Origin of the sequence: Paenibacillus sp. Aloe-11 (assembly GCF_000245715.1) — a bacterium.
In the GTDB taxonomy this organism is placed as follows: Bacteria; Bacillota; Bacilli; order Paenibacillales; family Paenibacillaceae; genus Paenibacillus; species Paenibacillus kribbensis.
Genome location: NZ_JH601073.1, coordinates 31,582 through 77,814, shown reverse-complemented (window position 1 = coordinate 77,814; position 46,233 = coordinate 31,582). Strand labels below are relative to the sequence as shown.

Genomic DNA, 46,233 nt, shown 5'->3' with positions numbered 1-46,233 from the left:
ATCCTCGGTATGCCGGTAGAGCAAGTGCTGGCGACCAAGGAAGAAATGGAGCAGCTCTGGGGTAAAATTTACGGCGAAGAAATGATGCAGGAGAGCACGACCGGACTGCTGGAAAAAGAGCCGCACAATTCGGCGCGCACGACCTTTACGAAGGGGCAACTGTTGGTGTTTGCGGCGATGGGCGTAATTACACTGCTCGGCCTCTTCTGGAACAGCTGGAAAACGGTGCTGATTATCAATATGATGATTCAGCTGTTTTATTTTGCTATGACCCTTTTCAAGTTCGGCATTATCTATCTCGGTTCCCGGCGTGAGGCGCAGCTTCGCTTCACGAAGGAAGAGGTTGACGCCATGGATGAAAAAAAGCTGCCGATCTATACGGTTCTTGTACCGATGTACAAGGAGGCTGGCGTACTTCCGATGCTTTTGCGGAATTTGGAGCAGCTGGATTATCCCAAGTCCAAGCTGGATGTACGGTTGCTAATTGAAGAGGATGACGTGGAGACGATTGAGCTGCTTCGCGAAATGAAGCTGCCTGCCTATTATACGACACTGATCGTTCCTGACGGCTTGCCGAAAACCAAGCCAAAGGCATGTAATTACGGGCTAATTCGGGCACGTGGCGAATTTGTCGTCATTTACGATGCCGAGGATCGTCCTGACGCTGACCAGCTTAAAAAGGTCATTGCGGCGTTCGATTCACTTCCTGAGAATTATGCATGTATTCAAGCGAAGCTCAATTATTTTAACAGCACGCAAAATTTGCTCACTCGCTGGTTTACTCAAGAATACAGCATGTGGTTCGAATTGCTGCTGCCGGGCATTATGCAGCTGGATACCCCAATCCCGCTGGGCGGGACGTCCAATCATTTTCGGGTATCCGTATTAAAAGATATCAACGCATGGGACCCCTACAATGTAACCGAGGATGCCGATCTGGGCATACGTCTGTATAAAGGCGGCTATAAAACCGCCATTGTCGACTCCCGTACATGGGAGGAGGCCAACAGCCGCGTCGGCAACTGGATTCGTCAGCGATCACGCTGGATCAAGGGTTATATGCAGACATGGCTGGTTCATATGCGCAATCCGGTTAAATTGGTGCGTGAAGTGGGCTGGAAAGGCTTTTTCGGTTTTCAGGTCATGATTCTGGCAACTCCAATGCTGCCTTTGCTGAACCCGATTTTTTGGGGCTTGCTTATTTTATGGTTTGGCTGGGAATTGTCCTTTATTCCCAAGCTGTTTCCGGGTTATGTGTATTACCTGGCCAGCGCGGAATTTTATATCGGCAACTTTCTGTTCGTATTCAGTAATGTGGCCGGCATGTATTGGGTCATCGGGGAGCTGGAAGAGCGTGGTGAACGAACATTTTCATACGCGATGGTCAAATACGGGCTACTTTCGCCAATATATTGGGTACTTATGAGTATAGCTGCGGTAAAAGCAGCCTGGCAGCTCATTACCAAGCCGTTCTACTGGGAGAAGACGACACATGGTCTGACAGATATGCACGACTTGGATGATGCCCCGGCACAGTCCTCCTGAATATGAAGAAAGAAGGGGCAAGAATGGAGACAAAAACACCTTTTTTATCCGTCGTCATTCCCATGTATAATGAAAGCTCGCATTTGGAGCGTTCACTCACGGTAATTGATGGAGTATTGTCTGTTGTCACCTCACGTTATGAGCTGATTATCGTAGATGATGGTTCCAAAGACGATACGTGGCTCAAACTGTCCGAATTGTCCCGTCGCATGCCCTCTTTGCTCGCGCTGCGGCTGAGCCGGAACTTTGGCAAGGAGCTGGCACTGTGCGCAGGTTTGGAAAACGCCTCCGGCGACGCGATCGTCGTCATGGACGGTGATTTGCAGCATCCTCCTGAGATGATCGGGGAAATGGTGCGTTTATGGCAGGATGAGGGTTATGATCTGGTCGAATGTGTAAAAGAATTCAGGGGAGAAGAGTCGGTGGGCAAAAAGCTCGGTGCTTCATTGTTCTACGCGACCTTGAACCGTCTGACGGGCTTTAACCTGAAGGATGCTTCTGATTATAAGCTTTTGGATCGTCGGGTCGTGGATGCCTGGATGGCGATGCCGGAGCGGATGCCGTTTTTTCGCGGAATGACGGCTTGGCTTGGCTTCCGCAAAACCCAGATTTCGTTCCGGGTGGCTCCGCGGGAGGAAGGTCCAAGCCGCTGGAGTCCGTTTGGGCTGTTTCGGCTGGCAGCAGAAGCGATCGTATCGTTTTCAACCGTACCGCTGCGGGTAGTAAGTCTGATGGGAATCATTTTTATGCTGATTTCAGTCGTCTTGGGGATTCAAACCTTGATGCGCAAGTTAATGGGTGACGCTGTTACCGGTTTTACCACTGTCATATTGCTGCTCTTGATCATTGGCAGTGTCCTCATGCTGTCCATTGGAGTAGTAGGAGAATATATTGCCGCCATATATCACGAAGTCAAAGCCCGACCCCGTTATCTAATCGCAGACAAACGGGCGAATGCTGACCGATTGTGGGTGGATAGGGAGTTTAATCAACATGATCAGACGTTCATATCTAAAGTATCCAATCATTAAATACGGTATTGTGGGGTTGCTGGGTACAGGTATCCATGTCGGTGTGCTTGTGCTGCTGGTGGAGCTGTTCAAGGTCCCTGCGGTAACAGCTACTACGATAGGATTTGTGGTGACGTTGTGTGTTTCGTATGTGCTGAATCGGAACTGGACATTCGAACCCACCGGCGAGGGGAGCCGCACACAATTTTTTAAATATTTGTTGGTCTGCTCTTGTGGCCTGCTCTTGAATGCAGCTCTTATGTACGTAACTATTCACTGGATCGGTTGGCCGTATCTGATTGGTGAAGTACTGACTACCATCATCGTGCCCATTCATAATTACCTCTGGAACCGCTATTGGATTTTCTCCGTTCCACAAAAGCGTCAGAAAGAGGCTTCATAATTTTAAAAAAACACGGAAAAACGTTCGAATCATGCAGCTATAGGCTGGAAGATAAGGCTATAGCTGCAATACCGCAACAAGTTTGAGGAGGAACGAGAGGGATGTCCTTTCGCAAATGGTCTGCAAGCAGATGGATGGCTATAGGTCTGTTTGTATTTATACTTGCGTTAGAGCTGTCCGCAGGCATTTATTTCAGCTATGTTTTGGGATATATGCATACGGATGCGCTCAGTCGTGTAGCTAACGCTTTTTATGTGTTGTATAGCCGTGATCCACATCTGGGTGCAATTGGGTTTATCTGGAATCCGCTGCCCAGTCTGCTGGAAATGGCGATTCTCGTGTTGTATCCGGTTTTTCCGGCATTAGCATCCTATGGATTGGCCGCGGTCATCCTTAGTGCTACCTTCGCCGCTTTGACTGCTATGCTGCTGTATCGGGCTGGTGTCAGAACCGGGCTTAGCTCGGGAATGAGCTTGCTGCTGGCTTTGCTGTATGCGCTAAATCCATTTATTTTACTGTTTGGCGCCAACGGGCTGAGTGATTCACTATACATATATTTTATTATGATGACGGTGATTGAATTTGCGCTGTGGCTCAAGGATCGTACGACGGCGAGTCTGATTGTATCCGGATTAGCGTTAGCTATGGCGTTCTGGACTCGCTATGAGGCAGTGCCCCTGGGCGTAGCGATGGCGTGTGGCGTGGTCGTAGCAGTGCTATTCTTACATCGGCATATGGACAGACGTGAACTGCCTTTGCGGGAAAAGCTCCACAAGGTCGAGGCGACCTGGCTTCTGCTCCTGCTCCCTGTGGTCTTTTCCGGGCTGCTGTGGATTTTCTTTAATTATCTCATTATGGGAAATGCTTTTTATTTCCTCAATTCAGAGTATTCGAACACGGCGCAATCGGCAGAACTGCTGAATGATGATAAATTCGTGGAGATGTTTTCCAATCCGCTGGTAGCCTTGAAGTTTATTGCTTCCAAAACGATTTGGTATTCTGTGCCGCTGTTTGCTATTCTGCTCATTCGCTTATTGAGCGGGCGCTTGTTCCGGTGGGGTACCCTGATTATTTTGTTGCTGTTTCTGTCCGTGCCAGGCTTGCAATTTTTACTCATGATGAAGCAATCCTCGTATGGGTGGTTCCGTTATTTTATGTATGTGTTCCCCATTACCGTAGCCTGGTTGCCGTATGAGCTTAGCCAGCTTCAGGGACGATGGCGGAGAGCGGCCTTTAGTCTGGTAGCCGTCAGTCTGCTGCTTACCGCCGGATTGCTCTCTTATGCGTTGACTCGTCCGGAGATTGCACCGGATGAGAACAGCTTTCTCACCCGAACGGGTAATGTGAACTATGTAAGACAGGTATCAGATCGAAAGATCGCCGTCTGGCTGGATGAGCAACTGCCGAAGTCTACGATTATGACCGATTCGGCCTCAGCCTACACGATGATCGTGTATAGTCAGTATCCCAAACGCTTCCTGATCACAAGTGATTACTCGTTCAATAAAGCATTAAGCTATCCGCAGGATAGCCATGTGGATTATATCCTTGTACCTAAAATCATGCCAGGCATGCCGCTGAGTAAAATCAACATGGTATATCCGAATTTGTATGAAAAGGGTGCGCCGTGGGTTCAGCTTGAGCGTGAGTTTAACGGCGAGTGGCGCTTGTACAAAGTGCTACCCAAGTCACAGACGCAGGTATCTTTATCGACGGAGACGACAACAGCTCCTTGATTGTGCAACAAATCCCCGCAGCTTCTTCTTCACTGTAGTATGGTGAGAAAGGCTGTGGGGATTTTTTTAACCTCAGTATACCGTAGCCTTCCACATATACATATCCTAGCAATTAGCTGGGTATTAAGTCCTAAGTCTTGTTTATCCTACATTAGTTGGGATGTGGTTAAATGGGACGATTTTTGTAATTTGGTGGTTATTTGGGTTTGATTTCTGGTAAAGTGTTTAAAAAAGAGTGATGAAGCCAATCAAAGGAGGAATTTATAATATGGGGAAAAAGTTTAGAAACACAGTTACAGGTGTATTGAGTACGGGCCTTATTCTAAGCGCATTCAGCGTAGCGGCAGCAGCTCCTCAAACAACAAGCGGCCATTGGGCAGGAGATCAGGTACAACGCTGGTCGGCTACAGGGCATTTGGATAGTGCAACGAAACCGGATGCAGCGATCACGCGTGCAGAATTTATTGTTCTTCTGAACCGCAGCTTGGGTACGTTTACAGTGGACACTCCGGCTGTGACGGACGTAACATATGCAGACAGCGTGAAGGTAAACGGCAATGGAAGCAGAACGTTCACAGATGTACCAGCGTCGCACTGGGCATACAATGAACTGACAAGTGCCGTGAATGCAGGTTACATAAGCGGCTATGCAGATAACAAGCTCAAACCGAATGGAAAAGTGACACGTCAGGAAGCCGCGGCTATCGTGAGCAAAGCGATTGGGCTGACTGCGGGTAACGCAGCAGATGTCACTAAATTCATCGACTCCGGCAAGATTGGATCTTGGGCGAAGAAAAGTGTAGCAGCAGCTGCGGAGCAAAAAATCATCAACGGCTATCCTGATGGCAAATTCCAGCCACTGAAGCCGCTGACTCGTGCCGAAGCGATTGCCATTCTGGATGCGGCATCCGGCTACAACCTGAGCTCCGTTGATAACCTGACAACGACTCCTGGCGGAACCGTAACAGATTCCACATACGGCACTGTTACGGATTCCACTTATGGCAACACGTCTACTACTTCCGGCAGCGAAGCTGAAGATAGCAGCACAAGTACAAGTACAAGCACGGAAAGCACAACCACAGATACAGATGCTACGACGAACAGCAGCACGACTGTGGACAACTCTACAACAACCGATACTAGTGCAGATACAGACGCAACTACAGACACAACCACTGACGCAGCTGCAAGCACAGATACACTGAAAGTCAATGATGTGTATGACGGGGAAGGTACAATCACAGGGACAGCCAAAGCAGGTTCCACAGTGACTGTCTATTCCAACGATCTGCCCATCGGTAGTGCGGTAGCCAAGGATGATGGTACGTTTAGTATCAGCGTGATTACTCAAAAAGCAACGGTTACGCTGGTAATCAAAGCTAAAGATGCAGACGGCAACGAAAGTGCGCCTGTAGAAGTTTCTGTTTTGGGTAAACGCAGCAAGTAATCAATCTATAATTAAAATCCCCCTTTAACTCTGTCTGAACCGATTCAGGCAGCCGTTGGAGGGGGATTTTTCGTTTATTACCTTATGCCGTCCTCGATGATACGCTTTTGCGGTTCACGTGTTTGTGGCTCAGACGATGTACTTTCGTCAGGAACAGCAACGATACGCTGTTGCGCATGGTATGTATCGCGGCTGATCCGGGTGCGTTCCACAGTCTTGCCGTCCACCTTTTTGATTCGGTATGTTTCCACTACATATCCTTCCCTGCCCTGCCGAAGTACTTGATAGAAGCCGGGGGAAAATGAGCCATTACGGATTTTCTTTTCCGGTATAGGGAGGACACGAACCGTGCGGGATTCCAGCTCATAGGACACATTTGATGGGAAGGTGCCAAAAAATTTTACGGTAAGCATGCGGTTTTGAACGGCGGCACGCAGGAGCAAATGCTTGCCCGTATTGTTCTTAAAGCGAAAATTAATAGATCCTGTAGCAAAAGTGGCATCCTGCCCCTTGGGCAGGTAGCTGACTGGCAAGGAGTGGTTGCGACGCTCAATAATGTCCAAACCGACTCGCAGCGCCGCATTATAGACGGTGCTGGATACCTGACAAATCCCGCCGCCAATGCCGGATTCCAGCTGTCCGTTCACGATCACCGGGGCTTCACGAAAGCCTTGAGTGCGCTCAGCCTTGGCTATAATTTGACCATAGTCAAATATATCGCCTGGCTTGAGGATCAATCCGTCAACAGTGCTGGCGGCTGAGTTGACGTTATACACACGTCCTTCCGAGCTGCTGCCCAGGCTGGTGGAAAACTGGACGATTTTACGCTCGATACCTTCGCCCCGCAGGCTATCCACCGTAATATCCGGTTCCAGCTGCCGGAACGGTAGCTCCACTCGAACCGGCTCCCCGGAGGCGGTTAAATCCTTGGGCAGCGCCTTATCCAGTGCTACGTTTAATTTGGGCCAATCCAGGCGGCGGACGGATCGCCCCGGAATATATTGAACCTGATCGTATGGGGTGATCTGACGTACGGCATTCACCGGCATGCCGTAGCGCTGTTCCTCCCAATCGGTCCCCAATTGGGCTTTTAAGGCGTTCTCTTGTCGGGAAGGCGTGACAGACCATTCCTTTTCAAAGGTAAAGCGTGTCTGCACACGAGTCCACAGATGCTCCGAGCCGAGCGCCTTCACGGCATTGCGGAAAGCCGCTGCATTATAAGTAATCCCTGCGTCTCCAAGAATAAGTTTTATATCCTGCGCACTGCTGTCATTATCCGTCAAGATCAGAGGGCGCTGCTTCAAGGCATCCAGTTTCTCGTCCAGCAGGCGAAGAGCGGCTGTTTTATCCATAGCTCCCATGCTGATTCCTCCGACCCTTACTCCCTTCGGCAGCGTTTGTCTATCAGCGTACAGGTGAAGCCCTCCCCATAGCATCGCCAGCGCCAAAATTCCACACCATATCCAAATGACAGATAAATGAATTTTTTTCATAATGCAGCTGTCTCCTGTCTCGTAAGCTTAGTAACGCATTCGTGTGCCATCATATTCATATATATGTGCCAAATGCGGAAAACTTTCGGTACTATTTAGGTAACAAATTTGTTACAATGATAGACGGTATGATGAAATACAGAAGTTTATAAAGGAAATGCATGGAATATGTCGAATAGTTATTAGGTTATACGTAACATGATTAAGCAGCGGGAAGTGATCGAGTGATTGAAATGCAGGATGTGTGGAAGACCTATACTAACGGGACCCACGCACTTCAGGGAGTGTCGGTCAGAATTGACCGTAATGAATTCGTATACGTAGTCGGCCCGTCCGGGGCGGGTAAATCGACTTTTATGAAGCTTATTTATAGAGAAGAAGTACCGACCAAGGGGCAAATTTCAGTTAATGGATTTAATATCGGGAAGCTCAAGCAGCGTAAAATCCCTTATGTCCGTCGCAACATCGGAGTCATTTTTCAGGATTTCCGCCTTTTGCCGCGTTTGACGGCCTATGAGAATGTAGCATTTGCTATGGAAGTGATAGAGGCTCCCAAAAAGCTGATTCGCAAACGAGTACCGGAAGTGCTCGAATTGGTAGGTTTGAAAGAGAAAATGAATCGTGAGCCTGCCCAGCTTTCCGGTGGGGAGCAACAGCGTGTAGCGATTGCCCGTGCCATCGTGAACAATCCATCGGTGATCATTGCCGATGAGCCGACGGGTAATCTGGACCCCGAAACATCGTGGGAGATCATGCAGCTGTTGGACGAAATTAATTTCCGGGGGACGACAATTGTGATGGCAACACACAATAAGGACATCGTGAACTCCATGCGTAAACGCGTTATTGCCATCGAAAATGGCAACATCGTAAGAGATCAGGTCAGAGGGGAGTACGGATATGACTTTTAATACCTTCTTGCGTCATATGCGGGAAGGTTTCAAAAACATATTCCGCAATGGCTGGATGTCCATCGCATCCATCACCTCAATTATTGTGTCACTGCTTATTTTGGGCGTGTTTATCATGCTGGTGCTCAACGTCAACTCCTTGGCTGATCAAGCAGATAGCCAGGTGGAGATCAACGTATTTTTGGAGCTGAATGTGGATCAGAGCATGCGTGAAACGCTGCAAAAGGAAATCGCGGCCATGCCGGAAATCAGCAAAACCAGCTTTGTGACTAAAGCTCAAGGATTGGAAGAGCTGCGCAAAGATCTGGGCGACAGCGGCAAAGAGCTGCTGGAGGGTTTTGACAAGGACAGCAATCCGTTGCCGGACAAAATTGTGGTAGAGGTTATTGAACCGACGACGGTTCCATTTGTGGCCGAGAAGATTGAGAAGCTGAATACGTTGCATCCAGAGAAGCCGATTTTAAAGGTTCGTTATGGAAAAGGCACCGTAGAGACGCTCTTTACGATAACCAAGCTGATCCGCAATGTTGGCTTTATATTCGTAGCCGGGTTGGCGATTATGTCCATGTTCCTGATCTCGAATACGATTCGTGTGACGATATTGGCACGACGCAGAGAGATTAGCATTATGAAGCTGGTCGGTGCGACCAACTTTTTTATACGATGGCCGTTTTTTATTGAAGGCGCGCTTATTGGTCTCATTGGTTCCCTGATTACCGTAGGTATTTTATTTACAGGCTATCAGCGTCTGCTCACGGCCGTTCAGGGAGATATCGCATTGAATATGCTGAAGCTTATGCCGCTTGAGGGCATTTGGATTCAATTGAGTGCTTTGCTGGTTATTTTGGGGATGCTGGTCGGCATTATTGGCAGTACCCTGTCCATGCGCAAGTTCTTGAAAGTATAAAGAATCATTTGGTGGACGTCGTATCAATATCAATTAGAACGGGGAAGCCCGCTGTTATGTTGCGCTAAAGATTTTGCGATAAAGGATGGGGATTGCAAGTTGAAGAAAACAGGATCTGTGTTGGCCGCTACCCTGGTAGCCGCATTGCTGATTCAGCCTTCTGACGGATATGCCAAAAGCATGAGTGAAATCAATTCGCAGCTGAACCAATTGGAAAAGCAGGCCAAGTCTGCCAAGCAACAGCAGGAAAAGGCTGCTCAAGATAAACAGTATGCCCAGCATTATAAAAATAAAACCGTGCAAAACCTGAAAGTTGTACTTGATCAGATTAATAGTGTCAGCGACCAGTTGACTCGTGTAGCGGTTCAGATTGATCAAACGGAAGATAATCTGCGTGCGACTAAAAAAGATTTAGCCGAAGCGATTGATCGTATCCAGTCACGGGAAAAAATGCTGGAAACTCGCGTGCGTCTGATGTATACGGATGGAACCGTCTCGTATATGGACGTGCTTATGTCTTCGACCAGCTTTAGCGACTTTCTCAGCCGGGTAGATTCCTTGAAAACGATCGTGGAGCAGGATCAAATCCTGTTGGACGAGCATAAAAAGGACAAGGCCCTGGTCGTAAGCAAGAAGAAGCAGCTCGACACGGAATATAAAAATGCCAAGAAGCTGTATGCGATCAAGCAGGACGCCAAAGCAGAGCTGAATTCCAAGGAGCAGGAAAAGCAAAGATTGATCGCCGGCTATGATCATGATATTGCTGAGTCAGATGAAATCAGTGAAGAGCAAAATGATATGCTGGTAGCCCTCGCTAACAAACGTGTGGGTCTGTTGCAGGAGAAAAACAAGCTCAGAGCGGAGCAGGCTGCTAAAGCAGCACGCGCCAGAGCGGCTGCACGTGCTGCTGAAGCCAAGCGATATGCTTCATCCTCAGGTGCCGGCTCGAATTCCAGCCATGCGGCAGCAAGTACGTATACAGGCGGATCGGGCACGTTGGCTTTGCCTGTATCCCATTACCGACTCTCATCTACTTTTGGCATGCGGGTACATCCGATAACCGGCAAGCTGAAAGGCCACACAGGTATTGATATGGCGGCCCCGCAGGGAACCGATATTCATGCAGCAGAAGACGGTGTTGTCATTGTAGCCGAATGGTGGAGCGGTTATGGAAACACGGTTGTGATTGACCATGGAGACGGGCTATGGACCCTATACGGACATATTCGCAATGGCGGTACGGTGGTTCATACGGGACAGACAGTGAAACGCGGTCAAAAAATTGCGGAAGTTGGTTCGACGGGGAATTCTACAGGACCTCACTGTCATTTTGAGGTGCGCGAGAATAACAAACCTGTAAATCCGATGAACTATTTATAGCTGAAAAAGGCAAGCCCTATTTGTAGCCAATACGGTTGTAGATAGGGCTTTGCTTTCATAGCTTGATACCCGATGAAGAACATGTGCATTGAGACACAGAGTAGGATACAATTATCATATTCCGTACAAGCTAGACGTATACTGCGTGAATGGATATGCGTTTGAGGAATAGGCTACAAGATAAAGAGAAGGCGGTGGACGATTAGATGTTGAAAAAAAGTACAGCAGTACTCTTGATGGTGATTGGCCTGCTTGGCGGCAGTCTGCTCACTTTTGCTTATACTGGAACGGCCACAGTGGGGAATAGCGCTCTGGGCGAGGGACTGCTGGCAAGTGTGACAGGGAGCAGTTCCGCCTCCAGAAGCGATATCCGCAAAATTGAGACAGCGATGGACCTGATTCAGGGACAATATTATCAGGATGTGGATCGTACCAAGCTGGTGGATGGCGCTATCAATGGTATGATGGAGTCGCTAGGCGACCCGTATTCCTCTTATATGGGCAAAGAAACTGCACAACAGTTTGAGCAGTCTATTGAAGGCTCTTTTACCGGGATCGGAGCCGAGGTAGCGGCGGAAAACGGAAAGGTAGTCGTAGTAACACCAATTAAAGGTTCTCCGGCGGAAAAGGCGGGGCTTCGCTCTAAAGATATTATTTTGTCTGTTAACGGTGAAACACTGGATGGATTGGATCTCAATAAGGCCGTTTCCAAAATTCGGGGACCCAAGGGCAGTCAGGCCAAGATCAAAATTCAGCGCAATGGCTCTCCTGATCCGCTCGAATACACGATTACCCGTGACAACATTGATATGGAAACCGTCACAGCTCATATGGAAAGCGGCGGTGTAGGTGTTATTACCATCACCCAGTTCTCGTTGAATACAGCAGAACGTTTCAAAGAGGAGCTGGCGAAGCTGGAGAAAAAAGGGCTTAAAGGACTCGTCATCGACGTGCGTAATAACCCTGGCGGTGTGCTTTCGGTCGTCATTGATATTGCCCAGCAATTTGTTCCTTCGGGCAAAACGATTGTACAGGTGGAAGACAAGAACCAGAAGCGTGAAGAAGAGAAATCCAAAGGTTCAAGCAAAAACTATCCGGTGACGTTGCTGATGAATAAAGGCAGCGCCAGCGCGTCCGAAATTCTGGCAGGTGCTCTCCAGCAATCGGCTGGTGCAGTGTTGATCGGGGAAAACTCCTTTGGTAAAGGAACGGTACAAACCAGCTATGACAAGCAAATGGGCGACGGCAGCCTGCTCAAAATCACGATTGCCAAATGGCTGACGCCAAATGGCACGTGGATTCATAAAAAAGGGATTAAGCCGGATATCGCAGTGGAGCAGCCTGAATACTTCACAGCGGCACCATTGAACAAAGAAAAGCCCTTGAAATACAATATGAATAACAGCGATGTAAAAAATGCGCAAATCATTCTGCAAGGCCTGGGTTACAAACCGGGGCGTGAAGACGGCTATTTTGATAAAGCGACCGAAAGCTCTGTGATTGCTTTTCAAAAGCAGGCGAAGCTGACAGCTAGCGGTATCATTGATGCGAAGACAGCAGCGGCGATGGAAGCCAAGCTGATTCAAAAGATTCGTGATCCGAAAAACGACAATCAACTCAAGCAGGGGATTGAAGAGATTCGGAAGGAAATGAAGGCTGGCGCAGCGAAATAATTAGGAAGGCTACAACAAGGGGGCTGGAAACAGCCTCCTTTGTTATTGGGATTTATTTGTAGTCTGTCGGTTTGTCTTCCCTACGTTGGCAATTTCATATAGAATAAATGGATATGAAACGTACGTGATCCGCTATACCAGCGGGCCAGGGGCATAAGGAGTGTGAATGAACTTGGAATGGGCATTACAATGGGGATGGAGCGTTCTGAATGCTTGCTTGTACCTGCTTTTGCAGCCGTTTTACTATATCTCAATACTCATTGTCGCGCTTGGCTATCGTCGACAAATGCTGCTGGAGCGCAAGCTCTTTCATACCAGAGTGCACAGCTGGGCAGGACAAGCCTGGCGCGTCGTATGGAGTGGCTTGATCGCTGGAATGGTGCTATCCGCTCTGGGAATGTTCATCAGCGTACATCTGAACACAGCTTCCATCGTGTGTCTGTGGGTGACCACATTGCTGCTCATGCTGGTGCGTGTCCGTTACCTGTGCCTGGCCTATTCGGTAGGTCTGCTGGGTGTGGCTCAATTTGTATTGAACGTCGCAGATGGCTGGCAGCCTGAGGGGGCGCTCGGAGCATCGTTAGCAGCTATCCGCGGATTGGATATACCTGCATTGCTGGTGCTGGTCGCCGCGCTGCATGTGGCTGAGGCGCTGCTGGTTCGCTGGCAAGGAGGAAAGGCGGCCACTCCACTATTTGTGGAGGGCAAACGGGGAAGACTGGTTGGAGGCTATCGTATGGAAGATCTCTGGCCGATTCCGCTGCTGCTGTTGGTTCCCGTTCAGGGAGGCTTAACGCTTCCATGGACACCTTTATTCGGCAGCAGCGACGCCGGAGCCGGATATATGCTGGCTGCCTTGCCAGTCCTGATGGGCTTCAGCAGCGTGACGCTGGGCTACCTGCCACGTCAAAAGGCGTTGCTCACGTCGAACCGCCTGCTCCTGTACAGCGTGGTTTTGCTTCTGCTAAGCCTGCTGGCGGCATGGTGGAGCCCGCTGATGCTGCTGGCAGCGTTATTCTCCTTCCTCGCCCATGAAGCGCTAATCTGGTATGGCAACCTGGAGGAAGGCCGTCTCAGTCCGATGTTTGTTCATCCGGAGCAAGGAATGCGCGTTCTTGCTGTGCTGCCGGACAGTCCGGCGACGGCCATGGGCATTCTGCCAGGGGAGGCCATTTACCGTGTGAATGGTGTCGTTGTAAATAGCCGTGCCGAGCTGCACCAGGCCTTGCGAATCAATTCTGCTTTTTGCAAACTGGAGGTGCGCAACCTTCAAGGTGAGATCAAGTTTGTACAGCGCGGCATGTACGATGGCGATCATCACCAGCTAGGGGTCGTGCTTGCACCGGATGAGGACGCGAGCTGGGCCGTGTCCATACAGCCGGCCTCCATCTACCGGATTCTTGCCATGCATATAGGTGCACGGCGACGTAAAGCTGGACAGGCATCGAAGGCAGAGGGTGTAAGCTTGGACACCATGGAAAAATAGATGTACCATAAGAGGGCAGTCTTTATTTGATTAGAGTCGAATAAGGATTTGCACTCTTTTTTATATTCAGGTAGTGGCCTGCTTGAAATCACTATTCTGATCAATATACAATGGATATGGAATATGATACGTTGATGAACCGTATGCCTATCAAGTGTGTGAAGCAGGGAGAGGAAAAGATGAATGCAATTCACTTTATTCGAGAGTATATTAGGCATCCACGCAGCGTAGGCGCTGTCATCCCAAGTTCAAGACAGCTGGCCAAGCAAATCACCACACCGATTTCCTTTGACGAAGCATCGTGTATTATTGAATACGGCGCGGGTACCGGTGTGTTTACGCAGGAGTTGATTTCCAACAAGCGTCCAGAAACGCTACTTCTGGTGATCGAAGCCAATGAATCGTTTTACAAAACACTACAAAGCAAGTACGGACACTTGGAACGGGTACACATTATTCACGGATCGGCTGAGCATGTAGCACAGTATATGCACCAGTATGAGGTCTCCAAGGTGGACTATATTGTGTCAGGGCTTCCTTTTACCAGCCTGCCAGCCGCGTTATCCAGCCTTATTTTGGGACAAACAGCAGAGGTTTTGGGTCAAGAGGGCAAATTTATTACGTTCCAGTATAGCAAGGTCAAACACAATTTCTTTCGCACCTTTTTTGCGGACATTCAAATTAAAAAAGTACACTACAACGTCCCGCCTGCCTATGTATTCACTTGCAGCCTGTAATCTATCACCTATGTAGAGGATAAGAATAAATACGAATAGAGATTTTTTGGGAAGACCCGGTTAGCGTCATTAAGATGTTGAACAGGTCTTTTTTGTTTTGCATGCCCAAGGGGGAGAGAGGTGAAATAAGGGGATATGTTTAAAAGCAAAGTTCGTTTAAGGAATCATATTTTAAAATGGGACTTAACCTATATATTACATATGCTGGAACCTGTTAGATTTTGTGTAATTCATAATAATTCTGAGCTTTTGTTAAAGGGGATTTATGTATGGTAAAACCGATGATGTTCATGCGTTGGTGTGAGTATTACGGGTTAAGTGACCGTGAGACAGATTTTATATCTTTTTTTATGATGAATTTCTCGGCTGCCCGATCAGGCAATCATCCGAAACTTAGAGAACAATTTGTTGAGATTCAGAGAAAAACCTTTCCTGAGTACCCGTTCGACATTACCCCGGAGGAATTGGATTACTCCAAATTTGAAGGACTGATGAAGCAGGTGTTGAAAATTCATTTTGACACGGCCGAGCTGCTATATTCCTTTTACCTCCAAAAGCTGTGTGCCCCGTTGGCAGAATACATTTTATCCACTGGAGAATCAGAGCCTTCACGCATCTATTACGAGCTTATTCAAAAGGACAAGGTGCGATAGGGATTGGAGTGAATCAACAAGGGCTACTTAATAGATTAAGATTCCCGTTCCCTAAACGGGGTCGTGATCGCCGCCGGTGGCGACTGGACGGCGTATTCATTTTCCATGAGGAATGGTTTAGCAGGCTCCGTGTTTGCTCAACCATTCTTTTTTATTTTCAGATGATCAAAGCTACAAAAAGCAATTTGACTTTAACATTCTTTTATACCCATATCGCAATTCATGGATGAACACCCAAACTTTATGGTTATTTAGGGAATTAATCCCATTTAATTAAAACTAGAATTAAAAATTTCAATACACCTTTGTGTTAAGGTTATATCATAACCTCACAATTCGACATATATCGTTCTTAATCTCTATATCTAGGGAGGTGGAAAGTAATAAAATGTAAAAATATGAAGTTGGACGGACAGAAAACAATATCTTCCTGCGTATAAATAGATAACCTGTCGAAGTTTGTCCAGTTTCATAAAGAAAGGCGGTGACATAGCTAGAATAAATTTGCAGAAAGCTATGCAGGCAAACTGTTATACCTGCCATATTTTGGCGCAATTCAAGCGCGTATCAACAAAAACGAATGGACGAACTACAATATGGCAGATGACTACTCCTACGATCCTACAAAAAATGAATTTGCGGATTGGAGTAAGGTGACGCTGTACCAGAACGATAAGCTCGTTTGGGGTCAGGGGCCTTAAAGCCTGACGGAGCGGCACCCGTATGGGTGCCGCTCTTTTCAAATTTAAAGGAGGAAAGCGGCATGAAGGCAAGAAATAGTAGTGGTATTTTGTTCAAACGTTCCAAATGGCTGCCTATCTTCATGGCATGCACGATTATAGCAGGGGGGGCACTGCCGGCTCCAGCTGTAGTTCATGGTCAAACAGCAAAGACTGTTACCATTAAAGTCGATACATCCAAGGATCGTAAGCCTATTAGTCCTTATATATACGGTTCGAATCAGGACTTGGCAGGCGATGAAAATTTGGCTGCCAGACGACTTGGTGGCAATCGAATGACCGGCTACAACTGGGAAAACAATATGTCCAATGCAGGAAGCGATTGGCAGCAATCCAGCGATAACTATTTATGCACTAATGGTGGACTGACAAAAGCCGAATGCGAAAAGCCGGGAGCGGTGACGACTTCGTTTCATGATCAATCGCAGAAGCTTGGCGCTTATTCTTTAGTCACGCTGCCGATGGCCGGTTATGTGGCCAAGGATGGAAACGGAAGTGTGCAGGAAAGCGAAAAAGCCCCTTCCGCTCGTTGGAATCAGGTCGTAAACGCCAAAAATGCGCCGTTTGGGCTGCAGCCTGATCTTAATGACAATAAGGTTTATGCGGACGAATTCGTCAACTTTTTGGTGAACAAGTACGGCGTTGCTTCAACAAAGACGGGTGTGAAAGGATACTCGCTCGACAATGAACCAGCTCTCTGGTCGCATACGCATCCGCGCATTCATGGTGAAAAGGTCGGAGCGAAAGAGCTGGTAGACCGGTCGGTAAGTTTATCCAAAGCTGTCAAAGCAGTTGACGCAGGTGCGGAAATTTTTGGCCCGGTTCTTTACGGTTTTGGCGCCTATACAGATCTTCAATCCGCACCTGATTGGAACTCTGTAAAAGGCAACTACAGTTGGTTCGTGGACTATTACCTGGATCAAATGCGCCTCAGCTCGCAAGCTGAAGGCAAGAGATTGCTGGATGTATTCGATGTGCACTGGTATCCCGAAGCGATGGGCGGGGGCATACGAATTACGAATGAGGTAGGCAACGACGAAACGAAGAAAGCCAGAATGCAGGCGCCTCGTACTTTGTGGGACCCGACCTACAAGGAAGATAGCTGGATCGCTCAATGGAACAGCGCATTCTTGCCTTTACTGCCTCGATTGAAGCAGTCGATAGACAAGTATTATCCGGGAACCAAGCTGGCTCTGACCGAGTATAGCTACGGTGGTGAAAATGATATTTCCGGCGGTATCGCTATGGCCGATGTGCTAGGCATATTTGGCAAAAACGATGTTTATATGGCAGACTACTGGAAGTTAAAGGATGGTGCCAACAACTACGTTAGCGCCGCTTACAAGCTTTACCGCAATTATGACGGAAAAAATTCTACTTTCGGCGATACTAGCGTTAATGCGCAAACGTCGGATATTGTCAATAGCTCGGTGCATGCTTCCGTTACGGATGCATCCTACAAAGAACTGCACCTCGTTGTCATGAATAAAAGCATGGACAGCGCATTCGACGCCCAATTCGATCTTTCCGGCGATACGACTTACGGTTCCGGTAAAGTATGGGGCTTCGACAAAAATAGCTCGCAAATTAAGCAAGCAGCGCCAATCACGCAAATTTCCGGCAACCGCTTTACCTATACAGTACCGCCTTTGACGGCTTATCATATCGTGTTGACTGCCGGTAATGGTACACCTGAGCCGCCTGTACCTCCTGTAGATGATCCTGAAAGCTTTACGCTGAAAGCTGAGGCTGGCGACGGGAAAGTCGATTTGTCCTGGAACGCTTCCAGCGCAGCTGTGGGTTACAGTGTACAGCGGGCAACGGATGCCAACGGTCCTTTTACTGCTATAGCATCCAACTTGATCGAAACGTCTTATACAGATACCAACGTAAAGAACGGCTCTTCTTACTATTATAAAGTAACTGCAAGATCAAATGCGGGAACGAGCGATTCCAATGTCGTGAATGCAGTTCCACAGGTACCGAAAGACGGCCCTGTTCGCTTTGAAGCCGAAGACGGCATACTGAAGGGAACAACTGTGGAATCCAGTGGGGCCGGCTTCTCCGGTACCGGTTACGTAACTAATTTCCACAATGCAGGGGATTCCCTGACGATGACGATTCAGGCAGAGACGGCAGGTTTGTACAATCTTACAATCGGCTACCGTTCTCCATATGACGACAAACGCACGAATTTCTCTTTAAACGGCAAATCGTCTGGCGAACTGGTGCTTTGGAAATCAGCTGATTTTAAAGAAACATCCGGAGGTAAGCTTCTGTTGAATGCAGGGGCGAATACGATCGGTTTTGAAACAGGCTGGGGCTGGTACGATATCGACTACGTCAAGCTGGAGCCTGCTGCTGATCGTCCACCGCATGCGGTAACCAAAACGCTCACCAATCCGAATGCGACGGTAGAAGCAAAAGCATTGATGAACTACCTGGTTGATCAATACGGCAAGAATATGCTCTCCGGTCAGGAGAATATAGACGAAATTGATTGGCTTCAAGCAAATGTAGGTAAAAAGCCAGCTATTGCGACGCTTGACCTGATCGACTATTCGCCAAGCAGAGCGGAACACGGTCTTAGTTCCACAGAGACGGAAAAGGCGATTGAGTGGGATAAGCAAGGGGGCATTGTTTCCTTTGCATGGCACTGGAACGCGCCGAAAGATCTTATTGATACACAAGGTAAAGAATGGTGGAGAGGCTTCTATGCCGATTCGACTACATTCGATGTAGAATATGCGATGAATAATCCAGAGTCCGAAGATTATAAATTGCTTATTCGCGACATCGATGTGATTGCAGGTCAATTGAAGAAGTTGCAGGATGCGAAAGTTCCTGTCCTGTTCCGTCCTTTGCACGAAGCGGAAGGCAAATGGTTCTGGTGGGGCGCCAAAGGTCCTGAGCCTGTTAAAAAATTGTATATTTTGATGCACGACCGTTTGACTAATGTGCACAAATTGAACAATCTGATTTGGGTATGGAATTCCGTTGCTCCGGATTGGTATCCGGGAGACGAGTATGTGGATATTTTGAGCTTTGACTCTTATCCGCAAGCAGGCGACTATAGCCCGCAAATTGCAAAATACGAAGACCTTGTTACATTGGGCAAGGACAAAAAGTTAGTTGCCATGAGCGAAAACGGACCTATCCCGGACCCTGATCTGATGAAGGCATATCAAGCCCATTGGAGCTGGTTCGCTACATGGTATGGGGATTTCCTGAGAGACGGCAAACAAAACAGTCTTGAGCATCTGAAAAAAGTGTATAATCATCCGAACGTCATTACGCTTGACAAGCTCCCAACCAACTTAAAAACGTATGGCATTACCGAGCAGCCGTCAGTACCGGGCAGCTTCACGCTGAGCGCAGCGGGCGAAAAGGCGAAAGTATCGCTGAACTGGACAGCATCGGCGAAGGCGGCAAGCTATGAAGTGAAGCGTTCGACGGCTGAAAACGGCGTGTTCGCCACAGTAGAGAGCGATGTATACGGAAGCAGCTACACCGACACAGACGTAACGGCAGACACGACGTACTACTACCAAGTCGTAGCGAAGAACGATGCAGGCCAAACGGTTTCGAACACGGCTAGTGCAACGCCGAAAGCGGATGTTCAGCAGCCGACAACAGGGCTGGTGCTCCAGTATCGCGCAGCGGATACAAATGTGAACGACAATCACTTTAAGCCGCATTTCCAAATTTTAAACAAAGGCACAACTTCCGTACCGATCAACGAGTTGAAAATTCGCTACTACTACACGATCGACGGCGACCGCGCCCAGACATTCAACTGCGACTATGCGACGCTGGGCTGCTCGAAGCTGAACGGCAAGCTGGTTAAAATGGATAAAGCTGCAACCGGTGCTGATTATTATTTGGAAGTCAGCTTCTACCCGGATGCAGGCGTGTTAGCACCTGGAGGAAGCACGGGCGAAATTCAAACCCGTATTAATAAAACAGACTGGTCGAACTATAACGAAAGTGACGATTACTCGTATAAAGGCACGCAAACTTCATTTGCCGATCATACGAAAGTTACGCTGTATCAAAATGGCGAACTTGTTTGGGGAACCGAACCGACAGCGAATTAAGGCAAACGTCTGATATACGGCAACATGTGAATTAACCGATTATTCGCCAAGAGAGGGGGGACATTACGTTCTTCTCAACCCGAAGCTTCATACCATCATTATGATGGCCGTAAATCACCACAATACAAAAAATGAAGTGATTACAAATTGGAAAGTGGTTGCCAGATGAACAACTTATCTGAAGAATACTTGCCGCAAATTCGCAACGGCGATGAGCAGGCACGGTCGGCTCTGATTGTTCAATACCGTCCCTTTATATTGAAGGTTGTCAAACACGTCTGCAAGCGCCGAATTGGATGGAGTGATGATGAAGCAAGCATAGGTTTGATCGCTTTCAATGAAGCTGTCGATCGATACCGTACGGAGTATGGAAAAACATTTAATAATTTCGCTTTCCTTATGATCCGCAGACGATTGATTGATGATTTTCGGAAAAAAATAAAAATTTCCCAAAACGAAGCTGACTGGAAAGACGAAGAGGAAATGCTGTACATTGCAGATAAGGTAAGCTCGCTGGATGCTTTTGAGAGGCAGGAACGAGCTGCGGCGCTGTCGGAGGATTTGGTCAGCTACAATGAAAGACTCCAGGAATTCGGTGTTTGTCTTCGGGAACTGGAAGATATCATGCCAAGCCATCGGGATACCCGGCAAATGCTGGTGCGGATTGCCCGCAATTTCTGCAACAACCGGGAGTGGCTAAACGATCTTTTTCAAAAAAAGAAGCTTCCCTTGAAGGCAATGACCAAAGAGATCAACGTCAGTAAAAAGACACTGGAACGCAATCGAAAGTATCTGATATCGCTGATTCTGATTTTCGGCTGCGAGGATTTTACGGGAATCCGCGAGAGCATCTCTTTTACAAGTGTGGGGGAGGAAACGCGGTGCGTAGAGCAGTTATAGCGAGTTTCCGCCATTTTAAAATGATATAAATACCATCTCTGAAATGAGCAGGGGGATTTAGTATCCCGCCTGCTCATTTTTTTGTACAAGTAAACCCCCGCGGATCACATATATACGAATAACTGACCATGAAAGAACTGCCAGACCCGTTTACGAGAGAGTCGGTAAACCGAAAACCCACGCGGTTGGCGGACTTTCAATGCGCCTTCTGAGGCGCTTGCTTGTACCATACCCTTATAGGGCTGATGGAAGCCATCGGCTAAGCCGGTGGTTGTGACTTTAGCAGGGAGATTTGAAGGTAGAGATATGTTTGATTACTATATTCAGGTTTAAGAAATCAGGAGCTAAAATTACCTCATAATGTTATAAAAGACGAAAAATATAATTTTTTCGAGTTAAAGAGGAGGATTGGCATGGAGCACACACCTACGATCCGCTCGAAGATAGAGACTGAACTAAAGCACAGGGGTTATACCTTTAGCAGTTTTAGCAAAATTTCTGGTATTAACCGAGGTACATTCAGTGCTATGCTGAACAGCAACCCGCCCAAGCCGATCTCTGTTCGGTCAGATGGACCTGATTACCAAGGCATTGGGATATCCTGAAGACTGGCTGTATGAGTCGTACATAGACGAATGTTTTTACGAGGGAAAAGGGCACTGGAAACGGATCAAGCCTTTTTTATTACGCTGTGTGGAGTTAGAGAGGAAGGACTGTATTCAGAAAGTATTGTTGAGACTAACCGAGGACTTGTCCTATGTGTCGACGATATTTGAACTTGCAGAAGAGCTATTTAAAGGAGGCAAGGAAAAGGAATCTGTCCCCTTTTATGAGTGTGTAATCGAAAATGAAAAATATCGTCATTCAGAGCGGTTGGCTATAAGCCAATACAAAAGGTTTAAAGCATTTACAATGTCTGACTTGGAAAAGAGCCTTGAGTTAGTATTGGAATTTATACCTTATCGTAATTTGCTTCCTGAGCATTATCAGTTGGAGGCGATTCATAAGATCACAAATATATATTTTTACTTACACAAATGGGATGAGGTGGAAAAGTACGGCCACGAATTAAAGGAACTGGCGTATGTAATTTATACGAACCAGCAAATAAGGAAAGAAAAAAGAAAAGCAACTACATGGTTACATGCAGAGCGAAACTTGGTATTTTACTATGGCTACGGATTTCTTTCTGTCTCTACAGCATTACAAAAGAAAGGCTACATTAAAGAGGCAAGGGCAGAGCTTGAGGGCTATGCAGATTTAAGCTGGTTTAAAGGGCTTGACTCAGAAGGTGAAGCAGATGTGGAGCAATTCCGTGTGTGGGCTAAAGCCAACTCTTATACTTTAGATTTACTCTTAGGCAAGAGAGATATCCTTCCGGCGTATATAACTTTCCTTGAAAATCACCCTGAAGAAATAAGTTCCGGACTTGTAACTATACTTGAAACTGCTAATAGATATGATTTTGATGTAGATTCTATTATTGATAAATATTCTGAGCAAATAAAGAGATTACAGGAATCAGATGATGTTAAACAATTGACCTATTATTATTCTTACATGTATCAGCTTGCTATTTACCATTACAGACGTGGGAGAATAATAGAAGGGCAAAAGGATACCCTTAATTATTTGTCATTATCTGAGCAAAGAAATTGGTTTAAGCCGCCAGTAGCTATTAAGACTCTTCAAGATCATATGCAATAAGACTAGGCCAATCTTACGGGATTGGTCTTTTTGTTGATTATTTTGTAAAAAATGAAATGATATGTTTATTTTGATCTTTTTTGTAACACATCAAGGATTACAATTTCTTTAGAGCCAGTGGGAAGGAGGATAGAGAAGATAAACAACCGTGTATGATGTAAATCAATTGGCTCAGTGGATGAAGGGGCGTTTTCAGAAGGAATTTGCTAAAAGCGACTTGTATTCTATCAAAAGAGCTAAAAACTACTTGTTTGAAAGGAGTTCATAGGTATTAAAATAGTTTTAAAGAGAGTCTGACTTGTTGTGTACCTCATGTTGAAAGGTCATAAGGGAATATCACTTCTTGGTATAAAACATTTATCTTGTTCTTTTTATTAGACGATCCAAAACCAAACCAACAAGATACCAGAAACCTAGTGTAGTCAAGTATACAACTACTATTGAAATATCTACTTCTCGTACAAATCGAAATGATTCGTAAATCCAAACCAACGGACTAATAATAGCCAATAGTATATTGTAGTCGTCGTATCCTGAAATGTTTACAATAATTACTAAAATTGAGATTAGAACCAACCAAAAGCGAAATGATTTCATTGACCATACCTCCAAACAAATATTTACAGTTAACATAACATATAGTCGTCGTAGTTGCAAAAAATAATACAACTAAATATATACTTACTTCTTGGATAGTATGAGTTAATTTTCATTAAACATGAAAGAAGGTCAAGTGATGAAAATAAATAAGACTATTGTAACAATCGGGACTACCATTCTCTTAATTTCCTCTGTCGTTCCTGCTGCTCTAGCTTTAAATGCTGCCTCAAAAGAATCAACAGGCTTTGTTAAACCAACTATTTCGTCGCTTAAAGATTTAGATCATGTCGAAGTATTGAAATCACTGAATAATGCTCAAACAGTTAACTTATCAGTGTATGGTGTTTCAGATAGCCAGCTAGATAAACAAACCGAATATTTGAAAACATTAAATGGGAATGAGCTATTTGAAACACTTGGTGAACTTTCCATTTACGACGAACCAAATTTTGAAAGATATGCAGAAGCCATTTTACCATATTTAAATAAACAATGGCAGGGAAAAGTACCTACTGGAGTCTCGGATATTCTAGCTGATCAAGAATATAATTCAAAATTAAGAGCATTTATTATAGATATATTGGCTAATGGTAATAAATTGGATAGAAATAGTCTCGAAAAAATGAAAACCGTCATAGAAAATAAAGATGAAGATGGGAATCTTCGGAGATATGCTTTATTGCAATTGGAGCCACAAAAAGACCCTGTATTAAGTACTGAAGAAAAGTCAATTAATTTGAAAGCAATATTTGATGATTCTAATGAATCTGTTCAAGTAAGATCCGCCGCAATTACAGCTATGCGGAGGTTAAACGATCCTAATTTTAAAGTGGTCTTATCTTCTTTAAGCAAAAGTGAGAACGCAAATGATCCCTTACTTCGTACTTTGTTTACAAGCGCTGCAAAAGTAGGAGAATTAGATGATTATATAGAAGTAGTGAAAAAAATTCTCAATGAAACTAAGGATGAGCAAGTTTTTGGAAGTACAATATACGCGCTTGGTATTTCTGGTGGTGAAGAAGCAGTATATCTAGTTGTACATCATCAAGGGAAGTTTAAGGGCAATACAGAAGAAATTGGTAGATACTCCTTATTAAGAAATTTGAATACCATTTCATCTATGTTGAAGAGTCAATCTGATGATAAAATCATAACAGCTTTGAAAGCATCAGAAATTATCAATTATGGAGAAGCATACCCTGGCATAAAGGAAATTCGTAAAAATTCTAAAAACTCAGAGGTTATCAAAGCAGCAGAACACGCTTTAGAGACGATTATACCGGAAAATCTTGTTGATGAGTTCAATACTAAGAAATGGGAAGGAAGATAATTATGCATAATATCTCGCTTCTAAATAAAAAATTACTGATAGCTATACTATTTCCACTATTAGTTTTACTAGGAGCTAGTTACACTCATGCGGCAGACAGAGGTGATGCAGGATATAGAGAGGGGGGATGGCTTACGTTTGGAAGTGACCATGGTGGCATACGCGGAAATAGTGGTGTTGTTTATGAAATAAAAGGTTATTGGGGTAGTGGAGTTGTATTGAGTGATTTTGATAGTTTTAAATCTGGTAAAACATTCTATGGATTTTATACCAATCCTTCTATAACAGATTCGAAAAGAGGTTATATTGTAAGCACGGTTGCTGCAATGACCGCTGATCCAGACATTTCTTATACTGCTCAAGCGCAACTTATGCACGACGATCATCGCTCGTCATCATACGTCCATGTTGATGAAATCACAGATATACGTTGCGATGGAGTTATTGAGTATGCCTATGAATTTGACGATGTTTATGTTTGGGGGCCATCTAGTACTAGAACAAGCTCAGGGAATCCAACAGATTTTGATATATCAAGTAAAGTAAATGTACAATACCATGCAAATTTAGGATACGATGAGCCTTGGATTGAAGTTAGTCCAAGAGTACAGCGTGGAGCGGCAACCGTAGATAACCCTACTAGATGGACTCAATTGCGCCCAAGAACCTCGTAAAATCACATAAACTAGTACACTAATCAATCTTAAACTGTGGATACAATCTATATCGATGTCTACGGTAGTATAGCGCTTGATTACCAATACAGCATTGGTAGTACAGTAACCTCTAGATTTTGCTGAACAGAAAAATGAAGGGCGTTCTTGGATGAATCCGAGAGAGCCCTTTTTGTATTAAATGAAGGGTTTGAATGTTGGAAAAGGGATGTGCAATGATCACCGAATTCGTTAAAAAAAGACTTCTGTCTAAGGCATCATAAATTAAAATGGCTATATAGACCATATATTTCACTATTTACGCGATTTTGTATTTGCATAAATTTCCAGTAGTATGGATTTTACATAAAAAGTATCACTTATGATATGTCCAAAACGTATTGAGGGGGATTGAAATGGAACATACACCTACGATCCGCTCGAAGATAGAGACAGAATTGAAGCAAAGGGGGTACAGCTTTAGCAGCTTTAGTAAGATCTCCAGTATTAACCGTGGTACATTCAGCACCATGCTGAACAGCAACCCGCCCAAGCCGATCTCCGTTCGGCAGATGGACCTCATTACCAAGGCATTGGGATATCCTGAGGGCTGGTTGTATGAGTTGTACATAGATGAATGCTTTTACGCAGGAAAAGGTCACTGGAAACGGATCAAGCCTTTTTTATTGCGTTGTGTGGAGTTAGAGAGGAAAGACTGTATTCAGAAAGTATTGTCGAGACTAACAGAGGACTTATCCTATGTGTTGACGATATTTGAACTTGCAGAAGAGTTACATAAAGGAGGCAAGGAAGCGATACCTTTTTACGAGTGTGTGGTAGAGAACGAAAGGTATTACCATTCCGAGCGGTTGGCAATCAGCCAGTATAGGCTATTTTCTTACTCTTTAAACAAAGATCTGGAGAATAATCGCCAACAAGCTATAAAATTTGCTCCTTATCGCAAAAATCTGCCTGAAAATCATCAACTGGATGCTTTATTAAAGCTGGCAAATGTGTATTACCAAGTTGATGATTGTGAGACAACTATACAATATGCAAAAGAACTTGAGGTAATTGCCACAAATATTTACCAGCAGCAGATTCAGGCTAGATTAAAAAAACGTGAAGTTAAGGCTCTAAATACAGAAAGACATCTAATCGTATATTATGGTCAAGCCTATTTAATGCAGGGGAATATCCTCGAGAAGCAAGGACGATATGAAGAAGCAATGGAGTTCATACCTTACTATGCAGACTTGACTGCTTTTGAAGGATTGGATGAAGTGGGAATTCTGGAGGTACGCAAATTTGAAATGTGGGCAAAAGCAAACCACTTGAATTTAGAAATTCTAATGGGAGATATAACTAATTTACCCGCCTATGTTGAACTTATTAGGGATAATCCTCAGGAAATATTACTTGGTCTACTAACCATTTTAGAATCGGCCAATACTTACAATTATACAATAGACGATATCCTGATCCTTTTTGATGAGAATATTAATGAATTTAGGGACTTACGTACAAACATTTCTTATTATAAGACGAATTACAATCTAGTGACCTATTCTCGTTTTTTTCTTGAGCTTAGTCGCTATTATTTTAATAAGGGAAACTACTCTGAGGCGATCGACAGTATGTTGAACAGTCTCAAAGCGTCCTCACAGTTGAATGATAAGGCTTTCTATATCAAGTCCATCATGTTGTTGTTTGAGAAATATAAAGACCATTCAACACATGAACAACGGGCAGAATATGAAAAAGTACTTAAAGCTGTCGAATATAACATTAAGCAATTGACTCCCTAAAACTCAAAAAGGCTATGTGTCTCTTCTAGTGTGTAGGTAGAGAAACATAGCTTTTTTGACATTTAAAGAGCAAGATTATCTGGGAAATCTAATTTTTTTCATTAACATCGGAATCATCGGAGTTATTTTCAGAAAGCTCACTCTCCGACGAGAAAAGTTCCTTTAGAATGCGATAAGCTTTATTTTGCTCCGCTTCACTCTGCTGGGAAAGGATATGAATACATCCCCATATCCAGGGTTGACTTTTAAGTTCTTCATATGAATCGAAGTCAAAAAATGCAAACACGTTTGTGTCCAGTGCCTCGGCTATTTTCTCCAATGTTTTGATCTGCACATTGACCTCGCCACGCTCCAACTTCCCGATATATGAACCTGTTGAATCGGAAGCTTCTGCAAGTTGTTCTTGTGTAATACCAAGCAATTTTCGAAATTGGCGGATTTTTGCTCCTATGAGTTTTGTTGTTTCCATCGACATCCACACTCCTATACTATGAGTCTAGACAAAGGTAGATCAAGCGTGGAGGTAATTGAATTACCTGAATAATTCATTTTTAAGTCCTTACAGAGACTATTTAATGGATATTAAATTCGATAATATATTAAAACAGTGCGGAAAAGGGGTTGACCATCATCCATTTTATTCATATAATTTCTAGTATATTGTAATTGGTTGTTGAGGAGGGTGATTTTTAAAATCATCTGAATACGCCGGGAGGTGTCTTTATTGGAAAATGCAACCACGATTCGTTCGGAAATTGAAAAACAATTAAAACTTGGAGGGTATACTTTTAATAGTTTCGGACAAGTTACAGGGCTTAATCGGGGCATATTTAGTGCTATGCTTAACGGAAATCCGCCTAAACCAATCTCTGTGAGACAAATGGACTTGATTACCAAAGCGCTTAATTATCCAGAGGACTGGTTGTATGACCTATACGTTGATGAATGTTTTTATGATGGAAGACCACATTGGAAAAGGGTTAAGCCATTCCTGATTCGTTGTGTTGAAGTTGGAAACCTGCGGTGCGTGGAGAAAGTACTATCTCGATTAATGGAAGATCTTAACCACATTCCAACGATCTTTACTTTGGCAGAGGAGTTATACGAAGGTGGGAAGCTACAAGAAGCAATTCCTTTCTATGAATGTGTTATTGAAAATGAGAAGTATCAACATTCGGAGAGATTGGCAATTAGTCACTATAAATTATTTCGTGCAAAAATTGGTGAGAATACTGAAATAAACCTAAAGGCAGCTATTCAATTTGAACCTTTTCGTTTTCGGTTGCCAGAGTGTCATCAATTAGACGGATTATTGCATCTAACAAATATATATTCTTCACTACATAAATGGCAAGAAACAATTACACACAGTGATGAGCTTTGGGAACAATCTAAAATTATATATGAAGAAGAAAATAAAAGAAGAGCTCACAAAAACAGGAATTATGTACCAATAAAAACCGAACGACATTTAGTAGTGTATTATGGACAAGGATTACTTATGAAAGCTTATGCTTTACAAAAAATTGGGGACTATGATAATGCGAAAAAAATTGTTGCTGAGTATGCTGATTTAAGTTGGTTTGATGGTTTAGACACCGTTGGGAAAAGAGAAGTGGAAAAGTTTAAGTTATGGTCTCAGGGGAACTCTTATACACTTGATTTACTACTAGGAGATACATCTGTTCTCCCTCAATATGTGAACTTATTAGAGAACAATAATGAAGAGATATTACCAGGTCTTGTGAATATTTTAGAATCGGCTAATAGGAATTTGTTTTCAGTTGACATTATTTTGGATCGATTTATCAAATATATCGATACTTTCAGAAATACACAAGATGTAATATTTATGGACGATTATTATAATTTTAATTTTCAATTAGCCATTTATTATAGCCGAAATAAGAAATACAAGGATACAATAAATGCTATTTTACAATGTATACAGATATCATTCTTCCTTAAAAATGTAGAGAGTTTCGCCCAAAGTATGGTTTTCTTCGAAAATCATAGAGCTTTATGTGACGAAGGACAAATTGAGATTTATAAATCTATTATTAAAGGGGTGTGCAAAGATGAAGAAGGTTTTTCTTTCACTTTTGCTTTCTCTAATAGTAGTCGGTAATATCGGGATTCTGCCTTCTTTCGATAATATAATTAGTGATAGTTCCCATATTACAGTTTCTAGCCATGGTAGAGGTGGGTGAAATCGCAATTGTGATATTTGCTTCTAGGTGAGTTTCCTGTTAAATGGAATTAGTGAAAAAACAGCCCTAGTGTGGCTGTTTTTTTGATTCATTCCGTTAAAGGGATGAAATGGGTTTTATTATATTTTTAACCTGTGGGGAAGGTATCAGCTTGTAAAATAAATGTAAATACCACACCAAACAGGAGGTTTATTGATGTGAAATTGCAAGAATTGGAGGACTGCATCGAAGAAAAGCGGCAAGAATTAAATGTTTTGGCGAATGAGGTGGGATTGAAGGATCGGCGGGTGTTGACCAAGTCCATGGAGTTGGATCGGCTCCTGAATAAGTACAGCGATTGGAAATATAGCTATCGTAGACAACAGAGCATACCCCAAAGTTCACAGATGGAAGATAAGCAACATGAGCTTGTTCTATCTTATTGATCTTCAAGCAGCATGACAAGATTTACCTAACTTCACCTTGGCTTCTAATACATAGTAGGGATATAGACTAAACAAAAATAATCTCTATTGTACCTTGTACGCCGCTCTTTTACACGTTGTTCGTACGGTTTATTGTTCTGCGTCTACATCAGAGCGGAAGCCATGTAACATGATGATGTGTGTGTCCAATAAAAACCTCCCGATTCACGTTGTTGCGTGACTCAGGAGGTTTTTGGCATTTACTGTTGAAGCTGACGCAATACAGTGATTTCGACACGCCGATTTTTTTGACGTCCAGCCTCGGTACTATTGTCACCAACCGGACGGGTATCTGCATAACCCGCATACTGAAATCCAGAGGGTGACAGCTGTTCTCTATCCAGAAAGAATCGCAGTACGGATAACGCCCGTGCGCCGGAAAGCTCCCAGTTGTCCTTGTAGATCGATGAGTTCGTGGTGCGGGTGAACGGAATGTTGTCCGTATGTCCCTCGATGCTGATCGGTGTTTTCAAATCTCTGAACAAACTGGCCAGCTTGGATAGTGTGTTGGCAGAGCCCTGCTTGAGTGCAGCCCTGCCTTGATCGAATAAAAAGCGGTCATTCAGCGTAATAACAATTCCGCGCGGTTGATCTGCCACGAAAATCTGGCTTTCCAATTTGTTTTCCGAAATATACTTCTGAATGACACCCATGAGATTTTGCAGCTCTTTTTCCTGCTTGCGAAATGCCTGTTCGCGTTCGGTTAGCTTGGTTGATCCCGCTTCTTTTTTATCAGCTGCCGATTGCTTGGCCGCAGGCGGATTTTTGCTGGTGTAGCGATCCGCAGTCCCCGTGATGCCCGAACCCTGCTCCAAAATAGAATCCCCCTTGCGGAACGTATCCTGGAGGGATTGAACAACGACCTCGTATTTTCTGGCATCCAGGCTGCTCATGGCGTACATCACGACGAAAAAAATGAGCAGCAGGGTGATTAGATCAGCATAGGTAATCATCCAGCGGTCGCGATGGTCTCCGCCCTCCTTCCGCCCACGACGCTTAGCGCGCGTTCTCATGGAAGGAGTCCTCCTTTGGAGTGGTGATCTCTATGCGTGTGCGCCGTGGCGGTTTGTAATCCTGATTTTGTTCTGAGCGGATAAAGAACTCCAGCTTTTTGCGTACCAGCTTCGGATTTTCTCCGTTTTGAATAGCCAGAATACCTTGCAGCAGCAATTCCATGGTGGAGATTTCTCTTTCACTGCATGCTCTTATTTTCGAAGCGATAGGCAAGAAGATCAGATTGGCGCTGGCTACGCCGTATAGTGTTGCGATAAACGCGACCGCAATGGACGGTCCAAGCGCAGTAGGCTCGGTCAGGCTGCCCAGTACATGGATCAGACCCATTACCGTACCAATAATCCCCATCGTAGGGGCATAGCCGCCTGCGGATTCGAATATTTTGGCATATCCTTCATGCTTTTGTTCAATGGTATCTAACTCAAGCTCTAATATCTGTTTGATCTGCTCCTGCTCGGTGCCGTCGATGACCAACTGAAGACCTTCACGCAAAAATGCATTCGGATGCTCCGAGGAAATACGCTCTAGCGCAAGTACACCGGATCGGCGGGAGGTGGCAGCCATGGAAACCAAATCTTCTATATACTGCTCGGTAGGGTTCTCCTCACGGCTAAACGCCATCCGAAGAGCAGTTGGTATGGTCTTCAGCTTGGAGGCGGGGTAGCTAATAACAACTGCGGCGAAGGTTCCACCAAATACAATCAGAGCCGATGTACCTTGGAGAAGTCCTGAAAATTCGCCGCCTTCCCATAAGAAGCCACCAATTAATGCGATGATTCCTGCGATGATGCCCAATACGATGGTGATATCCAAGATACAATTCACTCCTATTCAAGACTTATCGTTTGCATCCACCGTAAGAAAGAGGTATAATACGGGAACAAACATTCTTATCCAACCATATTTCCCAAGTATCATTGCTCGGGAAATATTGACATAGAGTTACAGGCAAAGACATTCCAGTTCGACTGGTGTAGAAACATGATGTTTCCATTTTAGACGATAAGGGTGATGCAGGGCAATGAGTGATATCGTTGTTAGCAACAAGACTTTTGAAATTGAGTCGGAATTCCAACCTCAAGGCGATCAGCCTCAGGCCATTTTTGAACTGGTAGAGGGGATCGCAGAAGGAAAGAAGCATCAGACGCTGTTGGGTGCTACGGGAACGGGTAAGACATTTACCATCGCGCAAACCATTGCCAAGCTGAATCGGCCTACGCTGATTATTGCACATAATAAGACGTTGGCTGCCCAACTGGCGAGTGAATTTAAGGAGTTTTTTCCAAACAACTCTGTCGATTATTTTGTCAGCTACTATGACTACTACCAACCGGAAGCGTACATTCCGTCTTCTGATACGTATATTGAGAAGGATTCCAGCATCAATGAGGAGATTGATAAACTTCGCCACTCGGCCACAAGCTCTCTGTTTGAGCGTCGTGATGTTATTATCGTAGCGAGTGTCTCCTGCATTTATGGTCTGGGGTCGCCGAAAGAATATTCAAGCCTGCTGCTCTCGCTTAGAGTCGGTATGGAGAAACCCCGCAATCAGATTTTGTCCCGCTTGGTCGATATTCAATATCAGCGGAACGATATCAACTTCGTGCGGGGTACTTTCCGTGTACGGGGAGATGTGGTTGAAATATTCCCGGCTTCCCATGGGGAACATGCCATACGTGTAGAGCTGTTTGGGGATGAGATCGAACGGATTACCGAGATTAATGTGCTTACGGGTGAATTAATCGGTGAGCGTGAGCATATTGCCATTTTCCCGGCATCTCACTTCGTTACCCATGAGGATACGATGAGGGTAGCACTGGTCAACATTGAGCGTGAGCTTGAAGAGCGACTGGCGGAGCTGAAGGAACAAGGCAAGCTGCTGGAGGCACAGCGTTTGGAGCAGCGTACCCGCTATGATATCGAAATGATGAGAGAGGTTGGCTTTTGTTCCGGCGTCGAGAATTACTCAGGTCCCCTGACATTCCGCGAGCGGGGAGCGACGCCGTATACGCTGATGGATTATTTCCCGGATGATATGCTGATCGTCATTGACGAATCCCATGTTACGCTACCGCAAATTCGGGCGATGTATAACGGTGACCAGGCACGTAAAAATGTGCTGGTGGATCATGGTTTCCGCCTGCCGTCTGCGCTGGATAACCGTCCGTTGAAATTTGAAGAGTTCGAAGACAAGGTCAATCAGATTATTTACGTATCAGCTACCCCGGGTCCCTACGAGCTGGAGAAATGCAATACGATGGTGCAGCAGATTATTCGTCCTACCGGACTTCTTGATCCCATTATTGAGGTACGTCCAAGCAAGGGGCAGATTGACGATCTTATTAATGAGATACGGCTTCGCATAGAGCGTGAAGAACGGGTATTGGTCACCACACTCACGAAGAAGATGTCCGAGGATTTGACAGACTATTTAAAAGAAGTAGGCATCAAGGTCCGATATATGCACTCTGAAATCAAGACACTGGAGCGGATGGCCATTCTGCGGGATCTGCGCCTGGGCACCTTCGATGTCCTGATTGGGATCAACCTGCTGCGGGAAGGTCTGGATTTACCGGAAGTTTCTCTGGTTGCAATTTTGGATGCGGACAAAGAAGGCTTTCTGCGTTCTGAACGCTCTCTGATCCAGACGATTGGACGGGCAGCACGCAATAGCGATGGTCGAGTTATTATGTACGGTGATAAGATTACCGAATCTATGGATAAGGCGATCAAAGAAACCGAACGTCGCCGTGCGATTCAAATTCAGTATAATGAAGAGCATGGAATTACGCCTCAAACCATCCGCAAAAAGATTCGTGATGTCATAGAAGCAACCAAGGCGACAGAGGCACGGAATGATTACCTTCCTAGTGAGACGGGTAAACTTTCCAAGAAGGAGCGTCAAACGCTTATTCAGCGTCTGGAAGCAGAAATGAAGGATGCCGCCAAGAATCTACAGTTCGAGCGGGCCGCCGAGTTGCGTGACGCTTTGCTGGAACTGCGGGCCGATTAAGCATGTAGTATAAGAATAAGCTATAAACGAAAGCACATTGAAAATGAAATATTTGAATGTTTTTAACAATAGTGAGGGCGGCCCATGTGGTCGTTCTCTTGCGATATATCACCTGCATCCATAACCCAGTGGAATATAGCATGACTTGAACTACAGCTAAGGAGATGAAACATTTGGCGAATGAAAGCATCATCATCAAAGGCGCACGGGCGCATAATCTCAAAAATATTGACGTGACGATTCCGCGTGACAAATTTGTCGTTCTTACGGGGCTTAGTGGCTCGGGTAAATCGTCATTGGCTTTCGATACAATCTATGCGGAAGGACAGCGGCGCTACGTGGAATCTCTATCTGCGTATGCACGTCAGTTCCTCGGACAAATGGAGAAGCCGGATGTCGACTCGATTGATGGTTTGTCTCCTGCGATATCTATTGACCAAAAAACCACCAACCGGAATCCGCGTTCTACTGTCGGTACGGTTACAGAAATCTATGATTACTTGCGGTTGTTGTTTGCGCGAGTGGGTCACCCTCATTGCCCTGAACACGGAATTGAGATCACATCCCAGACCGTTGAACAGATGGTGGATCGCATCATGCAGTATCCTGAAAAGACACGACTGCAAATTTTGGCTCCATTAGTATCCGGACGCAAAGGCGAACATAAAACACTATTCGCGGATATAGCCAAACAGGGCTTTGTACGGGTACGTGTCAATGGCGAATTGCGAGAGCTGTCGGAAAAGATAGAGTTGGAGAAGAATAAGAAGCATTCAATTGAAGTGGTTGTAGACCGGATCGTGGTCAAGGAAGATGTGCGTGCACGTCTATCCGACTCGATTGAGACGGCTCTAAAACTATCAGGTGGCCAACTGCTTGTGGATATTATGGGGCAAGAAGAGCTGCGATTTAGCTCTAATTTTGCGTGCCCGATTTGCGGTTTTAGCATAGATGAGCTGACCCCGCGGATGTTCTCTTTTAACAATCCGTTTGGTGCTTGCCCGGATTGTGACGGATTGGGTGCTAAAATGGTAGTGGACCCTGATTTGCTCATTCCTGATCCTCAAAAAAGTGTGGAAGATGGAGCATTTCAGGCATGGAGTGGTGGAACTTCCACTTATTATCCGCAATTTTTACAGTCGGTATGCGAGCATTTTGGTATTCCGCAGGATGTTCCTGTTAGCCAATTGACCACGGAGCAAATGAACATCATTTTACACGGGACGGCTGACCAGAAGATTCGGTTCCGTTACGAAAATGATTTTGGTCAACGCAAGGAAGCCTATGTGACCTTTGAGGGAATCATTCCGAATCTGGAGCGCCGTTATCGTGATACAGCTTCTGATGGTATCCGTGAATTTATTGAAGGCTTCATGAGCGCCAAACCATGTAACACCTGTAAGGGACACCGTCTGAAGAAAGAGAGCCTCGCGGTAACCATTCAGGAGCAAAATATCGCCTATGTGACTGATTTGTCCATCACAGAAGCGGCTCGCTTTTTTCAAACGCTGGAGCTGAGTGAGAAGGAGAAATCGATTGCCAATCTCATTTTAAAAGAAATTAACAGCCGTTTGGGCTTCCTGGTCAATGTCGGTCTGGAATATTTGACATTAAGCCGTTCCGCAGGAACGTTGTCCGGCGGTGAGGCTCAGCGTATTCGGCTGGCGACGCAGATCGGGTCCAGTCTAATGGGGGTACTTTATATTTTGGACGAGCCTAGTATCGGATTGCACCAGCGAGACAATGACCGCCTGATTAGTGCTTTGGAGCATATGCGGAATCTCGGAAATACGTTGATTGTGGTGGAGCATGACGAAGATACAATGATGGCGGCGGACTATATCATTGATATTGGACCGGGAGCAGGAATCCATGGCGGGATGATCATGTCACAGGGGACCCCGCAGGAAGTCATGGAAGATCCGAACTCCTTGACAGGGCAATATTTGAGCGGGCGCAAGTTCATTCCGGTCAATACCGAACGGCGCAAGCCTGCGGATAAGTGGCTGGAGGTCCGCGGGGCCAAGGAGAATAATCTCAAAAATTTGAATGTTAAAATTCCGTTAGGTGTGTTTACCGCTGTTACTGGCGTATCCGGTTCTGGCAAGTCAACACTGGTCAACGAAATCCTGTACAAAACGCTGGCGCGTGATCTGAACCGGGCGAGAGTACGTCCGGGCCAGCATAAGGAAATTCGCGGGCTTGAGCATATTGATAAGGTCGTTGATATTGATCAGTCTCCGATCGGCCGTACGCCGCGTTCCAATCCTGCGACCTACACCGGGGTATTTGATGATATTCGTGATTTGTTTTCAAAAACAAATGAGGCCAAGATCCGTGGTTACCAAAAAGGCCGCTTTAGCTTTAACATTAAAGGTGGTCGCTGTGAAGCTTGTAAAGGTGACGGCATAATCAAGATTGAGATGCATTTCCTGCCGGATGTGTACGTCCCGTGCGAAGTGTGCAAGGGCAAACGGTATAATCGTGAGACCCTAGAGGTTAAATACAAAGGCAAAAGTATTGCTGATATACTGGATATGACGGTAGAGGACGCGACAGAGTTTTTTGAAAATATCCCGAAGATTCATCGCAAGATTCAGACGCTGATGGATGTAGGCTTGGGGTATGTCAAGCTGGGTCAGCCTGCGACTACCCTGTCTGGAGGTGAAGCTCAGCGCGTGAAGCTGGCTTCTGAGCTGTATCGTCGCAGCACAGGCAAAACGATCTATATTTTGGACGAGCCGACAACCGGTCTGCACGTTCACGATATTGACCGATTATTGATGGTACTGCATCGCTTGGTTGATTCAGGAGAGACGGTGCTGGTTATTGAGCATAATCTGGATGTGATTAAGACAGCCGATTATTTGATCGATCTGGGACCGGAAGGCGGAAGCGGCGGTGGAACGATCTTGGCTACCGGAACACCGGAGCAGCTCGTGAAAGTGGAAGAATCGTATACAGGCCGATATTTAAAACCAATCCTTGAACGGGATACGGAGCGCAGCCAAGCGCTTCAGACCGTTGATCTATAGATAGGATTAGCGTATGTTTTGGAAGCCCTGCACAGGCAGGAAGGCGGAATACGAATTAGCGTATTTAGGCCTTTCCCTTGGCAGGGCTTTATTATTTTTGAAAAAAAGAAAACTTTTATCAATTTCTTGCGTTAAAGCATGTGACAGCTAGTTTGCCAAGCGCTGGAATAATAAATCTATAGTTATATTCATCGACAGAAAGTTCTGAGTTGTCTCTCTGTTTTGGAGTTGCGAATGTTTAGGCTCGGACTTGAAGAGGTAAATATTTAACTCATAAGTATATGGCATCAACAAAGCTCCGTGCCCCGTGACAACCATTCCAAGTTGAAGCGAAACCGTCTGTAGTCTGATCACGTCCAAGGTTTATAAAACATCTCTGAGGTAAAGTCATGAAGGGAGCTGGAACGTTTTGAAGATTATGCAAAACAGAGTTCTACGTACACGTGTATATGCATGGGCGGCAGGAATTACTTTAGCGGCATGTGTGATGGGATATAGTGCTTCACCATCCTATGCATCAGAGGTATCTCAAGCACTTGTGCCCAAGCAAGCCGAGATTGAAACCAGTGCGGCGCTTGGAAGCATTAAGGATGTAGACAACGCCTACGATTATATCCAGCCCACGGCGAACGGTGGATTTTTAATTCTGGATATCGAGGACGATTTAGAGGCAAGTGTAGTGCATGTTACATATGGCAAGCTGGACAGCTCTCTGGAGAGTGTATGGAAGCACCAGCAGGAATTGAACGTGCAACCGGGAACGAGCACTAGGGGGGTGCAGCGGGAAACGCCAGATGGTGGCATGCTGTTTTTGACTGACTATACCCAACCGAACGGAATACAAGATTTACAGGCTACACGATTGGACAACGATGGAAATGCTGTGTGGTCCAAAACGTTGCAAACAGATGGTTTGATATCCCATGGACAGGATTCTCGGATAGGTTTGGAACCGCTTGCGGACGGAGGTTTTCTGGTCTCCTCTCTGAACCGTGCGGAGCAGACTTTCACTGTGCTCAAATATACAGGAGATGGCGATATCCAATGGAATCGAACGACGACCGGGGTGAACTCGGGTTGGCTGGTTGGCAGCTACAATGGATATTATGCGCTTATGAATAGCTTGGATGGCCCGATAGGGGTACAAGCAGATGTATATGGTCGCGATATGCGTGATATCCATTTGGATTTGGGCTCAGGCAAGGACATTGCAGCCGTACGTGAGCTGCCCAGTGGTCATATTGCTGTAACAGGACTTAAAGGAAACAGCAAGCGCACACAGGTTTTAAGCAAGGGTCTGCAATTGTTTGGCAATACAGAGGACTATCCGGCTGACAGGGTGTACCTGCCTGAAGAACAGCTGTACGTTCAGTTCAGCGATCGATATGATCCACTGGGAAAAACCACGAAGATGCATGGAATCACCATCACAGGCTTGGAAGGAAACGGGACAAAGAAGTGGGAAACCACGACTCATTATAAGGAAGACAATTCCTTTGGCATCCGATATGATACGGGCTTGATATATAAAATACCATCAGGCTACGCGGTGGTAACATCTACATCAGGTGCCCGGAAACCAACAGTGCTCGATTTTGCGAAAATATTGATGCCGGAGTAATCCGGTGTCTTTTTTTGCGAGTCCCCGAGGGCGATATTGAATAGTTGTGGCCATAAAAAAACAGCCTGCTTGTATATGAGATACAAACAGGCTGATATTGGATGCCGTATCTAGGATGCAACGATGCTGGACTGTAAAATGTCAGACAGCTTTTCCTGGAAAGCCGGAATACCCACACGTTGTACATATGCGTAAAAGCTTTCACCAGGGTTCCGATTTTCTTTGTAGTACAGAATGAGTTCTGCCAGGACAGGTCCAACCTGGTCCCCGCGCACGCGGCCCTTGAGTGCCTTGTTGAGTTGGGCACCTGATCCGAGTGCTCCGCCGACAGCGATGTCGAACGCATCGACCAAGCCTTCGGGGGTTTTAACAAGCGAGCCCTGCAAGCCGATGTCCGCAATATGCTTTTGACCGCAGGAATTTGGGCAGCCAATAAAATGGATACGAATTTTTTCATCCAAATCGACATGCTGATCCAAATACTCGGCCACGTCAACCGCCCGCTTTTTGGTCTCCACAATTGCCAGATTGCAGAATTCATTCCCTGTACACGATACCGTGCGGCTCATAAAATGCTTGGGCTGTGGTGTCAGGCGCTGCAGTACAGGAGCTTTCAGCAACTCATCCACTTGGTCGTCCGGCACGCCACTTAGCAGTATATTTTGCGACATGGTGGTACGAATCTGTCCATCACCATAGCGATCAGCGAGATCAGCCAGTTCATGCAGCTCGTCAGCGCTCAGACGGCCGACAGGCACGTTCAGACCGACATAATTCAGGCCCTTCTGGGCCTGAGGATGTACACCGTCAAAATAGGCGGCTTGCCAGCCGATCGTTTTGTCCTCACCTCGTCCCGGCATTTCGCCGATATACTCAGTGAGCTTAGTCAGGAACTTTTCCGGGCCCCAATCGGCGACGAGGAATTTCAGACGGGCATGATGCCGTTTTTCACGATAGCCGTAGTCACGGAAAATGGTTGTGACGGCAATAGCAACCTTTAGTACCTCCTCAGGGCGAACAAACAGATCCAGTGACTGCGCCAAGTGTGGCTTGGCGGATAAACCTCCCCCAACCATCGCATGGAAGCCGACTACTTCTTTCCCGTCGATGATTTTGGTGGCTGGCGTGAAGGACAAGTCGTTAATTTCAGCCTGTGCGTTGTTGTACGTATTGCCGGAGATCGACATCTTGTACTTGCGCGGCAGATTGGAGAAGTCCCGATTTAATAAGAAAAAACGGTTCACCTCATCGACAATCTCTCTGGTATCGACCAATTCATTGGGATCAATGCCAGCCAGCGGGTTGCCGACAATGGTACGAGGGCAATCTCCACAGGCTTCAAAGGAATACAAATCGACTTTTTCCAGTCGCTCGAAAATATCGGGCAAGCTTTCAACCGTCAACCAGTGAAATTGAATGGCCTGACGAGTGGTGACATCCACAAGACCGCGTCCATATAGCGTGGATATGTCGGCCAGCGCATGTGCCTGTGCTGAAGTCATAATACCTGTGTTGATGCGGACACGCATCATAAAATGACCATCCTTGGGCTTTTGCTGATAGACACCAGCCCATTTGAAACGGTCCATATCGTCCGCAGAGATCGAGTCATAGCCTTCGTTTGCATAGTTTTCAATAATGGTGCGTATAACGTCGAGCCCGTCTTTTTCCAGCTTGACCAGCTCAAATTTGTTTAGCTTATCTGGATGAGCAGTCCAGATTGGTTCATAGGCCATCCTGTTAACCTCCTTCATTTTATTTCCGACAATATAACTAAGATATAATGTGATGGTATCACAATTGGTTGTGCTCGTAAACGAAGGAATGGCCCAAACGGTATAACGATTATTTATCGTTTTTGCTTATTTTTTTGATATAAGGATTTGGTAATTTCATAATATAAATAGTAAATGAGGGCAAACGGCGCTTTTTAAGAAAAAGATAGGGCTTAAAGCGTTTGTATGCATATCCCCTCTATGGTAGATTTGGACTAACTGATAGAACAGGGTTATGTTAGAGAGGAAATGGTGAGTGTATGCGTAAAATGGGGAAAAGAGCGTTTGTTCTGGCTTTAGGCAGCGCTTTGTGTGTTTCTGGATCGGCAGGTGCAGCCAGCAGTGGAGCTGCTTTGAAGGCCAAAGTCATTAATGGCGGGGTCTATGTCAACGTAAGCGATATGAATAAAGCATTGGGAACTAGCGGCGCATATAACAGTGCGAATGGTACATATACATTATCGGCCGATCGTGTGCCGCAGGTCATTAAAAATGTGTCTCCTTCCGTGGTTGGTATCATCGGCCGTTCAGCCACAGGAGAAACAGTAGCGGGAGGAGATCGGTACAATCTGGCTCACGGCACGGGTGTCATCATTCGGACAGATGGATGGATTGTCACGAATGCGCATGTTATCGAAGGATTAGGTGATGCCGTGGTCGTAACCTCGGACGGAAAATCCTATGGAATCACCGACAGCTACAGCGATCCGGTCAGTGATTTGGCATTAGTCAAAATCAAGGCAAGCGGCCTCAAGCCTGCAACCTTGGCAGCCTCCACGAACAGTCTGCAGGTGGGTGAGCAGGTAGTGGCTATCGGTACACCGATCTCGTTTTCACTCCGCAATTCTGCAACCTCGGGTGTCGTTAGCGGACTGAACCGTGGTGTCAACGCTGCTTATCGTCTGATCCAAAGTGATACAGCGATCAATCCCGGCAACAGCGGCGGTCCGCTAGTCAATCTCAAAGGCGAGGGTATCGGGATAAATACGATGAAATTTTCGGCGGTCGGTATTGAAAATATGGGCTTTTCGATTCCGTCGGATACGGTAAAATACGTCATCAGCCAATTTTTCAAATACGGCGAGGTTCGGCGTGCCAGTCTTGGCTTGGGGCTGGAAGAGAGCTGGTCAGCTATCGTCGGATTGCCTACCGAGGACCCTTTGAAAGTTACGAAAATTACTTCGGCGAACGCTGTCCAGGCCAAGATCAAGGAAGGCGATGAGCTGTACAGCATTAACGGAAAGCGTGTAGCTTCCGCGATCGACGTCAATGAGTTGCTTAAAAGCTATCAGCCGGGTCAAACGGTGAGTGTACTTATGCAGTCGGATGGTGATATTGTGAAGCGCAAGCTGGTATTGACACAGGATAATGGTGAAATCTATGATTCCATTCAGTCAGGGGAAGATCTTGAGGATTCGAATGAATCGGATTCTGTCGAAGATGGCGGCAAAGCGCCTTCCAAGGAAGCATCAGAGTCAGTTCAAGAGACCGCTGTTACTGGAAAGTGAACGAAAACGGATCTTGAATCCATCAAATATAGCTAAAGGGAGATTACTGTGAAGCATATTCAAAGAAAAATGATGCGTAAGCTGGGGGTCGGCGCAGTCGCATTGTCCCTTCTGCTTTCCACTTTGCCTGCAGTCGCAGCAGATAGTAGTGATAAAACCATGTTGGAGTTGCGTCTTCAAAGTGGCAGCAATACAGCCATCGTGAACGGTCAGAAGGCGAATATTACGAAGCCGTACTCGAAGAGTGGCGGACTTATGGTTCCGGCAGGTGTGTTTAAAAAGGCATTTAACAGCAAAATTCGGCTGGCTGAGGATAATGTAGTTAAAATCAGTAGCGGGTCTCGTATCGTATCGCTGACTATTGGCGACCGTACAGCCTGGGTGAGAGGTCACAAGGTGACCCTTCCTGCTCCGCCGGAAATGTCTTCAGGTATCCTTATGGTGCCTTTGCGTCAAGTAGCAGAAGGGCTTGGCGGCAAGCTGGAGAAGAATGGTGCAGGTATCATCATTCGGATGGAAGCGCAAGAAGAGGCGGGTACGGTAGCTGAAGAGACGCCGAACATTGATAATGACGAGGGCAAGACGCAGATCGGGAACAGTTACTACGAATGGTCCATGAACTATCCTACAGGACTCGTCATTGGTCAGGGAGGTGGAGATGAGAGTATTTCCACGTTTATGGACGAAAATAGCGCGTATTATATGGAAGTCCATGCAGCATCACAACCGGTTCCACTGAATGCAGATGATCTGTTGCAACAATTGGTACAGAATGCCAAAGAAACGGGAGAAACGGTCGTAGATCGAAAATCCTTCCCGAAAGCAAAGGTGCCTTATGCTCGTGTTATTACGAAGGATGCAGACGGCGTATTGTGGGAAAATCGTCAATATTATGATAACGGACGATTATATGTGATTTATTTTTCCGATGCCAAAGCAACGAACTATAAAGATCTGGCCCAATATGCGGTACTATTAAATTCTTTCAAAACCTCCTTTAATACGCAGGATAAGAGCATCAAAGACCTGTCCACCGTCGTAGGAGGCACACGCGAGGCCGGAAATCCGGACTATGGTGTGTCACTCAGTATCCCCGCAGGCTGGAAAATGGATGATCAGCGGATGCAGTATGAGAGCAATGATGGATCAAGCTTCCACATGAAAGTAACCTCAGCTCCTGCGGATGGGAAATTGGAGAGCTGGAGTCAGCAACTGCAAAAATGGCTGAGTGATTCATTTGTGTCCACAGCTTATGAGGCACAGAAGACGTATCCAATGAAGGTTACAGGTGTCGAAGGGTTGGTCCAGGAGTACCGATATAATTTTGGTGATGGATGGGTCAAGCAGTACAACGTGCTGATTCAGCAAAATGGATACCGTTACTTGGCGGAATACGCGATACCGGAAAAAGTGAGCAAAGGGAATGACCAGTTCAACGCACTCATTTCCTCGCTTCAAATTGATTTTCAGACCGTAGCGAGCAACTTTGGGCAGCTGGAAGAAGACGACTATCTGACAGACAAAACGAAAACAGTCAAAAAGACATCCAAGGCCTATGAATATTCGGTCAATATTCCGCGGTTTTGGACAGCGGTCAGCGACCAATTTGAATTAGGCGATGTAGAATACAAGTTTACTGGCGGTCGTTTTTCCATCAAAATCGACAATGATCAATCATTTGAGTTAACCGTGTCCCAGCTCAAGGACTTCTATGATAAACAAGGTAAAAACTATAAAAACCTCAAGGTTGAGGAGGTTAAGGACGTGACGTTTGCTGGTGTTCCAGCCGTGTCCTTTACATTCCACCGTGTGGAGGAAGGCATTGGCTACACAGGCCACCAAATCGTTCTGGAGCATAATGGGAAAACATTTACCGTGACAACAACGTTAAATGATGCGAACAACACGGCTGTGCAGTCCAATGCACTGGATTCGACGCTCAATTCATTTATGTTTGTGAAATAGAGAAAAGATTAGGCAGTTTGTGGGGGGCGCTACGCGTGCCATTTGATCCTGCGATCGCTGTTGACCCGGGATTCTTGGATTGTATAAGGGATTGAAAGGTAAGAATCCCATAAGCATATGCTTCCGAAGTAGCTTTCCTACGGAAAGCTTTCAGTCGAACGCTGACGCTTCTCCGGATTCAAATGGCCCGCTTCGCTGGTGCCCGCCATCAGATCGCCAATCTTTTTAAAGAGTGAGGTAAGCAGGGAAGAGCAAAGGCTGCAAGTTTTACTAGGTTGCCTATCCTGCCTACTTTTCCTTTTTTTAAGAAGTAGTCTGAGCAGCGATATTTACTTCGCTCTTTCTAGTTTTATATGACTCACCTCCAAAGCACCGCTTGACGGATATGGAGGTGTTTTTTTGTTTTTAGTATGATATTTTTGAAGGAATCGCTTGGAAAGTGTAGAAGCTTGGGGCGCAGTCTGGTACACTAGATTAGTTACAAGATAAGAATGATTATGCCGCAGATGTTTGTGATGCGGATTTTTTGAGTTGGATGTAATTCATGCGAGGAACCGATGGTTCAGAGTGTGGATGATCGGACAGGATGATAGAAACAGATAGGATTCAAACAAGCAGCATAGCTGCCCTGAAAACAATGATTATCCAATGGGTGCTCGTTCGTTTTCAGCATATAGGGAGGACAATAATGAAATCAGCAGTACGAAGAGAAGATGTCGAGCTTCTGGCACCAGCAGGTGACTGGGATTGTATGCGTGCGGCGGTAGCGAATGGAGCTGATGCAATCTTTTTCGGAGTCGAAAAGTTCAATGCACGGGCGCGGGCGAACAATTTCCGCATGGAGGAACTGCCTGAAATTATGGCGTTTTTGCATAGCTACGGGGTCAAGGGCTTTTTGACATTCAATATATTGGTATTTGAGAATGAGCTGGAGGACGCTAAGGAACTGGTGGATGCCTGCATTGATGCTGGAGTCGATGCCTTAATTGTTCAGGATATGGGCTTGGTGAAAATGATCCGTGATATATCACCGGATTTTCCGATCCACGGCTCTACCCAAATGACGATTACCTCGCCGGAGGCCGTAGAGTTCACGAAGCCGTACAACATGGAGCGGGTCGTGCTTGGTCGCGAAAATAATCTAAAACAAATTCAAAAAATTGGCGATCAGGCGAGACTTCCGATGGAAGTGTTTGTACATGGCGCGTTATGCGTTTCTTATTCAGGCCAATGTCTGACTTCGGAAATGTGGGGCGGACGCTCTGCTAACCGTGGTGAGTGTGCACAGGCATGTCGTTTGCCTTACGATCTGATGGTGGATGGAGAGCAAAAGCCAATGGCCGATGTGACATACCTGCTATCCCCCAAGGATCTGGCAGCCATTGATTTGATGCCTGAGTTGATCGACGCAGGTGTAGTTTCCTTTAAAATCGAAGGGCGACTGAAAACGCCTGAATATGTGGCAAATGTGGTCAGCAAATATCGCAAGGCCATTGATAAGTATTTTGATGGCGATACGTCCAAGACGAGCAAAGAGGATATCCGTGAGCTGCAGCAGAGCTTTTCACGCGGCTTTACGCACGGCTTTCTGGAAGGAACGAATAACAAAAAGCTGGTTGACGGTACGTTCCCGAAAAGCCGGGGGGTGTACCTCGGCCGGGTGGAACAAATTCTTCGTGATGGTGTAGTCTGTCGTATCGATGCACCGCTGAAGCGCGGCGACGGTATTGTATTCGATGCGGGCGACCCTACGCAAAAAGAAGAGGGCGGACGCGTATACGATATCCGCCGCAAGGGCGTGAAAATTGAAGGCGAAGCCGGAGAAGGCTGGATCATCGACATCGTAGCGGGACGCAACGATGTGGATCTGCGCCGTGTACACGTGGGCGACCGCATTTGGAAGACCAACGACCCGGCGCTGGATAAGCGTCTGCGCCAGTCGTACGAAACGGACAAGCCGTACCGCGTCTTCCCGGTACATGTGCGTGTCAGCGGCTCCCCAGGGCAGCCGCTGTCGACCTGGTGGACCGACGTGCAGAAGGGCACAACGGTCCGCGTGGATTCCGAGCTGGAACTTGAAATCGCCCAGAAGCGTCCGATGACGCACGAACTGCTCGAGGAGCAGTTCGGCCGACTGGGCGGAACGGTGTTCCAGCTGGAAGAACTGGACGTCCATCTGCATGGGGACGTCATCGTGCCGATGCGCGAGCTGAACAGCATCCGCCGTCAGGCGGTGGAATTGCTCGCGGGCGAGCGCCCCAAACCGCCCGTGTACACGAAGCGGGCGGTAGAGGTGTATGGCGATGCATCCGTTCCGGCATCGCCTGTGGTACGCGGTCAGGAGGAGCTGACCGCGCTGTGCCGCAGCCTCCCGCAGGTTGAGGCTGCGCTGGAGGCCGGCGTGGAGTT

Annotated in this window: 30 protein-coding genes and 1 pseudogene; 26 read left to right on the top strand and 5 right to left on the bottom strand. The window is 46.0% G+C overall.

Features of this window, described 5'->3' with window-relative positions:
- The 5 genes from WG8_RS29090 to WG8_RS22975 form a co-directional block, all read left to right on the top strand.
- The coding region (locus WG8_RS29090; RefSeq protein WP_007432666.1) for a glycosyltransferase family 2 protein at positions 1-1,545 on the top strand (1,545 nt) is incomplete at its 5' end.
- A gap of 23 nt (positions 1,546-1,568) precedes the next feature.
- Positions 1,569-2,576, top strand: a complete 1,008-nt coding sequence (locus WG8_RS22990; protein WP_007432665.1) for a glycosyltransferase family 2 protein — start codon at positions 1,569-1,571, stop codon at positions 2,574-2,576.
- The gene (locus tag WG8_RS22985; RefSeq protein WP_007432664.1) at positions 2,539-2,958 is read left to right on the top strand and encodes a GtrA family protein; all 420 of its coding nucleotides are present in this window, start codon (positions 2,539-2,541) and stop codon (positions 2,956-2,958) included. The genes WG8_RS22990 and WG8_RS22985 overlap by 38 nt, the downstream gene beginning before the upstream one ends.
- 101 nt (positions 2,959-3,059) lie before the next feature.
- On the top strand, positions 3,060-4,694 hold the full coding sequence (locus WG8_RS22980; protein ID WP_007432663.1) for a glycosyltransferase family 39 protein: 1,635 nt from the start codon (positions 3,060-3,062) through the stop codon (positions 4,692-4,694).
- Between the two features lie 268 nt (positions 4,695-4,962).
- Positions 4,963-6,144 (top strand): S-layer homology domain-containing protein, encoded by a 1,182-nt coding sequence (locus tag WG8_RS22975; RefSeq protein WP_007432662.1) that lies wholly within the window; start codon positions 4,963-4,965, stop codon positions 6,142-6,144.
- Positions 6,145-6,221: 77 nt separating this feature from the next.
- Here the strand turns inward: WG8_RS22975 and WG8_RS22970 are convergent, their stop codons facing one another.
- On the bottom strand, positions 6,222-7,637 hold the full coding sequence (locus WG8_RS22970; protein WP_007432661.1) for a VanW family protein: 1,416 nt from the start codon (positions 7,635-7,637) through the stop codon (positions 6,222-6,224).
- A gap of 224 nt (positions 7,638-7,861) precedes the next feature.
- Here WG8_RS22970 and ftsE point away from each other — a divergent pair, with 224 nt between their 5' ends.
- The 13 genes and pseudogenes from ftsE to WG8_RS22900 all read left to right on the top strand — a co-directional run bounded on the left by ftsE (position 7,862) and on the right by WG8_RS22900 (position 27,219).
- The gene (gene ftsE, locus WG8_RS22965) at positions 7,862-8,548 is read left to right on the top strand and encodes a cell division ATP-binding protein FtsE (RefSeq protein WP_007432660.1); all 687 of its coding nucleotides are present in this window, start codon (positions 7,862-7,864) and stop codon (positions 8,546-8,548) included.
- Complete coding sequence (gene ftsX, locus WG8_RS22960; protein WP_007432659.1) at positions 8,538-9,455, top strand: permease-like cell division protein FtsX; 918 nt, start codon at positions 8,538-8,540, stop codon at positions 9,453-9,455. The genes ftsE and ftsX overlap by 11 nt, the downstream gene beginning before the upstream one ends.
- 99 nt (positions 9,456-9,554) lie before the next feature.
- Positions 9,555-10,835, top strand: coding sequence for a murein hydrolase activator EnvC family protein (locus WG8_RS22955; RefSeq protein ID WP_007432658.1), 1,281 nt, complete (start codon positions 9,555-9,557; stop codon positions 10,833-10,835).
- 206 nt (positions 10,836-11,041) lie between these two features.
- Positions 11,042-12,508, top strand: coding sequence for a S41 family peptidase (locus WG8_RS22950; protein WP_007432657.1), 1,467 nt, complete (start codon positions 11,042-11,044; stop codon positions 12,506-12,508).
- 166 nt (positions 12,509-12,674) lie between these two features.
- The gene (locus WG8_RS22945) at positions 12,675-13,994 is read left to right on the top strand and encodes a PDZ domain-containing protein (protein WP_043891353.1); all 1,320 of its coding nucleotides are present in this window, start codon (positions 12,675-12,677) and stop codon (positions 13,992-13,994) included.
- 179 nt (positions 13,995-14,173) lie between these two features.
- Positions 14,174-14,731: a class I SAM-dependent methyltransferase gene (locus WG8_RS22940; RefSeq protein ID WP_007432655.1), complete on the top strand. Its 558-nt coding sequence runs from the start codon at positions 14,174-14,176 to the stop codon at positions 14,729-14,731.
- Positions 14,732-15,000: 269 nt separating this feature from the next.
- A complete protein-coding gene (locus tag WG8_RS22935; RefSeq protein ID WP_007432654.1) occupies positions 15,001-15,384 on the top strand; it encodes a hypothetical protein in 384 nt (127 codons plus the stop codon).
- A gap of 763 nt (positions 15,385-16,147) precedes the next feature.
- Positions 16,148-20,221: a glycosyl hydrolase gene (locus WG8_RS22930; protein WP_007432652.1), complete on the top strand. Its 4,074-nt coding sequence runs from the start codon at positions 16,148-16,150 to the stop codon at positions 20,219-20,221.
- 165 nt (positions 20,222-20,386) lie between these two features.
- Positions 20,387-21,121: an RNA polymerase sigma-I factor gene (sigI, locus tag WG8_RS22925; protein WP_007432651.1), complete on the top strand. Its 735-nt coding sequence runs from the start codon at positions 20,387-20,389 to the stop codon at positions 21,119-21,121.
- A 413-nt stretch (positions 21,122-21,534) separates the two neighbouring features.
- Positions 21,535-22,828 (top strand): annotated as a pseudogene (locus tag WG8_RS22920) (DNA-binding protein).
- Positions 22,829-23,564: 736 nt separating this feature from the next.
- Positions 23,565-24,758: a HEAT repeat domain-containing protein gene (locus WG8_RS22910; RefSeq protein ID WP_043891351.1), complete on the top strand. Its 1,194-nt coding sequence runs from the start codon at positions 23,565-23,567 to the stop codon at positions 24,756-24,758.
- Between the two features lie 2 nt (positions 24,759-24,760).
- Complete coding sequence (locus tag WG8_RS22905) at positions 24,761-25,432, top strand: hypothetical protein (RefSeq protein ID WP_043891350.1); 672 nt, start codon at positions 24,761-24,763, stop codon at positions 25,430-25,432.
- Positions 25,433-25,827: 395 nt separating this feature from the next.
- On the top strand, positions 25,828-27,219 hold the full coding sequence (locus WG8_RS22900) for a hypothetical protein (protein WP_007432647.1): 1,392 nt from the start codon (positions 25,828-25,830) through the stop codon (positions 27,217-27,219).
- An 88-nt stretch (positions 27,220-27,307) separates the two neighbouring features.
- On the opposite strand, the gene WG8_RS22895 is transcribed toward WG8_RS22900, so the two are convergent.
- A complete protein-coding gene (locus WG8_RS22895) occupies positions 27,308-27,688 on the bottom strand; it encodes a helix-turn-helix domain-containing protein (protein WP_007432646.1) in 381 nt (126 codons plus the stop codon).
- 255 nt (positions 27,689-27,943) lie between these two features.
- On the opposite strand from WG8_RS22895, the gene WG8_RS22890 reads away from it, so the two are divergent.
- Together WG8_RS22890 and WG8_RS22885 are read left to right on the top strand one after the other, a co-directional pair.
- Complete coding sequence (locus WG8_RS22890; RefSeq protein ID WP_043891349.1) at positions 27,944-29,347, top strand: hypothetical protein; 1,404 nt, start codon at positions 27,944-27,946, stop codon at positions 29,345-29,347.
- Positions 29,348-29,626: 279 nt separating this feature from the next.
- Entirely contained in the window at positions 29,627-29,854 is a 228-nt protein-coding gene (locus WG8_RS22885) for an aspartyl-phosphate phosphatase Spo0E family protein (RefSeq protein ID WP_007432645.1), read from the top strand.
- Between the two features lie 239 nt (positions 29,855-30,093).
- Here the strand turns inward: WG8_RS22885 and WG8_RS22880 are convergent, their stop codons facing one another.
- Both WG8_RS22880 and WG8_RS22875 read right to left on the bottom strand, forming a co-directional pair.
- Positions 30,094-30,906, bottom strand: coding sequence for a flagellar motor protein MotB (locus WG8_RS22880; protein ID WP_007432644.1), 813 nt, complete (start codon positions 30,904-30,906; stop codon positions 30,094-30,096).
- Positions 30,890-31,720 carry a flagellar motor protein gene (locus WG8_RS22875; RefSeq protein ID WP_007432643.1) on the bottom strand — a complete coding sequence of 277 codons (831 nt, stop codon included), beginning with the start codon at positions 31,718-31,720 and terminating at the stop codon, positions 30,890-30,892. Before WG8_RS22875 ends, WG8_RS22880 begins: the two co-directional genes overlap by 17 nt.
- 208 nt (positions 31,721-31,928) lie before the next feature.
- Between WG8_RS22875 and uvrB the strand changes: the two genes are divergently transcribed.
- The 3 genes from uvrB to WG8_RS22860 all read left to right on the top strand — a co-directional run bounded on the left by uvrB (position 31,929) and on the right by WG8_RS22860 (position 38,576).
- Positions 31,929-33,920, top strand: a complete 1,992-nt coding sequence (uvrB, locus tag WG8_RS22870) for an excinuclease ABC subunit UvrB (protein WP_007432642.1) — start codon at positions 31,929-31,931, stop codon at positions 33,918-33,920.
- Positions 33,921-34,093: 173 nt separating this feature from the next.
- Complete coding sequence (gene uvrA, locus WG8_RS22865) at positions 34,094-36,955, top strand: excinuclease ABC subunit UvrA (RefSeq protein WP_007432641.1); 2,862 nt, start codon at positions 34,094-34,096, stop codon at positions 36,953-36,955.
- Positions 36,956-37,364: 409 nt separating this feature from the next.
- Positions 37,365-38,576 (top strand): hypothetical protein, encoded by a 1,212-nt coding sequence (locus tag WG8_RS22860; protein ID WP_007432640.1) that lies wholly within the window; start codon positions 37,365-37,367, stop codon positions 38,574-38,576.
- 110 nt (positions 38,577-38,686) lie between these two features.
- On the opposite strand, the gene WG8_RS22855 is transcribed toward WG8_RS22860, so the two are convergent.
- The gene (locus tag WG8_RS22855; RefSeq protein WP_007432639.1) at positions 38,687-40,312 is read right to left on the bottom strand and encodes a nitrite/sulfite reductase; all 1,626 of its coding nucleotides are present in this window, start codon (positions 40,310-40,312) and stop codon (positions 38,687-38,689) included.
- Between the two features lie 299 nt (positions 40,313-40,611).
- Here WG8_RS22855 and WG8_RS22850 point away from each other — a divergent pair, with 299 nt between their 5' ends.
- From WG8_RS22850 to WG8_RS22840, 3 genes are all read left to right on the top strand, one after another.
- On the top strand, positions 40,612-41,859 hold the full coding sequence (locus WG8_RS22850; protein WP_007432638.1) for a S1C family serine protease: 1,248 nt from the start codon (positions 40,612-40,614) through the stop codon (positions 41,857-41,859).
- Between the two features lie 48 nt (positions 41,860-41,907).
- On the top strand, positions 41,908-43,824 hold the full coding sequence (locus WG8_RS22845; RefSeq protein ID WP_007432637.1) for a stalk domain-containing protein: 1,917 nt from the start codon (positions 41,908-41,910) through the stop codon (positions 43,822-43,824).
- 688 nt (positions 43,825-44,512) lie between these two features.
- Positions 44,513-46,233 (top strand): peptidase U32 family protein (locus tag WG8_RS22840; protein WP_007432636.1); only part of this gene is annotated, 1,721 nt, incomplete at its 3' end.

Excerpts from the sequence above, each read along its gene's own strand:
- WG8_RS22990 (WP_007432665.1), top strand. The coding sequence starts at position 1,569 with ATGGAGACAAAAACACCTTTTTTATCCGTCGTCATTCCCATGTATAAT.
- WG8_RS22985 (WP_007432664.1), top strand. The coding sequence starts at position 2,539 with ATGATCAGACGTTCATATCTAAAGTATCCAATCATTAAATACGGTATT.
- WG8_RS22980 (WP_007432663.1), top strand. The coding sequence starts at position 3,060 with ATGTCCTTTCGCAAATGGTCTGCAAGCAGATGGATGGCTATAGGTCTG.
- WG8_RS22975 (WP_007432662.1), top strand. The coding sequence starts at position 4,963 with ATGGGGAAAAAGTTTAGAAACACAGTTACAGGTGTATTGAGTACGGGC.
- WG8_RS22970 (WP_007432661.1), bottom strand. The coding sequence starts at position 7,637 with ATGAAAAAAATTCATTTATCTGTCATTTGGATATGGTGTGGAATTTTG.
- ftsX (WP_007432659.1), top strand. The coding sequence starts at position 8,538 with ATGACTTTTAATACCTTCTTGCGTCATATGCGGGAAGGTTTCAAAAAC.
- WG8_RS22950 (WP_007432657.1), top strand. The coding sequence starts at position 11,042 with ATGTTGAAAAAAAGTACAGCAGTACTCTTGATGGTGATTGGCCTGCTT.
- WG8_RS22945 (WP_043891353.1), top strand. The coding sequence starts at position 12,675 with ATGAACTTGGAATGGGCATTACAATGGGGATGGAGCGTTCTGAATGCT.
- WG8_RS22940 (WP_007432655.1), top strand. The coding sequence starts at position 14,174 with ATGAATGCAATTCACTTTATTCGAGAGTATATTAGGCATCCACGCAGC.
- WG8_RS22935 (WP_007432654.1), top strand. The coding sequence starts at position 15,001 with ATGGTAAAACCGATGATGTTCATGCGTTGGTGTGAGTATTACGGGTTA.
- WG8_RS22930 (WP_007432652.1), top strand. The coding sequence starts at position 16,148 with ATGAAGGCAAGAAATAGTAGTGGTATTTTGTTCAAACGTTCCAAATGG.
- sigI (WP_007432651.1), top strand. The coding sequence starts at position 20,387 with ATGAACAACTTATCTGAAGAATACTTGCCGCAAATTCGCAACGGCGAT.
- WG8_RS22910 (WP_043891351.1), top strand. The coding sequence starts at position 23,565 with ATGAAAATAAATAAGACTATTGTAACAATCGGGACTACCATTCTCTTA.
- WG8_RS22905 (WP_043891350.1), top strand. The coding sequence starts at position 24,761 with ATGCATAATATCTCGCTTCTAAATAAAAAATTACTGATAGCTATACTA.
- WG8_RS22900 (WP_007432647.1), top strand. The coding sequence starts at position 25,828 with ATGGAACATACACCTACGATCCGCTCGAAGATAGAGACAGAATTGAAG.
- WG8_RS22895 (WP_007432646.1), bottom strand. The coding sequence starts at position 27,688 with ATGGAAACAACAAAACTCATAGGAGCAAAAATCCGCCAATTTCGAAAA.
- WG8_RS22880 (WP_007432644.1), bottom strand. The coding sequence starts at position 30,906 with ATGAGAACGCGCGCTAAGCGTCGTGGGCGGAAGGAGGGCGGAGACCAT.
- uvrB (WP_007432642.1), top strand. The coding sequence starts at position 31,929 with ATGAGTGATATCGTTGTTAGCAACAAGACTTTTGAAATTGAGTCGGAA.
- WG8_RS22855 (WP_007432639.1), bottom strand. The coding sequence starts at position 40,312 with ATGGCCTATGAACCAATCTGGACTGCTCATCCAGATAAGCTAAACAAA.
- WG8_RS22850 (WP_007432638.1), top strand. The coding sequence starts at position 40,612 with ATGCGTAAAATGGGGAAAAGAGCGTTTGTTCTGGCTTTAGGCAGCGCT.